Annotated in this window: 59 protein-coding genes, 1 tRNA gene and 1 pseudogene; 33 read left to right on the plus strand and 28 right to left on the minus strand. The window is 55.4% G+C overall.

Features of this window, described 5'->3' with window-relative positions:
- Positions 1-525, minus strand: a pseudogene (locus tag ACP5J3_RS00005) (hypothetical protein); the annotation flags it as partial.
- Positions 526-989: 464 nt separating this feature from the next.
- Between ACP5J3_RS00005 and ACP5J3_RS00010 the strand changes: the two are divergent.
- From ACP5J3_RS00010 to ACP5J3_RS00025, 4 genes are read left to right on the plus strand one after another with little or no spacing between them, the layout of a single operon-like run.
- The gene (locus ACP5J3_RS00010) at positions 990-1,208 is read left to right on the plus strand and encodes a hypothetical protein (protein ID WP_428493753.1); all 219 of its coding nucleotides are present in this window, start codon (positions 990-992) and stop codon (positions 1,206-1,208) included.
- Between the two features lie 21 nt (positions 1,209-1,229).
- A complete protein-coding gene (locus tag ACP5J3_RS00015; protein ID WP_014287718.1) occupies positions 1,230-1,610 on the plus strand; it encodes a prefoldin subunit beta in 381 nt (126 codons plus the stop codon).
- A gap of 5 nt (positions 1,611-1,615) precedes the next feature.
- Entirely contained in the window at positions 1,616-1,891 is a 276-nt protein-coding gene (locus ACP5J3_RS00020) for a hypothetical protein (protein WP_428493754.1), read from the plus strand.
- Positions 1,876-2,766, plus strand: a complete 891-nt coding sequence (locus ACP5J3_RS00025) for a DHH family phosphoesterase (RefSeq protein WP_014287716.1) — start codon at positions 1,876-1,878, stop codon at positions 2,764-2,766. Before ACP5J3_RS00020 ends, ACP5J3_RS00025 begins: the two co-directional genes overlap by 16 nt.
- On the opposite strand, the gene ACP5J3_RS00030 is transcribed toward ACP5J3_RS00025, so the two are convergent.
- Positions 2,758-3,300, minus strand: a complete 543-nt coding sequence (locus tag ACP5J3_RS00030) for a hypothetical protein (protein WP_428493755.1) — start codon at positions 3,298-3,300, stop codon at positions 2,758-2,760. The genes ACP5J3_RS00025 and ACP5J3_RS00030 overlap by 9 nt on opposite strands.
- Positions 3,301-3,348: 48 nt before the next feature.
- On the opposite strand from ACP5J3_RS00030, the gene ACP5J3_RS00035 reads away from it, so the two are divergent.
- Together ACP5J3_RS00035 and ACP5J3_RS00040 are read left to right on the plus strand one after the other, a co-directional pair.
- Positions 3,349-3,519: a metal-binding protein gene (locus ACP5J3_RS00035; protein WP_237179445.1), complete on the plus strand. Its 171-nt coding sequence runs from the start codon at positions 3,349-3,351 to the stop codon at positions 3,517-3,519.
- A gap of 20 nt (positions 3,520-3,539) precedes the next feature.
- Entirely contained in the window at positions 3,540-4,439 is a 900-nt protein-coding gene (locus ACP5J3_RS00040) for a hypothetical protein (protein WP_263242808.1), read from the plus strand.
- On the opposite strand, the gene ACP5J3_RS00045 is transcribed toward ACP5J3_RS00040, so the two are convergent.
- The gene (locus tag ACP5J3_RS00045; protein ID WP_428493756.1) at positions 4,432-5,553 is read right to left on the minus strand and encodes a radical SAM protein; all 1,122 of its coding nucleotides are present in this window, start codon (positions 5,551-5,553) and stop codon (positions 4,432-4,434) included. The two genes, ACP5J3_RS00040 and ACP5J3_RS00045, sit on opposite strands and share 8 nt — an antisense overlap.
- A gap of 44 nt (positions 5,554-5,597) precedes the next feature.
- Between ACP5J3_RS00045 and ACP5J3_RS00050 the strand changes: the two genes are divergently transcribed.
- On the plus strand, positions 5,598-6,227 hold the full coding sequence (locus ACP5J3_RS00050; RefSeq protein ID WP_428493757.1) for a KEOPS complex kinase/ATPase Bud32: 630 nt from the start codon (positions 5,598-5,600) through the stop codon (positions 6,225-6,227).
- 377 nt (positions 6,228-6,604) lie between these two features.
- Positions 6,605-7,888, plus strand: coding sequence for a hypothetical protein (locus ACP5J3_RS00055; RefSeq protein ID WP_428493758.1), 1,284 nt, complete (start codon positions 6,605-6,607; stop codon positions 7,886-7,888).
- 8 nt (positions 7,889-7,896) lie between these two features.
- Here ACP5J3_RS00055 and ACP5J3_RS00060 read toward each other — a convergent pair.
- Positions 7,897-8,027 (minus strand) — tRNA-Arg (locus ACP5J3_RS00060).
- Positions 8,028-8,136: 109 nt separating this feature from the next.
- Between ACP5J3_RS00060 and ACP5J3_RS00065 the strand changes: the two genes are divergently transcribed.
- Entirely contained in the window at positions 8,137-8,469 is a 333-nt protein-coding gene (locus tag ACP5J3_RS00065) for a 30S ribosomal protein S25e (protein WP_428493759.1), read from the plus strand.
- Here ACP5J3_RS00065 and ACP5J3_RS00070 read toward each other — a convergent pair.
- The 5 genes from ACP5J3_RS00070 to ACP5J3_RS00090 all read right to left on the minus strand — a co-directional run bounded on the left by ACP5J3_RS00070 (position 8,466) and on the right by ACP5J3_RS00090 (position 12,000).
- Positions 8,466-9,071, minus strand: a complete 606-nt coding sequence (locus tag ACP5J3_RS00070; protein WP_428493760.1) for a hypothetical protein — start codon at positions 9,069-9,071, stop codon at positions 8,466-8,468. The two genes, ACP5J3_RS00065 and ACP5J3_RS00070, sit on opposite strands and share 4 nt — an antisense overlap.
- A gap of 30 nt (positions 9,072-9,101) precedes the next feature.
- A complete protein-coding gene (locus ACP5J3_RS00075; protein WP_014287705.1) occupies positions 9,102-9,326 on the minus strand; it encodes a FaeA/PapI family transcriptional regulator in 225 nt (74 codons plus the stop codon).
- A gap of 82 nt (positions 9,327-9,408) precedes the next feature.
- On the minus strand, positions 9,409-10,461 hold the full coding sequence (locus tag ACP5J3_RS00080; protein ID WP_428493761.1) for a hydroxymethylglutaryl-CoA synthase: 1,053 nt from the start codon (positions 10,459-10,461) through the stop codon (positions 9,409-9,411).
- Entirely contained in the window at positions 10,458-10,859 is a 402-nt protein-coding gene (locus ACP5J3_RS00085; protein WP_428493762.1) for a Zn-ribbon domain-containing OB-fold protein, read from the minus strand. The genes ACP5J3_RS00080 and ACP5J3_RS00085 overlap by 4 nt, the downstream gene beginning before the upstream one ends.
- Positions 10,860-10,893: 34 nt before the next feature.
- Positions 10,894-12,000: a thiolase family protein gene (locus tag ACP5J3_RS00090; RefSeq protein ID WP_428493763.1), complete on the minus strand. Its 1,107-nt coding sequence runs from the start codon at positions 11,998-12,000 to the stop codon at positions 10,894-10,896.
- Positions 12,001-12,028: 28 nt separating this feature from the next.
- Between ACP5J3_RS00090 and hmgA the strand changes: the two genes are divergently transcribed.
- On the plus strand, positions 12,029-13,225 hold the full coding sequence (hmgA, locus tag ACP5J3_RS00095; protein WP_428493764.1) for a hydroxymethylglutaryl-CoA reductase (NADPH): 1,197 nt from the start codon (positions 12,029-12,031) through the stop codon (positions 13,223-13,225).
- Here hmgA and ACP5J3_RS00100 read toward each other — a convergent pair.
- Positions 13,218-13,628: a hypothetical protein gene (locus ACP5J3_RS00100; protein WP_428493765.1), complete on the minus strand. Its 411-nt coding sequence runs from the start codon at positions 13,626-13,628 to the stop codon at positions 13,218-13,220. The two genes, hmgA and ACP5J3_RS00100, sit on opposite strands and share 8 nt — an antisense overlap.
- A gap of 88 nt (positions 13,629-13,716) precedes the next feature.
- Between ACP5J3_RS00100 and ACP5J3_RS00105 the strand changes: the two genes are divergently transcribed.
- A complete protein-coding gene (locus ACP5J3_RS00105) occupies positions 13,717-16,284 on the plus strand; it encodes a DNA-directed DNA polymerase I (RefSeq protein ID WP_428493767.1) in 2,568 nt (855 codons plus the stop codon).
- On the opposite strand, the gene ACP5J3_RS00110 is transcribed toward ACP5J3_RS00105, so the two are convergent.
- The 7 genes from ACP5J3_RS00110 to ACP5J3_RS00140 form a co-directional block, all read right to left on the minus strand.
- Positions 16,276-16,689 carry a DUF2286 domain-containing protein gene (locus tag ACP5J3_RS00110; RefSeq protein WP_263242793.1) on the minus strand — a complete coding sequence of 138 codons (414 nt, stop codon included), beginning with the start codon at positions 16,687-16,689 and terminating at the stop codon, positions 16,276-16,278. The two genes, ACP5J3_RS00105 and ACP5J3_RS00110, sit on opposite strands and share 9 nt — an antisense overlap.
- 49 nt (positions 16,690-16,738) lie before the next feature.
- Positions 16,739-17,299: a CDP-alcohol phosphatidyltransferase family protein gene (locus ACP5J3_RS00115; RefSeq protein ID WP_428493768.1), complete on the minus strand. Its 561-nt coding sequence runs from the start codon at positions 17,297-17,299 to the stop codon at positions 16,739-16,741.
- Between the two features lie 17 nt (positions 17,300-17,316).
- Positions 17,317-17,799: a tRNA (pseudouridine-N1)-methyltransferase gene (locus ACP5J3_RS00120; RefSeq protein WP_428493769.1), complete on the minus strand. Its 483-nt coding sequence runs from the start codon at positions 17,797-17,799 to the stop codon at positions 17,317-17,319.
- The gene (locus ACP5J3_RS00125; RefSeq protein WP_014287695.1) at positions 17,796-18,092 is read right to left on the minus strand and encodes a 30S ribosomal protein S26e; all 297 of its coding nucleotides are present in this window, start codon (positions 18,090-18,092) and stop codon (positions 17,796-17,798) included. Before ACP5J3_RS00125 ends, ACP5J3_RS00120 begins: the two co-directional genes overlap by 4 nt.
- 167 nt (positions 18,093-18,259) lie before the next feature.
- Positions 18,260-19,726: a proline--tRNA ligase gene (gene proS / locus ACP5J3_RS00130; protein WP_428493771.1), complete on the minus strand. Its 1,467-nt coding sequence runs from the start codon at positions 19,724-19,726 to the stop codon at positions 18,260-18,262.
- A 187-nt stretch (positions 19,727-19,913) separates the two neighbouring features.
- The gene (locus ACP5J3_RS00135) at positions 19,914-20,678 is read right to left on the minus strand and encodes a tRNA (adenine-N1)-methyltransferase (RefSeq protein WP_263242787.1); all 765 of its coding nucleotides are present in this window, start codon (positions 20,676-20,678) and stop codon (positions 19,914-19,916) included.
- A 20-nt stretch (positions 20,679-20,698) separates the two neighbouring features.
- The gene (locus tag ACP5J3_RS00140; RefSeq protein WP_428493806.1) at positions 20,699-21,193 is read right to left on the minus strand and encodes a hypothetical protein; all 495 of its coding nucleotides are present in this window, start codon (positions 21,191-21,193) and stop codon (positions 20,699-20,701) included.
- Positions 21,194-21,389: 196 nt separating this feature from the next.
- Between ACP5J3_RS00140 and ACP5J3_RS00145 the strand changes: the two genes are divergently transcribed.
- The 13 genes from ACP5J3_RS00145 to ACP5J3_RS00205 all read left to right on the plus strand — a co-directional run bounded on the left by ACP5J3_RS00145 (position 21,390) and on the right by ACP5J3_RS00205 (position 33,238).
- Positions 21,390-21,998, plus strand: a complete 609-nt coding sequence (locus ACP5J3_RS00145) for a TATA-box-binding protein (RefSeq protein ID WP_148682618.1) — start codon at positions 21,390-21,392, stop codon at positions 21,996-21,998.
- Complete coding sequence (locus ACP5J3_RS00150; protein ID WP_428493772.1) at positions 21,995-22,483, plus strand: hypothetical protein; 489 nt, start codon at positions 21,995-21,997, stop codon at positions 22,481-22,483. The genes ACP5J3_RS00145 and ACP5J3_RS00150 overlap by 4 nt, the downstream gene beginning before the upstream one ends.
- Positions 22,480-22,881 (plus strand): Holliday junction resolvase Hjc, encoded by a 402-nt coding sequence (hjc, locus tag ACP5J3_RS00155; RefSeq protein ID WP_428493773.1) that lies wholly within the window; start codon positions 22,480-22,482, stop codon positions 22,879-22,881. The genes ACP5J3_RS00150 and hjc overlap by 4 nt, the downstream gene beginning before the upstream one ends.
- 21 nt (positions 22,882-22,902) lie before the next feature.
- Positions 22,903-23,142, plus strand: coding sequence for a hypothetical protein (locus tag ACP5J3_RS00160; RefSeq protein WP_428493775.1), 240 nt, complete (start codon positions 22,903-22,905; stop codon positions 23,140-23,142).
- 29 nt (positions 23,143-23,171) lie between these two features.
- Positions 23,172-23,849 carry a metal-dependent hydrolase gene (locus tag ACP5J3_RS00165; RefSeq protein WP_428493776.1) on the plus strand — a complete coding sequence of 226 codons (678 nt, stop codon included), beginning with the start codon at positions 23,172-23,174 and terminating at the stop codon, positions 23,847-23,849.
- A gap of 33 nt (positions 23,850-23,882) precedes the next feature.
- Positions 23,883-25,244 carry a digeranylgeranylglycerophospholipid reductase gene (locus ACP5J3_RS00170; protein WP_428493777.1) on the plus strand — a complete coding sequence of 454 codons (1,362 nt, stop codon included), beginning with the start codon at positions 23,883-23,885 and terminating at the stop codon, positions 25,242-25,244.
- Positions 25,245-26,085: 841 nt separating this feature from the next.
- The gene (locus tag ACP5J3_RS00175) at positions 26,086-26,325 is read left to right on the plus strand and encodes a hypothetical protein (protein WP_428493779.1); all 240 of its coding nucleotides are present in this window, start codon (positions 26,086-26,088) and stop codon (positions 26,323-26,325) included.
- 239 nt (positions 26,326-26,564) lie between these two features.
- Positions 26,565-28,835, plus strand: coding sequence for a hypothetical protein (locus tag ACP5J3_RS00180; protein ID WP_428493780.1), 2,271 nt, complete (start codon positions 26,565-26,567; stop codon positions 28,833-28,835).
- Positions 28,792-29,337, plus strand: coding sequence for a hypothetical protein (locus ACP5J3_RS00185; protein WP_428493781.1), 546 nt, complete (start codon positions 28,792-28,794; stop codon positions 29,335-29,337). The genes ACP5J3_RS00180 and ACP5J3_RS00185 overlap by 44 nt, the downstream gene beginning before the upstream one ends.
- A 168-nt stretch (positions 29,338-29,505) precedes the next feature.
- Positions 29,506-30,084, plus strand: coding sequence for a class II aldolase/adducin family protein (locus tag ACP5J3_RS00190; RefSeq protein ID WP_428493783.1), 579 nt, complete (start codon positions 29,506-29,508; stop codon positions 30,082-30,084).
- Positions 30,060-30,692: a DUF120 domain-containing protein gene (locus ACP5J3_RS00195; protein WP_428493784.1), complete on the plus strand. Its 633-nt coding sequence runs from the start codon at positions 30,060-30,062 to the stop codon at positions 30,690-30,692. Before ACP5J3_RS00190 ends, ACP5J3_RS00195 begins: the two co-directional genes overlap by 25 nt.
- Positions 30,693-30,712: 20 nt before the next feature.
- On the plus strand, positions 30,713-32,071 hold the full coding sequence (locus tag ACP5J3_RS00200; protein WP_428493785.1) for an ATP-binding protein: 1,359 nt from the start codon (positions 30,713-30,715) through the stop codon (positions 32,069-32,071).
- Entirely contained in the window at positions 32,072-33,238 is a 1,167-nt protein-coding gene (locus ACP5J3_RS00205) for a DNA double-strand break repair nuclease NurA (RefSeq protein WP_428493786.1), read from the plus strand. It abuts the gene before it with no gap.
- A gap of 11 nt (positions 33,239-33,249) precedes the next feature.
- Here the strand turns inward: ACP5J3_RS00205 and ACP5J3_RS00210 are convergent, their stop codons facing one another.
- The 4 genes from ACP5J3_RS00210 to ACP5J3_RS00225 are packed head-to-tail and all read right to left on the minus strand — an operon-like array spanning position 33,250 to position 36,792.
- Positions 33,250-34,323, minus strand: coding sequence for a radical SAM protein (locus tag ACP5J3_RS00210; RefSeq protein ID WP_428493787.1), 1,074 nt, complete (start codon positions 34,321-34,323; stop codon positions 33,250-33,252).
- Positions 34,289-34,852, minus strand: a complete 564-nt coding sequence (locus ACP5J3_RS00215) for an ASCH domain-containing protein (protein WP_428493788.1) — start codon at positions 34,850-34,852, stop codon at positions 34,289-34,291. The genes ACP5J3_RS00210 and ACP5J3_RS00215 overlap by 35 nt, the downstream gene beginning before the upstream one ends.
- Positions 34,853-34,879: 27 nt before the next feature.
- Positions 34,880-35,842, minus strand: coding sequence for a DUF711 family protein (locus ACP5J3_RS00220; protein WP_428493789.1), 963 nt, complete (start codon positions 35,840-35,842; stop codon positions 34,880-34,882).
- A gap of 56 nt (positions 35,843-35,898) precedes the next feature.
- Complete coding sequence (locus tag ACP5J3_RS00225; RefSeq protein ID WP_428493790.1) at positions 35,899-36,792, minus strand: iron-sulfur cluster loop; 894 nt, start codon at positions 36,790-36,792, stop codon at positions 35,899-35,901.
- Between the two features lie 40 nt (positions 36,793-36,832).
- Between ACP5J3_RS00225 and ACP5J3_RS00230 the strand changes: the two genes are divergently transcribed.
- A complete protein-coding gene (locus tag ACP5J3_RS00230; RefSeq protein ID WP_428493807.1) occupies positions 36,833-37,213 on the plus strand; it encodes a 6-pyruvoyl trahydropterin synthase family protein in 381 nt (126 codons plus the stop codon).
- 29 nt (positions 37,214-37,242) lie between these two features.
- Positions 37,243-37,566 carry a ubiquitin-like small modifier protein 1 gene (locus ACP5J3_RS00235; protein ID WP_428493791.1) on the plus strand — a complete coding sequence of 108 codons (324 nt, stop codon included), beginning with the start codon at positions 37,243-37,245 and terminating at the stop codon, positions 37,564-37,566.
- Here ACP5J3_RS00235 and ACP5J3_RS00240 read toward each other — a convergent pair.
- A complete protein-coding gene (locus ACP5J3_RS00240) occupies positions 37,521-37,943 on the minus strand; it encodes a flavin reductase (RefSeq protein ID WP_428493792.1) in 423 nt (140 codons plus the stop codon). The genes ACP5J3_RS00235 and ACP5J3_RS00240 overlap by 46 nt on opposite strands.
- 30 nt (positions 37,944-37,973) lie before the next feature.
- On the opposite strand from ACP5J3_RS00240, the gene ACP5J3_RS00245 reads away from it, so the two are divergent.
- Positions 37,974-38,135, plus strand: coding sequence for a ribbon-helix-helix domain-containing protein (locus ACP5J3_RS00245; protein ID WP_428493793.1), 162 nt, complete (start codon positions 37,974-37,976; stop codon positions 38,133-38,135).
- Here ACP5J3_RS00245 and ACP5J3_RS00250 read toward each other — a convergent pair.
- Entirely contained in the window at positions 38,127-38,993 is an 867-nt protein-coding gene (locus ACP5J3_RS00250) for a fumarate hydratase (protein WP_428493808.1), read from the minus strand. The two genes, ACP5J3_RS00245 and ACP5J3_RS00250, sit on opposite strands and share 9 nt — an antisense overlap.
- Positions 38,994-39,098: 105 nt before the next feature.
- On the opposite strand from ACP5J3_RS00250, the gene ACP5J3_RS00255 reads away from it, so the two are divergent.
- Together ACP5J3_RS00255 and ACP5J3_RS00260 are read left to right on the plus strand one after the other, a co-directional pair.
- Positions 39,099-39,704: a FumA C-terminus/TtdB family hydratase beta subunit gene (locus tag ACP5J3_RS00255; RefSeq protein WP_428493794.1), complete on the plus strand. Its 606-nt coding sequence runs from the start codon at positions 39,099-39,101 to the stop codon at positions 39,702-39,704.
- A gap of 28 nt (positions 39,705-39,732) precedes the next feature.
- Entirely contained in the window at positions 39,733-42,480 is a 2,748-nt protein-coding gene (locus tag ACP5J3_RS00260) for a DEAD/DEAH box helicase (protein ID WP_428493795.1), read from the plus strand.
- Here ACP5J3_RS00260 and ACP5J3_RS00265 read toward each other — a convergent pair.
- Positions 42,477-42,908 carry an Lsm family RNA-binding protein gene (locus ACP5J3_RS00265; protein ID WP_428493796.1) on the minus strand — a complete coding sequence of 144 codons (432 nt, stop codon included), beginning with the start codon at positions 42,906-42,908 and terminating at the stop codon, positions 42,477-42,479. The two genes, ACP5J3_RS00260 and ACP5J3_RS00265, sit on opposite strands and share 4 nt — an antisense overlap.
- A 61-nt stretch (positions 42,909-42,969) precedes the next feature.
- Positions 42,970-43,284 (minus strand): hypothetical protein, encoded by a 315-nt coding sequence (locus ACP5J3_RS00270; RefSeq protein ID WP_428493797.1) that lies wholly within the window; start codon positions 43,282-43,284, stop codon positions 42,970-42,972.
- A gap of 134 nt (positions 43,285-43,418) precedes the next feature.
- Between ACP5J3_RS00270 and ACP5J3_RS00275 the strand changes: the two genes are divergently transcribed.
- From ACP5J3_RS00275 to ACP5J3_RS00285, 3 genes are read left to right on the plus strand one after another with little or no spacing between them, the layout of a single operon-like run.
- Positions 43,419-43,898, plus strand: a complete 480-nt coding sequence (locus ACP5J3_RS00275; RefSeq protein ID WP_428493798.1) for a TFIIB-type zinc ribbon-containing protein — start codon at positions 43,419-43,421, stop codon at positions 43,896-43,898.
- On the plus strand, positions 43,870-44,901 hold the full coding sequence (locus ACP5J3_RS00280; protein ID WP_428493799.1) for an ATPase, T2SS/T4P/T4SS family: 1,032 nt from the start codon (positions 43,870-43,872) through the stop codon (positions 44,899-44,901). The genes ACP5J3_RS00275 and ACP5J3_RS00280 overlap by 29 nt, the downstream gene beginning before the upstream one ends.
- The gene (locus ACP5J3_RS00285) at positions 44,891-45,439 is read left to right on the plus strand and encodes a hypothetical protein (RefSeq protein WP_428493800.1); all 549 of its coding nucleotides are present in this window, start codon (positions 44,891-44,893) and stop codon (positions 45,437-45,439) included. The genes ACP5J3_RS00280 and ACP5J3_RS00285 overlap by 11 nt, the downstream gene beginning before the upstream one ends.
- On the opposite strand, the gene thsB is transcribed toward ACP5J3_RS00285, so the two are convergent.
- Together thsB and map are read right to left on the minus strand one after the other, a co-directional pair.
- Positions 45,436-47,091 carry a thermosome subunit beta gene (gene thsB, locus ACP5J3_RS00290; protein WP_428493801.1) on the minus strand — a complete coding sequence of 552 codons (1,656 nt, stop codon included), beginning with the start codon at positions 47,089-47,091 and terminating at the stop codon, positions 45,436-45,438. The two genes, ACP5J3_RS00285 and thsB, sit on opposite strands and share 4 nt — an antisense overlap.
- A 38-nt stretch (positions 47,092-47,129) precedes the next feature.
- Positions 47,130-48,005 carry a type II methionyl aminopeptidase gene (gene map, locus ACP5J3_RS00295; RefSeq protein ID WP_428493803.1) on the minus strand — a complete coding sequence of 292 codons (876 nt, stop codon included), beginning with the start codon at positions 48,003-48,005 and terminating at the stop codon, positions 47,130-47,132.
- An 81-nt stretch (positions 48,006-48,086) separates the two neighbouring features.
- Here map and dnaG point away from each other — a divergent pair, with 81 nt between their 5' ends.
- The gene (gene dnaG, locus ACP5J3_RS00300) at positions 48,087-49,310 is read left to right on the plus strand and encodes a DNA primase DnaG (protein WP_428493804.1); all 1,224 of its coding nucleotides are present in this window, start codon (positions 48,087-48,089) and stop codon (positions 49,308-49,310) included.
- Here the strand turns inward: dnaG and ACP5J3_RS00305 are convergent.
- A partial coding sequence (locus ACP5J3_RS00305) for a DNA polymerase domain-containing protein (protein ID WP_428493805.1) occupies positions 49,287-50,673 on the minus strand: 1,387 nt, incomplete at its 5' end. The genes dnaG and ACP5J3_RS00305 overlap by 24 nt on opposite strands.

Genomic DNA, 50,673 nt, shown 5'->3' on the forward strand with positions numbered 1-50,673 from the left:
GTTGAGGGAATTGTGATAAATATTCTTCACCTCAGCCCTCACTCCCACCGCCCTCAGCACAGCCACCCTACGCTCGGCCTCGGCGCGGTTGGTTGTGCCGAAGCGGAGCTCTATCATGTTGCCTTCATGCAGGCTTATTGAGAACTCCGCCGCTACGCCGTCCGCCTCGACAACCAGCCTAGCCCTAGGCCTCTTACCCTCTGTGGTGAAGCTCTCGATCCGCGCCCTTACTTTCTCCGCCCTTGCCATCTCGGTAAGCTTCGCCACCTTGGAATAAATCTGTTCGTCGCTCTTCACCACCTCAAGCACACGCTCAAGAGCCACTAGATACGGCAGAGCCTCCCTCGCAAACCGCCTAGCCTCCTCGCCGTACAGCCTGTGGACGGCGCTTCCAGCTTTGTACATCCTTAGCTCATACCCAATTCTCTTGAGTTTGTGCGTAGTAGGCGGCTTTTCTGTGAATTTAGACAACTGTGTAACACCAGCGCCTCCACAGACCCCGCCGAAACTACCCGAAACCCCCATGTATAAAGATATGTAGCGGCGTTTCGCGCCCCGGCTCTATCCCCGGTTAACACCACGGCGGCGGGCGCCGGGAGCTCCGCTGAATGTAAACGGAGCGGCACGTCCCCCTCCCCTTTACATCACCCAACCGCTCGCCGGGTCTTTTTTCGCCGGATGTAAACAGGACAGCCTCGGCAGGTGGTCTCACACGCCGGAGAGACGGCGATCGGCAGATGAAAACAAGGCGTCTGATCAGTCTCTTTCTCTTTCCAGTAGCGTCCCTGTAGGCGAGACGCGGCTAGAGGCACCCCGCTGAGAGATGTAGTGTCCGTAGTGGGCGGGCCGCGCATTACCTAGAAGCTCTCTACCAGCGGCGCTATACATATAAATACTTGTATTAGCTCTCTAATGAATATGACGGTATCTAGTAGAGTCGCTTGGTGGCGACATAGCCCCCCCTCGATAAAGAAAAGTGGCGTATAGACATGTATAGGCTAGTGATTAACGTAGGCAACGACGAGCTCGTGTTGCGCACATTTAAAATCCTGGAGGGCGAGGTGCGCTTTCCCCGAGGCCGCCTCTACGTAGAGGGGGGAAGCATAGTGGCGGAGGCGGCCGACGCGGCGAGCCTCAGGTCGCTCCTCCACACAGTAATGCGGGCGCTGTACGTAGTGGAGCACATTGGGGAGTGGAAATCTTTATAAAGCAGGGGGTGCGTGTTGCCGATGGCGCAGATACCACCATCTCTCCAAGACCTAATTAACAGATTTAACCAAGCACAGGCCCAGTTGCAAAGCGTCTTGTTGAGGAAGCAGCAGTACGAGGCGGAGCTGAGAGAGGTGGAGAAGGCCATTGCGGAAATCGAGCGTCTATCTCCAGACGCGAGGATCTTTAAAAACGTCGGCAACTTCCTCGTGCCGCAGAGCCGCGACGCGGCGTTGCAGGAGTTGAAAGACAGGAAAGAGCTACTTGAGCTACACGTGAAGACGCTTTCGAGGCAGGAGTCCATGCTGAGGGAGCAGATTGATAAGCTCCGCGACGAGATAAACAAAGAGCTGGCGAGGCTCAAGGGAGGCGCCGCCGAGGCCGCGAAGGGCGGGGGCTAACATAGATGGATGAGATCAATGAGTTTATTTCTTCCCAAGTCCTTAGATACATAGAGAAAAAGCTGGGGGACGCGGTCAAGCACATCACGGTATTTGTCTCTTACACTGGGGACGGCGTCGAGGTGGACGTGGACGTCGACGCAAGCGTGCTGGTGGACGACTCCTACCTGCAGAAAGTCGTCGAGGAGGCCGCCGAGCTGGGCGTGTGCATCGCAGATTTGGTAAAGGAGCGGGGGTGGCCCCTAGATCCAAGAGATGCCGAGAAATGCTGGAAAAGCTAAGGGATTTGTTGAGAGGCGCTGAGAGGGCCGCGGTAGTGACGCATAGGAGAGCTGACGCAGACGCCTTGGCATGTGCTGAGATAATGAAGCTGGTTTTGGAGAGGCTTGGCGTTGAGGTTGTCGCCGTCGTGTGTCCAGAGGGCTCCCCACTGGGGGGATGCGTAGAGGAGGTCCCCAGCGGCGTTGATTTATACGTGCTGGCCGACGTGGCGTCTCTCAGCCAAATTCCCCCTATATGTGGGAGATGTGTGAGAGTGGATCACCACTTGGTCGGGGATGAGATACCCGGCGTCGTGGCCAACAGGCCGAGCTGTACCGAGGTCGCTCTGACGCTGGCCGAGGAGGCCGGCGTCGATATTCCGCCGGAGGTGGCGAGGCTAGCCGTTTTAGGCATCTACACAGACACCGGCCGGTTGAGGAGAGCCGACGCTGAGACTCTGAGGTGGGTTGCCTACCTCATGGAGAAGGTCGGCGGGGTCCTGGGAGATTTGGTAGGCGCCGAGGAGGGCCAGAGAGGGGAGCACGTGGCAATTGCGCTGTTGAAGGGGATGCAGAGGCTGGAGATTTACGAATCTTCATTAGGTATAATCTGCACGTCGCACGTAGGCGCGCACGAGTCCGACTTGGCGGCGTTGCTCCTATCGGCTGGTTGCAAGGTGGCTGTTGTGGCCTCTTTGAAAAAAGACGGCGTGCACCTCGTCTTTAGATCGCGGGAGGTGAACGTAGCCGAGATGGCGAAGTCGCTGGGGGCAGGCGGGGGGCATAGAGAAGCCGCAGTCGCCGTGCTGGGCGAGAGGACAAGCAAGAGAGAGTTGCCAAGCCTTCTGAGAGCGGTGATAAAGAAGCTGTTTCCCGACGCCGTCCCCCTAGTCTAGGAGATCTACCCTCCTGGCTTTGAAACTACAGCTGGGACACCCATATATGCTCTGCACAACCCGCCCCCTGTACCTCCTGGAAAAGTACTTCTCCTGTCTATACAGGTGGAGGAAATCCCGCCCGCATTGAGGACACACGTACTCCGTCTTAACCCCCCTCCCGAGCTTCGAGGGCTTCTCCACCAAAGCCCTGCCCAGAGCCTCCTCCAGACCCGTCTCGATCTCCACGGAGCTCACCCCCAGTAGCTTCAGGTCAAACCGCATCCCATACCATCTATGAGCCCTCTCTAGCAAAGAGTTCAGGTAGTCAACCAACACGTAGGGCCTGTACGAAACCACCACCAACACGTCAAGCGAGTCGATGCCCAGAGCCTTTCTAACCTCGTCGATATCATCAAAACCCGGGAACTCGTCCCGGGGGCACCAGAACCCTATCCGCAGATCCCCCACCGAGGCGAGCACGAGCTCCGCCCTCTCCCTCTTCGCCCCTATCCCCCTCTCGCCTAGATACTCCACCACAACGTCGCACTCCACACCTCTGGGAAAGGCAAACATATAAAAACAATGTTAACAAGGCGGCCTGTGCGGTGCCCCATGTTGCGCCCCACGGCAGACGGCTTGAGGTGCGTACTGATGCCGCCAGAGGAGTGGCGGACCAGGAAGACGCAGCTAGAAAAGTACTGTAACAACGGAGGTAGCGGCTGCGCGGTCTACGCCCAGTACCTCGCCAAGAGAGGGGGCCCACATTTATAAATAGCCGCTTACAAGCGGCCATGTTCTGCGCCTCTCTCCAGGAGTGTATCGAGTATATAAAGCCGGCGCAGGTGCTAGCCGCGTCCACCCCCCTCGGGGGGCTGGGCGTGTTGGCCCTGGCGCAGGTCACCAAGCTGACCGTGGTGACGTCGGGCCCCATCTTTAACAAAATCGCCGTTCTAGAGGCCGTAGATAACTACGGCGCCGAGGTGAGGTACGCGCCGAGGCTACACACCTCCGTCTACAAGATGGTGGGCGAGAGGGAGTGCTGGGTCGCCGGGCCCCCCCTAGTGAAGTCCACGGTGGCGGGAAGCTCCACCTCCCTCTCCCTCTACACATGTACAAGGGTGGACGGGCTGGATAAACTCTTCACGGGGGGGAAGCCGGTGGAGTCGCTCAGCTCTAAGGTGGTGGGGGGAGGCAGAGACGGGCGCGACTTCGACATAGTGGTCAGACTGAGGGCGCTTCAAGTCAAGGGCGACGACGAGGAGGACGTGGCAGACAGGATAATAAGAAGCGGCGCCGTGGAGGCCGACGACCCCGACATAGTGTCGCAACTCCTGTGGCGCATCGCCTCTAGGTGGAGAAACAGATCGGCTATAATCTATAGAGACCCCTCCACGGGGCTGGGCATCACGATACCAATGCTCTACTACGCGGTGAAGGTGGTAGCCGCGGGCCGGGACTGCCCCAAGGGGCAGTGCGTCAAGACCACGACGAAGCTCCTAGAAAGAACCCTCAGACTCACGCCGCCGTCGAAAATACACGAGGCGTGGCAGGCGGCGTTGAAAGACCCGCAGACGCGGAGGCGGATAGAGGAGAGCCCCCACATCCCAGCCCTGTTGATACTCACGGGGAAAATAGACGTGGAGCGCGAGGGGGCGCCCCCCGCCAAGCTCTACGTGCTGAGAATCACCTAGTGACCTCCCGCCAGGCGAGGCCGAGGGCGTCTGCGTATCTATACGCCTCCTCCATCTCCTCCTCAGAGACCCTGCGCCTAAGCTCCCTGTAGCGGTTTAGCTTTACAACGAGGTACTCGGGCCTGTACTGATCCATGATGTTCACAAGAGCGTGTCTACAGTTCTCCGCAAGCCACCTCAACACCGGCTTGGTGCAACACTCCACGTGGCCCGGCAACACCAGATGCCGCACAATGATATCCTCCCGCCTCCTGCAGATCACCGAGAAATTCCGCGTGGTCACCTCCCAGTACCGCGGCGCAACGGAATACTTAAGGGCATGCGAGTCGTCGCCGTATTTAAAATCCGGTAGCCATATGTCTACGACGTGGAGAATGAGAGAGAGGCCCTGGGGCGTGAGGTACATGTTGGAATTCCAGAGCTGAGGCACGTTCACACCCCTCCCAGCCAGGATTCTCAATGACTCGAGTATGTGGGGGATGTTCGGCGTCGGCTCCCCCCCGACCCAGTTGATGTTGCGGGCACCCTCCTCCCTCAGCCTCACTTGAATAGCCGCCAGAGCCCCCGCAGAGGCCTCCACGCCCGAGTCTGGAAATTGGGAAATATCCCAGTTCTGGCAGTAAACACAGCGGAAGTTACACCCGGCGAAAAACACAGTCCCCGACGGCACCAGCGGCGCCTCCTCCCCCAGGTGGTGGAAGTAGCTAGCCACCCTGGCCCTAGCGTCTAGAAGACACGCCCCAGCCCTCGCAGTCCTATCCACCCCACAGCGCCTCTCGCAGAGCATACAACGCCTCAGTTGCCTCCTAGCAAGCTCGATCTTAACATCTAGAAACGAAGCCCCTGGGAGGCCCCTCTTCACCAGCGAAATATCCGGCCTCTCCCTCTGGCGGCTCCACTCCTCGTCAAAGACGCGGCCCAGCTCGTCGTGCACCTTCCACAGCTCGTCGTCGCCCATCGAGGAGTAGTCCGCCGGCGCCTCCACCCTGGCGGCGATGTGAAACTTAGCCGGCGCCTCGTCCCGCATCACCGAGTAGTACCACCTAAGCCTCTCCCGAACCACCGGCTCCCGCCACACAGCCACCGCGTCGGGCCGGTAAATAACCCACGACACGTATAAGAGGCGAATCAGTTTAAAATCTTTAACAAGGCGACGCCGTGCAACTCATAGCCAAAGGCGCCGAGGCCGAGATTTACCTGATGGAGTGGTTCGGGCTAAAGGCCGTCCTCAAGTGGCGCAAACCCAAAGCCTACAGAGACCCCGAGCTAGATCGCTACATAAGGCGGAGGCGCACCATAAACGAAGTCAGGAATATGTACACAGCGCACACCCTCGGCGTGAGGACCCCCGCCGTCTATTTCTTCGACCCGGAGAAGGCCCTCATAATTATGGAGTACATAGAGGGCAAAAACCTCCGAGACTTGATAGGCGAAGGCAGGTACAGCCACCTCCGCGACGTGGGCCGCCTCGTGGGGAGGATGCACAGCGCGGGCTTGATACACGGCGACCTCGCCCCCACAAACATAATCCTAACAAGGGGAGAGCTGTGCTTCATAGACTTCGGGCTAGGTGAACACAGGAAGGGCTGGACTAGGAGAACCGCGGTCCTACTCGCCCGAGACGTCAACGTGCTCCTACGGACACTCGATCTCTACGGCGAAAAAGCCGAGGAACTGAAGGCGCTGTTCTGGGAAGGCTACCGCCAAGAAATGCACGAAAAAGCCACAGCCGTGGAGAAGGAGGTCGCGCGGATAAGGGCCTCGGGACGCTACGCCGAGCGCAGTTGAGAAAAGTAGCGGGCCCGGTGGGATTCGAACCCACGACCTACGGTTCAAGCTATAGACCAGATTTATAATTGGCTCAAGCCAGTCTTCTGTTGTCCTTGTGTGTAGAGCTTGTAGCCTGCTCCGATAGAAATATCGCTGGCCGTTTTTGAACAGGACAAGGGAATAGTGGCGAGTAAGGCGAAGCATAGAGGGAGGGCAAGACGCCGTAGTTGACTTTAAATCTGAGTAAACATATGTGCCTACGTCTACCACATCTACACAGCACAACCTATCGGATAGGAGTTATATGGAAATGTAGATCCCCATACCCATGGGGACTCTGCTTAGCTGGCGTCTAGCGGAATTTTAATGTTGCAGGCGAAGATGTTACCAGGCTGGTGGAAAGGTTGAAAGAGAGGTGTAGGTTGGCGTTGAGCAGTGAGGCCGAGCCGACTTTTGAGTCCGTGTTGAAAGAGTCTAGAGAGCGCGGAGTGTTGCGCGGCGACGTCTATACGCTATTTAAAAAGTGGAGGCTGTATATGCAGTACGTAGCCGATGCAGTGCCTAGAGCCTTATCCTTGCCAGATGATGTTGCGGCGCAGTTTAGACAGTTCGTAGATAGCCTGTTTCCGTTGCTGGACAACGCCGAAAATCAATCTAGAGAAAAATTAGTAAAGATATGTAGAGCTGTAGAGGAAGGTAGTGTTAAAGTAGAGAAGGGGGACGGGGCTACTTTTTACGTTTGTTCTGGTGAAACATGTATCCACACGTATATGAGTAAGTCTGTAATATATACACTGCATCTACGTGGTGCATCGGGAGAGCTGTATTTTCCCAACATATTACAAGGAGAAGAGTTAGAGGCGTTGCAGATCGGGTGGCGGGCATCTGACGAAGGCGTATTGAATAGTAGACCCAGGTTAAACACGACACAGCCGTGGCAAATTCTAGCCTGGGCCGCCACGCGACCCGGTAGGTTGTGGGTGCGTATAGACTTCATCGCCCTCACGGCAAGGGGACTATCCACGGTCTTTCACTTAATCGCCAAGGACTGGGAAGAGAGGTGGACTAAGCAAGAGGCCCAGCGTCTCGCCTTAGCCATGGCGAAAAGGGGCGTATACAGACCTCTCCTCACCTGGTGGCTTGGAGACGGCGTAGTAGATCGCCGCAGATGTCTCCAAATATCAATAAAAGACGTGTCAGGGCTAGAATCTGAACTAGGAACATTTACAAGCGGCCGCATAATTATATGTGGAGCTGAGGCTAGGCGGATTGCAAGAGCCATGGCGGAGGCTGGGACCTACGCACCTCTTCTCGATGTGCTACACTCTCATAAATGGGCCTACTTAAAGTGGCTAACCTCCTCCTCTGTCAGACGCTTTAATCCAACTTACATATTAATAAGCGGAGTAAAGATGCGCCTCCACCTCGCCGCCAAGACGCTGTACGCAGAGACGCGGCTAGCCAGCGAGGAAGAGGCTAAGAAGACCGCGGAAAAGCTCGCGCCGTACGCTAAGATGTACAAAGACAGAAGTCGATATGTAGTATACATCCCAGGCGGGGCGCTAATCCAGATGGCGAGAGGCGATCCAGAACTAAAGAAGAGAATTGCAGAATATTTGAAGACGGCAGAAAAGCCAGTTGCGAAAAAGCTATTACTGAAACTGCTCCAACACTTATAAAATTCCTCTGGCGGGCCCGCCGGGATTCGAACCCTATCCCAAGCCCCCACGCGGGGGCTTGACGGGACCTACGGCTTAGGAGGCTCGGCGGACCTAGGCCGGGTCCACCGCCGCTCTATCCTGACTGAGCTACGGGCCCTTTACTAATATTGTGTATGTTTTTAAGTTTTCTGTGCTTAATAGCAAACGCCGGATTGTAGATCTGTGGTGGGGGTAAAGTTTTTAATACCACAGCGTCATTGTCCTGCATGGGTGGTAAGAAGAAGCCTACTTTGAGCCAGTTGGCTAAGAAGGCTGAGAAGGAGAAGGCGCAACAGGCGCAGAAGGGTAAGAAAGAAGTGAAGAAGGAGGAGGCTCCTGCTAAGAGGACTGTGCAAGCTCTTGATGAAAAGGTTTTTCAAGCTATTGCTAGGGAGGTTGTGGGTATGAGGGTTGTGACTCCCTACGAGGTGGCTACTAAATACGGTATCAAGATGTCGGTGGCGTTTAAAGTGTTGAGGAGTCTTCGTGAGAGGGGGGACCTAGTTCTGGTGGCTAAGGGTCACAGAACTGAGGTTTATATACCGGCGAGGGGTGGCTAGAGTGGTATCTCGCCTCTTTTTAGGGGTTTTTTGAGGTTTACGACGCCTTCCTCTTTTAGCTCAATTACGTCGGCTGATCTTAGGATTTCTATCGCGGCTCTCACCGCCCTCTGGTCGGCTTTGGCGATGCGGGTGACGTCTTCTATTAGCCTAATTACGCCTACGCTGGGGTAGACGGCTAGATAGTTCGCTACAACGTCTAGCACGGACTCCGCCTTTGACTTGTCTATCTTTGCCTCGTTGGCTAGTAGAGTTGCGAGGGTGTCCCAGCTGGTTGTCTCTCTTGGCGGCTCTTGGCTAGGGGGGATCTGTAGGGGCTTTTCTGCTGGCTGGCGGGGGGCCTCCTGCTTGGGGGCCTGCCTCGGCGCGGGTTGGGACTGTCTGCGTTGTGTGGTGGTTTGCTTGGCTTGTTTTGCCTCTTTCTGGGGCGGCCGGGTCTGGGGGGTGAGGGTTATCGTCTCGGCGAGCTGTATCGTGGAGCCGGCGAAGGTTACCTCGGGTCCTGAGGCGAGGCAACCAGTTTTTATACATATTATTGTTTTGGCGAGGACCCCCAACGCCTCTTGCCTCACCTTGCCTGTTTTGTACAGCTCCGAGAGCACTGTCTATACCGGGGCTTGGGGGTTAAAAAGCTACGCCTCCTTGGTCTCTACAAGCCTCCAGTAGGCTATTTTGCCTCTTTTGACCTCCTTGACTATGCTTTCTTTTTCTAGGAGTTTGAGTATGTAGAATATCTGGGAGTGGCTGAGGCCTGTGAGTTGTATTAGTCTGCTGGTTGTAAGCTCGCCGTAGGTCTTGAGGTATTCTATTACCTGCTCCTTTCTCTCGAAGACCTTGTCTGTCTGTCTTCTAGGCATGTATATCTCGGGACGTGTGCTTTTTTTGCCGTTGTTTAACCAAGATAATACCTGGGTAATGTTGGAGTTTTTCGTGTCTGGTTTAGTCGAATAGCTTTATCATTTTCCTCATTTTTAAGTACTGGGCGTAGTCTACGTATATCTTGTCGCGTAGCATCTCCTCGACCGTCGGCACGCCCGCTTTCTGCCTTTCTGTTATTAAGTCTGTGGTTGTGAATACGAAGGCGTTTGACCCGGCGCCGCTACCGAAGGGCACTAGTAGTATTTTGTCTCCCGGCTTTGCCGAGTCTAGCACCTTGGCGAAGCCCATCAGCGCCGAGGCGTTGTAGGTATTTCCGATGTCCGTCACGACGATGCCGGGCTTCACCTTATCCATTGGTATGTTCAGCATAGACGCGGCGCGGACTGGGAATCTGCCGTTTGGCTGGTGGAACACGACGTAGGTGAAGTCCGAGGGCTTGTAGCCGTGTCTCTCCATTAAGCCCTTGGCCGCGCCTATTATGTGTCTGAAGTAGGCGGGTTCCCCGGTGAAGCCTTCGCCGTGCATTGGGTAGGGGGAGCCCTCCCTCCTCCAGAAGTCTGGCGTGTCGGACACGTACGAGTACACGGCCTCCAGCTCGGCGACGACGCCGTCCCGACCGACTACTAGAGCCGCGCCGCCGCTACTCGCCGAGTACTCCAAGTGCTCCCCCGGCTCGCCTTGGGACGTGTCGGTGCCTACCGTCATGCCGTACTCCACGCGTCCCGACTCCACCAGCCCCATGGCGGCTACGAGCCCCTCGCTACCCGCCTTGCACGCAAACTCCATATCCACGGCGAAGACATTGTTGCTGAGGCCCAGGGCGTCTACTAGTATCGACGATATGGGCTTAACAGCATAGGGCTTGGACTCGGTGCCGGCGTACACAACGCCTATCCGCCTAGGATCTATCCCCGCCCTCTTTATGGCCCTCCTGGCCGCCTCGACGGCTATCGTCACGGCGTCTTCGTCAATTCCCTCTACGCTCTTCTCGTCGACTAGGTAGACGTCCACTATGCGGAGCGGGTCGTCGCCCCAGATCCTCGCCACCTCCTCGGTCCTAATCCGGTACTTTGGTATATAGGCGCCCCAGCTTACTATCCCCACCCTGCTCATACCCCCACGGGTCTGAATTTGTATCCGTACATCACGAGGCCGTGTTTGCCGTCGACGACAACTCTCCTAAACACAGCCTCTACCTTGACCCCCGGGGCTAGCTTCTCGGGTTGCGCGTCGACTATCTGGGCCGCTATCTTGACTCCGTTTGTCAGCTCCACTAGGCCCAATATCAGCGGCTTCTGTTTTAAGAAATCGGTCCCCACCTGGTGCAAGACGGTGAATTCTAGTAGCTTCCCCTCTCTGGGGAGCTCCACGTCTTCCAGATCTTTGGAGCCGCATCCGCACCTAGCCACCGGCGGGTAGTGTATAGAGCCGCATTTTCTACACCTCTTGGCCACCAGGCGGTAGTACTGCGGTATGTTTCTCCAATATATCGGCACAGATTCGTGTCTCATATCTCTGTTCTTTCGTTATCCTTTTTATGTATTGTCATGATTCTAATACAACAACTGTCGATATCTTATCTATGCCCCCCATGCTGTGGATCACTCCGTGGCTACCGTCGACGCGCTTGAACTCCTTCCCCATCAACTGCCAAGCCACCTCCACCAGCTGGTACACCCCCGTGGCGCCGAGGATGTTTCCCCTGGCTTTAAAGCCTCCGCTTAGGTTCACCGGCAGGTCGCCCTCTCTCAAAGCCGCCAGCGCGCCGCCTCTCTTCACGAGGCCGAGGCTCTCGACGGCCAGCACCCCTAGTATTGAAAAGGAGTCGTGCACCTCAGCCGCCGCCACGTCTCTTGGGGTGACGCCGGCCTTGTCTAAGGCGCGTCTTGAGGCCTCTTGGAGGCTGTACAAGACGTCGTATTCCTGCCTGGCGTTGAAGCTTCTTGTGTTGGTTGCGGTGGCTGCGGTCAATATCCTCGGCCCATCTTTCTTGTTTGCGCATAGCACGGCCGCGGCGGCTCCGTCTGCGAGGGGGCCCACGTCGTATAGGCGGAGGGGCTCGCTGACCACTTCGCTGTTCGTTGCGTCTTCCAGCTTTATTGGGCGTTTAAAGTAGGCATAGGGGTTGCCCGCGCCGTGCGCGTGCATGTAGACAGCCCACCTAGCTAGGTCTTCGTATTTGTATTCGTATTTCTTGAGGTACATCTTGGCCATTAACGCGGCGAGTGAGAGGGGCGTGAAGCCGAAGTATCTTTCGAAATACGTGTCGAGGGTTGTGGCGTAGATATCTTGTTGCTGGTTGCTGAGGACGTCGTTTGGCTTGTCGACGCCCACCACGGCGACGCAGTTGTACTCCTCAGACTTCAAGGCGTGGTATGCAAGAGCCACGGCGGCGCCGCCTGAGCCGTCTCCGTTTTCGATTCTGAAAACTGGTATTTTATCTATGCCAATGGACTCCAGTATGTAGGCCCCCAATATTTGTTGCCTGTTGGCGAGCTCGGTAGTGGACGAGGCCACGAAGAGGGCGTCTATATCCGCCTTGGCGTCGGCGATTGCCTTGTCGAGCACGGCGGCGGCGAGGTCGTCGTGGTTCTTGTCGTAGTGGCGCCCCGCCGGGTAGAGCGCCCCGCCTACAACGTATACGTCTCTCATCAAAGAGTTATAAAGACAACTTATTAAAATGTTTCTAATGGAAGTGAAACTACACGAGTTTGAAAAGGTTTACGGCGACGCAAACAAAGCCGCCGAGGCGAGGAGGCAGTATCTGGAGAAGGCCACTGGCGCTAGGCTGGAGAACATTGGCAAAACGGTGATAGATCTCAACACTGTGGTTGGGAGGAATATTGAAAATGTGATTGGCGCCGTGCAGATCCCCGTAGGCGTCGCCGGCCCCCTCCTCGTCAGGGGGGACTACGCAGATGGCTACTTCTACGTCCCCCTAGCCACCACCGAGGGGGCTCTCGTGGCCTCGGTCAACAGAGGCGCCAAGCTAGTGACCGAGTCGGGAGGCGCCAGGGTGAAGGTGTTGAGAGACGGCATGGCCAGGGCCCCCCTGTTTAGACTGCCTTCGCTAATCGACTCTGTCGAGTTCGTCGACTGGGTCACGCAACACTTTGAGGAGTTGAAGAAGGTGGCCGAGTCGACCACTAGGTTTGGCAAGTTGAGAGAGGTGCAGCCTTTCGTCGTGGGGAACTACGTGTGGCTTAGGCTGGTCTTCTCCACGGGGGACGCCATGGGGATGAACATGGTCACCATAGCTTCAGACGCCGTGGCTAGGTACATCCATGAGAACTTTCCGAAGGCTAGGCTGGTCGCGCTCAGCGGCAATATGTGTGTAGATAAGAAGGCTAACGCCGTCAACTTCATACTGGGGAGGGGGAAGACTGTGGTGGCCGAGGCGCTGGTCAAGAGGGAGTTGTTGGAGAAGATGGGGACCTCCCCCGAGGATGTTCACAACGTGAATGTTAGGAAGAATCTAGTAGGCTCAGCCCTGGCCCACTCCTATGGCTTTAATGCGCACTTCGCCAATATAGTGGCGGCGATTTTCATAGCGACGGGTCAAGACGCGGCGCAGGTTGTGGAGTCGAGTATGGGGATAACCTCCACGGAGGCTAGGGAGGAGGGGCTTTACATATCTGTATATCTGCCGAGCCTAGAGGTAGGCACTGTAGGCGGCGGGACTGGGTTGCCCACGCAGAGAGAGGCGCTGGAGCTCCTGGGCGTGGCGGGCCCCGGCGACCCGCCGGGGAGAAACGCGTTGAAATTCGCCGAGATCGTTGCGGCTACCGTGCTGGCGGGGGAGTTGAATTTGCTGGTGGCACTTGCCAGGAACGAGCTCGCGTCGGCGCACCAGAGGCTGGGCAGGGGGGCTAGGTGAGGCTCTGGGCCATTCTGTGGGCAAACTGCCGGATTTTTGGCAACAGGTTTTCAATATGCCAGAGGGGGTTGACGAAAACTATGAGCCAGCCTCTTTTGTTTGGTAGCTCGAAGATGCCGACCTTGTAGTTGGCGTACTTGACGGTGACGTAGTTAAACTCCCCGAGGCTCTCGTCTTGGTTCTGCCTGATTATGTTGATGATCTCTATGAGGTTTGAGACTTGGCGGAGGGTCTTAGCCGTTAGGGTGTTTGGCAGGTGGTGTATAATGGGCACCCCCCTCTCGTCGAGGATAGTTACGCCGTGGATCGCCTCGTTTATTATCTCAGTTACGATAATTCGCTTGAGATCTGTCGCCGCAGATGTCTTGTTGTCCTTCTTATGCGGCGAAACATAAATTACCACGAAACTCAATGATAGAGCTCTTTATAAGCTTTTATACTGGCGAGGTAATATGCAGTTTTAGTTTTTAACCACCTCGACTACTATATATGTGGCGGAGTTTGAGGAGGAGTTTGAAGAGTTTGAACAAGAAGAGGTCAGAGAATACGAGGGCGAAGCCATAGAGGAGGGGAAAATAAAGGGCATCGTCTCTGCCACGGCGCCGCCCTCGATCGTGCTGTCGGTTGTGTACGACGGAGCGGAGGGCAAGGCCTTGGTAAAGCTCTACGACCCCGCGACGGACAACGTGTACTACTGGTACGACAACACCGGCCACAAGCCGTATCTCATAACGACAAAGACGCCCGAGGAGATAATGGAGAAGTTCCCCAGCGCCCTGCGCCACCAGGGGTTCAGCCACTTCGGCGTAGAGGAGAAATACGACGCGCTAAACGACCGGAGGATTCTCGTGACTAAGGTATATGCAAAAGACCCTCTGTCGGTGGGCGGCGGCAGAAACTCGCTGAGGGACATCCTCAAGGAGACTTGGGAGTCGCGGATAAAGTACCACCACAGCTACCTCTTCGACAGAAACGTGATTCCGGGCATGTGGTATAGATCCAACGGGGGCGGCCTCACGCCCGTAGAGATTTCAATACCCCCAGAGGTCAAGTCCTCCCTCGCCAACATCTTTAAACAAGAACACAGCAAGGTGGCAGAGGAGTGGATACCTCTATTCCAGGCGCCCATCCCCCACATCAGGAGGGTCGCCATAGACGTGGAGGTCTACACCCCGCAGGAAAACAAAATCCCAGACCCGAAGAGCGCCGAGTATGAAATAATCTCGGTGGCTCTGGTGGGAAGCGACGGGCTGAGGCGGGTGTTGATGCTTAGACGCCCTGGCAGGGAGGCCGAGCTGAGGTACAGGCCGGACTACGAGATTTTGTTTTTCGACAGCGAATACGACCTCTTAATGGAGGTATTCAAAACCATAGTCCAGTACCCAATAGTCATCACCTTCAACGGCGACAACTTCGACCTCCCCTACCTCTACAACAGAGCCATTGCCCTCGGCATACCCAAGGAGGACTTGCCAATAGCCGCCAAGCGGGACTACGTCAGTGTAGCCCCCGGCGTCCACATAGACATGTTCAAGTTCTTTGCCATAAAGGCAATCGAGGCCTACGCCTTCGGCGGCGTGTACAGGGGGGAGAGGGGACTAGACGGGATAGCATACGCAATTCTAGGCGTCGGGAAGGTGGAGAGGCAGAAAAACGTCTCTAGAATGGGCTACTGGGAACTCGCCGAGTACAACTACAGAGACGCCCTCATCACCCTCTACTTCACGCTGTACAACAACGAAATGGTGATGAAGCTAATAATCCTCCTGTCTAGGATAGCTAAAATGCCCATAGAGGACATCACCAGGTCCCAGGTCTCGGCGTGGATCCGCAACATGCTGTACTACGAACACCGCAGGAGGGGGTGGCTTATACCAAACAAGGAGGATATTCTAAACGTAAAGGGGCAGACCCACACAAAAGCCATAATCAAGGGGAAGAAGTACGCGGGGGCCGTGGTGCTGGACCCCCCGCTTGGCATCTTCTTCGACGTGTACGTCCTCGACTTCGCCTCTCTGTACCCCTCGATAATCAGCAAGTGGAACCTCTCGTACGAGACCGTTAACTGTAGACAGGACGCGGAGAGGCCGATACCGGAGCTACCCCACACAGTCTGCCGCGACAAGCCCGGCCTCACGAGCACCCTGGTGGGCATCTTGAGGGACTTAAGGGTGCACGTCTATAAGAAACTGGCTAAGAAGGCGCCGACGCCGGCCGAGAGGCAGCTATACGACGTAGTCCAGAGCGCCATGAAGGTTTTCATAAACGCCTCCTATGGCGTTTTCGGCGCAGAGACGTTTCCCCTCTACTGCCCGCCGGTCGCCGAGCTCACAACAGCCCTGGCTAGGTACATAATGACCAGCACAGTGCTCAAGGCGACGGAGCTGGGCCTTATACCGGTGTACGGAGATACGGACTCTCTCTTTCTCTGGAATGTCTCCGAGGAGAAGTTAAAGAAGCTCGTGGCCTACACAGAGGAGCTGGGGATAGATATAGAGCTTGACAAGGTGTATAAATTCGTCATGTTTAGCGGCCGTAAGAAGAACTACCTAGGCGTGACTAGCGATGGGAGCGTCATAGTCAAGGGTATTGTGGCGAAGAAACGCAACGCGCCGCCGCTTGTGAAGGAGCTGGTGGAGGAAATTATAGAAAGTCTAAAGAATATAAACACGGTGGAAGACATCACTAAGGTCCGCGACGCCGTTGTAGCTATGGTTAAAGATACAGAGGCCAAGATTAGGGAGAAGAAAATCACTCTGGATAAGCTTGGGATAAAAATCGTTCTGAACAAGAACTTGAATGAATACACGAAGAACAAGCCGCAACACGTCAAGGCGGCTGAGCAGCTGTTGAAATACGGAATTAACGTGGGGCGGGGAGACGCCATAGTCCTAATCAAGACGAAAGACGCAATTGGGGTAAAGCCCATACAATTGGCGAGAATAGACGAGATAGACGAGAAGAAGTACCTGGAGTACATAAACACGTCGCTAGAACAGATACTGGAGGCTATGGGCGTCTCTATCGAGGAGTTGCGCGGGGCTACTAGGCTACTCTAAATCCTCCCCCTCCTCCTGCCCCGCGAGGTTTTGCACTACCCCCCTCAGCACCTCCTCAGTCGTGGCGTCGTCGATAAAGGGGAATACAACAACAGCGTCTCCGACGCTTAAGCTGTCCCCAGCCCACTGGGCCCCGTGGACAATTTCAAAAACCGGCAGGGTTACCTCCACTCTATTCTCTATTCTCTTTGGCGAGTACTTCCGAACTTTTTCGAGGAGTTCCCTAGAGAGGGGCGCTGGGTATGAGACTGAGTAGAAATCTCGTAGTATTATGAAGTCGGAGGCCGCGGGGTTCCACGCCTTTAGGAGTTCTATCGCGACGTCCTTAACAGCCTCCATGACATCTTTATTAATGACATCGCGCTTGGCCACTGTGTTTTTTGTGATATGCGCAACGACGCTCATTGATCCACGTCTAGGTGTGCTATATTAATATTTCTCCATGGGCGCCGGTTTAGGAGACCTTCAGTTTTTTAAAAACGGCGTAGCCTCTATACGCCGCCGCGGAGTTGACCAGAAGCGTGTATAGGTACATCAACGGGTTGACGAGCTGTGGGGAGATCTCCAGCACCAGCGAGACTGCTAGTAGATAGAGAACTCTCTCTCCCCGCTCCATGAAGCCGACCCCCCTGACCTCTACCCCCAGAGACTCTCCCCTGCACCGCGCGTAGCTTATCGCGAAGGTTCCCAAGAGGGCTAAAAACGCGGCGAGATGATCTACGTAGTTCCAGAAGTAGAGTATGTAGGCGGCGTCTGTATATCTATCTAGGTATGAATCTATGAAGGCGCCCCTTCTAGATGCCCTGCCGCTACTACGGGCAACTGCGCCGTCTAGCACATCCAAGACGCCGGAGGCCGCTATGAAGAGCCAAGGCGGCGCAGCGGATAGCCACACCGGCAAGACCCCACCCCACGCCACGAGTACAGACAGGAGAGTTAAGACGTTTGGGTTTACTGGGATGTACCTACCCACGGCGTCTAGGTTAACTCTCTTCCTCAACCGCTCCAACACCACGGCGCTGGGGGGTTGCCCTATATTAAACTTAATCGTCTCAATAAATATGCCAAGTACGCCGCGGCTTGCCAAGACATGTAGGGCGTCGCGCCCAGCGAGACCCAGGTGGCGTGTTTTTCCAAAAACTCCTCATCTTCGCGGCTCAGCCCGTCGTGGTCGCCGAATACATACAGCCCCTCACCGTCCAGCCTCACCTCCGAGACGTCTCTGCCACGTTCATGGAGGTAGTACACGTTTCTATACCTCCCCACGATGGCCTTTAGGTTGGTTTTAAAGTGCGGATTCGAGAGCAACCACCTAGCCGCCTCGCGGGCCCTAAGGAGAGGCGCCGCCGACACCCGGTAAGTTGTGCCGTCGCACAACATAACGTATACCTCGCGGGCCCCCCCTCGGAGGGACTCAACAACGAAGTCAACTAACACGTCGAACCGGTTTTTCACAAGTTGCTCCGGGCTTATCGACCAGGGGCAGGCTACGTCGCTTTTTATTAAAAAGCTCAAACGACTTGCTGAAGCGGTATCTTCTTCTTCCTCTCCTCTCTAGACCTTACCTTTATTATGCCGAAGAAGACGGCGCAGTTTATACAGTAGGTCTTGGTCACCAAATACCGGGAGATTATGGCGCCCTGCTTCTCCAGCTCTCTCGCCAAATCTGGAGGCACAGGGGAATGCGGAACTGTTACCCTCACAGACTTCGACCTAGGCATAACCTTGCCGCAGTTATCGCAGTGGACATAGGGCTCCCGACCCTTGTCGCCTTTTTTCCTACCTCGATTCTTCCTCTTTTTAGGCATAGCGGGTCCAAAATTACGAGCTATTTAAAAAATTTTGCAAAAGAGGCGCCGCAAGTTGATAAACCGGGGCTCGCCCATACTACAGACCGCGCGTAGCTAAGGACACAACCTCACAGCGCCGCCGTCTGTGATGCGTTGCGAGCGGCTGAGGCCTCTACACGGCGTGGTTAGTACCTTTCGGAAAGCCTCAGCCACACCTCGGCCCGCCTGTCTCTACACACGAGGTCGCGTAGATCGTAGCCGCCCACTGATGCGTCTGCGTCCATCGCCACCCCCAACGCGTCTGCGCCTACGAGCTCCTGTATCTTCATCCCACATTCATTATCGCCGCTCCAAGGCACCTCCACCACCTTGCCCTCTCTTACCGCCGCCTTAGCCGCCTCCACCCCCTCTGCCTTCACCACACGTCTCCTCAGCTCCTCCCAAGCGTTCTTGCGCAGGTTTTCCTCAACGGCCCTCATCAACTCCCTAACGGCGTCTACCAAATTACCTAGGCCGACTGCGTATTTCTCTAGAGTATCTCTCCTAGTGACCACAGCCTGCCTCTTTTCCACATCTCTCCTGCCGACTTCTACACGGAGGGGCACGCCCTTGAGCTCCCAGTAGTAGAACTTCCAGCCCGGCGTCTTGTCGGCTCTATCGTCGAGGTAGACGCGCACGCCGCCGCTTGCTAAGGAGTTAACCACCTCTCTCACGAATGGCATCACTACAGAGAGCTCCTCCTCTCCGTAGTAGATAGGAACCACGACTGCTTGTATAGGCGCCAGTTTTGGAGGTATCGTGACGCCGCCGTCGTCGCCGTGGGTGATAAGCATCGCGGCTATGCTTCTCTCGGAAATCCCGTAGGAGGTTGTGTGAGCCAGCTTCCTCGACCCGTCGGCGTCGAGGTACGTCACCTCGAACACCTCGGTAAAGTTCGTGCCGAGGTAGTGGACAGTCCCGATCTGGAGCGTCCTGCCGTCGGGCAGTACAGTGTCAAACGCAATTGTGTACTCGGCGCCGGCGAACTTGTCCCAGTCAGGCCTCTTATTCACCATATAGGCCAGACACATCTCGTCGAAAATCTTCTTGTAAATCTCCACAGCCTCCCTCACCTGCCTCTCGGCGTCCTCCCTATTTACGTGGACTGTATGAGCCTCCTTAAACATGCTGATCTCCCTCAGCCTAATCATTGGATGCGTCATCTTGGTCTCGGCTCTAAACACGCTGACAATCTGGTAAAGCTTGAGGGGCAGATCCTTGTAGTCCTGCACCCATAGCTTCACCATCGGCATTATGGCGGTCTCTGAAGTGGGGCGCAGGACAAGCCTCTCGCCGGCCTCGCCGCCTTTAGAAACCCAAAACACCTCCCTCTCGAAGCCTCTGATGTGCTGGGACTCCTTGCCGAAGTACTCATAGGGGATAAAAACGGGAAATAAAACCTCCTGGTGGCCCGCCTCGTCATGTAGCCGCCGTATTAAGTTCTCGACGTTCCGCCTCAGCTTCATGCCATATGGACGCCAGACGTATGCCCCCTTCACGGGGTACCTCACGTCGTACATCTCCGCCTCTCTCAAGAGCCAGTGAAACCACTCAATCAAGTTGCTCCTCAGCTTATCACGGCCATGAGGCCTCGCGCCTCTGACAAGCTCCATAGCGGCCTCTAACAACAGCAATAAAAAGTTTCACCTTAGACACGATACTAATCACAGATCCGGGAGGGCGGGCGCCGCCCTAATCACCCGCCACGAGATGCCGAAAATGCCGAAGTAGCTCAACAGAGCCTAGATAGGTTGGAGAATAATGCCGCCAAGGTTCTGCGTCGACGTCCTACTTCACAACTTAAACCAACCTCGCAGATATGATCCAGCCGGTGTGCGTGACATCGAAGGTTTCTGGCCTCAGCTCGCCAGGTACGCTCTTCCAGCGCCTGACCAGCACCTCCTCTATAGATATATTGACATAGTTCCTCTTTCTTAAGGCCTCGACGCTCTTAGCCATGTGCTCCACAGTCGTGGCGAAGATCACGACAACCCCGCCGGGTTTTAGAGCTTCTGAGACGCGGTCCAGCGCGTTCCACGGATCTCCCATGTCGAGTACAACGGCGTCTACCCGTATAGAGCCGAAGCCAGTCCTTACCACGTCCCTCACCTGTAAATCGACGTAGTTCAGTAGGTCGATCCTTCCGAGATTGCGCACAGCGACTTTCATATGCTCTATTCTGTTGTCGAAACTGTACACAACCCCCCAAGGCCTTACGTACCAAGCCAGCACGGCAGTCAGGAAGCCCGAGCCGGTGCCGGCCTCAGCCACTCTAAAACCCGGACCTAGGCCTATTGCCTTTATGATGTAAACAGCGTCTTTGGGGTATATGGCTTGGGCTCTCAGCTCGAACTTATTCTCAATTACGTCGAAAATAGTAGCCGAAAGGGCTCTAAACTTGACGCCCAGCGAGGTTGTGATTTCGGAGCCGTGGGGCGCTCCTACGAGCTTATCGGTGTCTATAAAGCCTCTGATAGTCTGGATCCTCCCGCCGCCCACTCTAGCCACAGTTTTGTAGCCCCCCCGCTCCTCTAACAACAGTGCCCAGTCGCCCCTCTTAAACACGTGCGGCCCCACTCCAATATTTAAAACCTAGCCACCATAGGCCACCTGTCAAAATACCTCATCACGGCGGCGAGGTCTCTCTCTCCTCTGTATGCCGCCGCTCGGTAGCTCGCCAGGAGGACATCCCCCTCCTCGTACCCCGCCGCCGAGGCGGACACAGCCAGCGGCACAACCACCTCAGACACCACCTTGTACATAGGCTCGCGGCCTCTAAGCCGCAGGGCGACGCAGAGCTGGTACAGCTCTGGCAGAGCCTCGTACATAAGCTCGCACTTAGGGATGCCTCCCAGCCTCATCCCAAGCGCCGAGTTCAACAAGACGTCTGGAACGTCGCCCCCAACCTTTGTCGCGAGGAGAGACAACAGCTCCGGCCGTACCACCCTCTCCAGCCGCCGCCTCAATAAGCTACAGGGCGGAATCACCGAGGTACCCACCACAGCCAGATACGCAAACTCCGACGCCAGCCCCCACAAAACTTTTCTTAACTCGCTGTCTAAAACCGAGAGCACGTCCATCGAGAACCACGTCAAATATAAAGCCCGTGTGTAATCCCCGCGGGTGTAGACGCCGCAAGGCGCGTGGCGGCTCCAGCCCGTCTAGCGCGGGCCGTATACTGCCGGTGCGGGGGTGGGCGGCCACTAGCCTGCGTGTGTGCCGTATTAGTGATATTTCCACTCAGGCATATTTAAATATGGGTTTATAAACTCTCATATGTCTCACTCAGGGCCGTCTTACCGTATTGAGAATATCGTCGCAACTGTGAACCTAGGCGTCGAGCTTGACCTTGAGCAGCTGGCAGAGAGGTTGACAATGGCCGAGTACAACCCGGACCAGTTCCCAGGCCTCATCCTACGCCTCACCAAGCCCAGGATCTCCGCCCTCATTTTCAGAACAGGTAAAATGGTCTGCACGGGGGCTAAAAACGAAGAGGATTTGAAAAACGCGGTGAGGGCTCTTGTAAAACTGCTTAAAGATCACGGGGCCGATGTGCCCTTCGACCCGGAGGTGCAGATCCAAAACATCGTTGCCAGCGGAAATCTCCACGCCGAGGTTGATCTCGAGCAGGCGGTGTTGATGCTGGAAAACGCCATGTATGAGCCGGAGCAGTTCCCAGGCCTCATATACAGGATGTCGTCCCCCAGGGTGGTGATCCTCATATTCGGCTCGGGGAAGATTGTGTGCACCGGGGCCAAGTCGGAAAAGGATGTGGCCACGGCGGTGCAGAAGCTCTACGCCCAGTTGAAAGACTTAGGAGTCTTGTACGTCGAGGAGGGCGGAGAGGAGCTGGTGGAAGAGGAGGAGTTTGAAGAAGAGTTGTGATTCTGCTATACAGCGAAAAGTTTCTAGACGTTGATCTTCCCCAAGTGGTGCCTATCTGCGACGTCCACGACCCCAAGCTAATCCCGTTGGTAGGCGAAGATCTGCACTGCCTCCACAACGCTCTTAAAAAAGCAACCCGTGGAGTTGTTTTAAAGACTGCCAAGAGGCTGTGGGTAGGCCTCGCCCGGGAGTTGCGTCCAGACCTCACAATATACGTCTGGGGAGCCGCCGTGAGGGGCAGAAACACAGTCCTCATACGTGGGGCCGAGGAATACAGAGGCTACGGGGTGTACTACATTAAGAGTAGGGAGGAGCTTAGGTTGCTGGTGGGGAAGCCCGTGGCCGGCTTGTTGCTAGACGCGAGGCACTTCGACCCCCACCTAACCGAGCTCGTTGTGAAGGGCAGGGTTTCGTGCGGCTGTGAGAGGTGCGGCCTCGTCGAGAGGTTGTTGTGCAACCCGTATAGAGAGGTGGAGGTGCTATGAGCGTCAAGAGGAAGGGCTCCGCCAAGGAGAGGGAGCTGGCCAACTACTTTTGGGAGCGTGGGTGTGCGGTTTTGAGGGGGTGTTCGTCGGGGGGTGGTGTGAGGAAAAGATACGTGCCCGATATAGTGGCGGTGTGCAGAGGGAGGGTCCTCGTGTTTGAGGTTAAGTACAGGGCTAAGTACGCCCCCGTCAAGATAGAGGCTGAGAAGGTGGAGAAGCTTCTAGTGTTTGCCAAGAGGGCTGGCGGCGAGGCGTATCTACTCGTCAAGTTCGGCAGGGGCCCGTGGAAGGTGCTGGGCGTCTCGGAGAGGGTGGGCAGAGAGGAGTATGAAAGGGGGATTGAGCTGAGGGCCTTCGTCGAGGCGTTGTTCTCTGAGAAAATAAATCAGTATTTTTAAACTGGTGACATGACACACGGCGTGAGGGATATTGAAAGGGTGGTTGAGCTTGTGAAGAAGCTGGGCGCCGGCTCTGTGAAGTATGTGAAATACAGCTACTCCCCAGCCACCGACACCCACCACGTCAAGATAGTCTTGTTGCGTCCCGTGGAGTGGCGCCTCTTTAGCGAAGTGGTAAAGGAGCTGGAGAGGAGCTACGCGGTGAGGGTATACGCGCCCCATGCAAACGCTATAAGACTTGACTTGAAGAAAAGGAGCTAAAGTTAAATACCAGACACAAGTCTCGCTATATGCAGATCAAGTGGTTTGGACACGCCGCGTTTCTAATAGAGACCGGCGGGCTCAGGATGTTGATAGATCCTTGGATCACCAACCCGCTGTCCCCCACCTCCCCCCAGGAGGTCATAAACACAAAGCCTACCCACATCTTGATAACACACGACCATTTTGACCACCTGGGCGAATCCGTTGACATCGCCAAGGCGACGAAGGCGCCTATAGTTGGGACGTTCGAGCTTACGCTCGAGGTGGCCGAGAAGGGCATACCGGAGGCGCAGACGATGCCGATGAACATAGGCGGGACTATTAAGCTGGGGGACGGGGTGGAGGTCTACATGACGCCCGCCTTCCACACGGCGAATAGAGGCGCCCCCTCCGGCTTCGTAATAGCCACGCCTGAGGGTACGGTGTACCACGCCGGGGACACCGCGCTGTTTAGAGACATGGAGCTGATAGGAGAGCTGTACGACATAGACGTGGCCCTGTTGCCGATTGGTAGCGTCTTCACCATGGGACCCCGGGAGGCTGCGATAGCTACGCAACTACTGAGGCCTAGGAGGGTTGTGCCGATGCACTACAACACCTTCCCGCTGATTAAACAAGACCCCGAGGACTTCAAGACGCGTGTGGAGGCTGTGTCTAGGGCGAAGGTTTTCGTAATGAAGCCAGGCGACGTTTTGAAAATATAATTTTTTTTAATATCACAAATCGCTGTGGTTTCCATGTCTGAGAGATTTGACGTCGTCGTGGCCGGCGGCGGCACGGCCGGGGCGTACGCCTCATATCTTCTCGCCAAGGCTGGGTTCAAGGTGGCTCTTCTGGAGTCTAAAAGCGGCGATCAGATAGGCGTAAAGACCTGCGGCGACGGTCTTGGCCTTCACCACGTGGAGAGGATGGCAAAGTATCTAACGCCCAACCCCAGGGTGTTCCAGAACAAGATAGAGGGGGTGGAGCTGATAAGTCCAGATGAAAAGACGAGGTTGATAATCAAAGGCGAGGGCTATGTGCTGGATCGATTTGCGTGGGGTAAGTGGCTAGTCGAGGAGGCGGTGAGGGCGGGTGCTACGTTGTTTGAGGGGCACACGGCTACGGAGCCTATTGTAGAAAACGGCGCGGTTGTCGGCGTGAAGGCTGTGGAGAGGAGAAGCGGCGTGGCTAAGGAGTTTAGGTCGAGAATTGTGGTGGACGCCACGGGCTCAGCCGCGGTCCTCCGTAGCAAGTTGGCGGGCTGGCTCATATCCGAGCCGCTACACCCCGAGGACGTGTCCTATGCATACAGGGAGATTGTGTACGTAGACGAGGCCCTTGAGAGTCCCCAGTACATCAAGATTTATCTCAACATGACGGTGGCGCCGGGCGGCTATTGGTGGATATTTCCGCGTAGCGCCACTATGCTCAACGTAGGCCTCGGCATATGGGGCATTTTGAAGCAGAACCCCAGGAACTACTACGAGAAGTACATACTCCCACGCTTCAGAGTCAGCAAGAAGTACCACATAGGAGGGGGCTTTATACCCACTAGGAGGCCGTTGAAGTCGCTAGTGGGCAACGGCATAGTGGCCCTTGGCGACGCCGCGGTTGCCGTAAACCCCATCCACGGCGGCGGCATCGGGCAGGCGTTGCTAACCGCCGAGCTGTCCTCCAGAGTTATAGCAAAGGCCTTTGAAAAGGGCGACTTCTCCGAGAAGACGCTGTGGGAGTACAACGTGCTTTACATGAGGGAGTGGGGCTACAGACAGGCTCAGCTCGACGTGCTTAGGCTTATGCTACAAACCCTCGACAACGACGACCTCAATTTCGGCCTCTCCCGCAAGATTCTAAACGAAGACGAGATATACCACCTAGCGGCCAAGGGCACTAATCTATCCCTCCTCGACAAGTTTAGAGTAATGATGCAGTTCTTAGGAAGACCCAACCTGCTGAGGAAGCTCAGCACATCGATACAATACGCCAAGGAAATCGGCGACCTCTACCTGGCATATCCGGAGAGCCAATCCAGCCTCGACAAGTGGTACGCCGAGGTAGTCAAGAAGTATGACGAATTCCGCGAAAAAATAGGCCTCGGCCCGTTGCCACTAGCGTAATTAATCAATTGATATTAGCTAGCTATCAAACGAATTAGTTTTAGAGATACTATGCGGGAGGCGTGGCTGGCAACGACCATACTGGCGCTGTCCGCTCTGGCGCTGGGAGTCTCGCTAGACGATATCCTGCTCGTAGCTGTTGACAAAATTCCAGACCATGTCTACGTCATCTTGAATAACACGCCTACGCCGCTTCCAAAAGTCTATATCCTCGAGATGAAAGACGCCATCTGGGCCGAGGGCACCTACAACCCTAAGAAGCCAATCAATTTAACTATACCCATATTCTCTGGGTTTGACAGGTATATAATCAAGGTACATTCGCCCCCCGTACCCACAAGGGGGAGCTTCTCCGTGAGGTTTACATATGCGTCTGATTCCACACAGGAACAAAGATCTACAGCTACACCACACACATACGCATACATTGGCCGAGGGATCGCTACGGTTAACGTGGCAATCTGCGGCGCGCCCGTCAGCTCTGTTCGTCTGAACATTTACTATAGCGACACCCCGACGGCACAGCTACCGGCGTACACACAATCGCTTACAGCAAACGCCATTGTGAGCACAAACTATGTGTACATCTATTCTTTCCAAATACCCTCAAGTTTACGCTCAAAATACTTATGGATATCTGTAGACATCTCTACAGGCCCGTGGGATTTACTCGTGACATTTGAGCTTACAGTAACAGTGGAGTACGAGAGGCCTAGTCCCTCAGATCCCACATGGAGCCGCATGGTTTATAGCTTTATAAGCGCCCTAGTCGAAGACAACTTCTACTCAAAGTACCAATACAATCTTTCTTCTGCCGCTATTTGTAATCAAGCCAGCCAGGGTGTTTTACAAGCCTTTCCTAACTGCTCTAATTCTCGTAACGCCATTGGCGGCGTTTCCATACACAGCGGGGTTGTTAGTGCCGCCGTCCTTCCTCTGGCATATAGGTGTGCCGCCGGAGTACGCCCGGCTGAGTTATGTACGCTACATTCACGACGTAGCTCTGCTCAGGGCTGTGTACTACTACGTGGGACGTTACGTGAGAAATCACGGTGCCGAAGAGCAAGGCATAAATGTGTAAAATTAAGTCTCTGCGTCTTAAAGATGTTCTTTTATGCATATAGAGAAATTAATCTCTCGTATATCCCCAAGAGGGGTCTGATTCGGAGAGGTGGCACGCCGAGGTGGTCAAGCGCTACGACGAGTATAGAGAGAAGATAGGGCTAGGGCCTCAACCAACTATATAGTTTTCATGATTTGACAAATAAACTTATCGGTTATTGTCCAGCGATATATATATACAAATTCGCCTGGCATGGTATGAGGTGGGCAGAAGTGACGACGATAGTTGTGTTGGCGGTGTCCGCCATGGCCATGGCGCTATCAAATTCGTTTGATGACGTAGTTCTCGTTGCTGTGGATAGAATACCGGAACATATATATGTTGTAATAAACGGCACGCCGGTTCCCCTCATCAAGGTGCATATACTTGAGTTTAAAGACGCCGTATGGGCTGAGGGTAGTTTTGATCCACGGAGGCCCGTGAATCTCACCGTGCCCGTGTTCTCAGGCCCTTTCCTGGCAATTCCTAAAAAGGCAGAAAGAGTACACATAAACAAGGGCAAAAAGGCAGTGTTAGTGGTGGGTGATAGAAAGATTGAGATTTTGTACAGCGATAATCCCGAGAAAGACGGCTTACCATCTGCATCAGCTACAATTATTCTGAGTGGCCGCGAAATTTCTCCTGACGTCTATGAGGTTAACAAGACCGTCATTAGGGTTTTAAGGGGGAGGTGGCAGTCCCCTCCCGAAGTCTCGGTAGCCGCTACGGCGTCTTCGTATTCAAGATATATATTCAGAATTCATTCACCGCCAGTATCCACTAGGGGCAGTTTCTCGGTGAGATTCACATACGCCACGGATTTCAACACGGCCGCAAAAACATACAGCTACACCACACAGACATACGCTTATATCGGCCGTGGCGTTACTGCCATTAACGTGGCCGTACGCGGCGCGCCCGCCTCCTCAGTGCGTCTAACGTTGTACTACAGCGACTTTCCCACCCAGACACTCCCCAGCCAGACATACGTCATGACGGCGACGTCCTACGCCACCACGAACTTTGGCTACATCTACACATTCCAGATACCTGCACAGTTGCGTTCTAAATATCTATTCATCAGTGTAGATGTGTTCACAGGTCCATGGGATGTGACGATACTCTTTGAGCCTACAGTAACTGTGGAGTACGAACGCCCCAGCCCCTTTGACCCCACGTGGGGCAATACGGTGTTTGACTACGTCAGCGCTTTAGTGGAGGATAACTTCTACTCAACATATCTCTACCAGACAAGGCGTATTCTCTTCATCGGAAAAATTCCTCAAGGAGCTTCAGTAGATTTTATATCATTATACATTGGAGATTTGGAATTATATAACTGTGCGGGAAGGACGAGTCAAACGGTAAGGATATATATTGGTGGGTATCTTGCTGGAGCACTATACATGACTCTGACGAGCAACTCCGGTCTTTGTCAGACATTTAAATCTTCGGCTACCACTTTCTCAGCGCAAGGTGGATTTGCGCTGTTTAAGTTTAACTCGAGTTTGGTCCCCATAGTGCTGGAATTCGATCCGCCGTTGACACCCCTCAGCGGGAGCTCCTATTACCCCTACGTTAAGATGGGCACCTTGAAGCTAAGTGGCTATAAATGGGCCGAGATATGGCTACACAACTCATCCACGTGGGTATACGGCAAATACATGTTTAGACGCGGCTTCCTTCTGTTTAACATCACGGGAGACGAGAGACTCGTAAATATCTGGAGAAACAGCGCCTTCACATCTATCACCAATCCCACGCAAAACCGCAATGAAACAAATCCGCACATAATGGCGAAAGCCGAGCTAGCTTCGCAAATTCTTCATGGTATACCAATTTCATCTGTAGAATGGATATTCAGGGTGTCGTATACCCACGCGACTTACGACCTGCCAGGCAAGACCTATCTAATGAGTGTGTGTTGGTCATCGCCGTCAAATGCTCCTAAGCAACTATATGTAAATACTGCCGGCGCTACGGATTATTGGACGCCTGTAAACTTCTTAATTTCTGTAACCCAACTATTTATCACAGGTATACAAGCGTATAACGAGCTAGCCGCATTGTTAGGGTGGACTACACTTTACACAAACCCGCTGGTGGGACTAGGCTTAACTGCACTCTCCATAATACTTTCCGGCGTGCAAGGGCCGGCTTACAGCAGTTGCTCCGTGACGGTAAACGGAGTCGCATACAGCGGGCCGGGATATTCGGCCGGAGTCGATACAAATGGAGCTGTGAGAAGCATGTTCTTGGCACAGTCTGTGCCTGGCTCGTTAGGTGGCATCAGATCCACTACGGTTACGTACTACATAAGGGTTTACTACTACCGCAACAATAACGACGATTCAAATTATGTAATAGGCACAACCTTCAAGGCGCCTGTGGCCTCGCCTTACGACTACCAGAACTTATTTAACGAGGCCCGCGAGTTTTACGCATATGGCTCCACAGGCGGCGTCATTATCCCGCTGGCTTATAACTGAACTCACGCCATTTTTTGGGACCTTCTCCCTCTTCTCAGCTAGGTTCTTCCCATACGCACCGACTCTCCTTGCGGCGGCGCCCCTCTCCGCATACGGCTTTGCAGTTGCCTTGATCGCCAGCCCGATTATTGGATCTCCACGCTGGCTTTCTCTAGTCCATCTGCTCGTGCCTTACCTATCTATATTCATCGGAATTGGGGGTTGGTACTTCTTACTATTCTGGCTGATCTATCTCGTCGCTTACCTGCTTATACTACCCGCCTTCAGAATAAGACCCCGGCGGCTCTTCTACAAGCCTTTCTTCATTTCAATGATATTGATTACGCCTCTCTCCGCAATTCCCTACACCGCCGGCCTCGTAGTGTCGCCTAATTTTCTGGCTCATCTAGGAATTCCGCCTGAATACGCTAGGCTGAGCTGGATTCGCTATATCCACGACGTCATTCTACTTAGATTTGCGTTCTACTACATAGAACGGTATATGAAGAGGCATGGAAAATAAGTCAACAGCTAAAGCCGCGGTTCATAGAAGCCGAGGGCTTCCCTCGACATGGGCAACTTAAAGGTTAGAATTGTTGTTCCGCGTCGAATCCGCCTCCATCGAGAGTTCGGCGTCGCCGGCTAGTGTAAGAGGACATAAAGCACAAATATGTCTATACCTCTTCTGCGTGTGTCTGTGGTAGATGAGTTGGTTAGATACACTCGTCTGCTTTATGAGAGGGGGCATTTGACTCTGCTCTCTGGTAATGTTTCTGTGTCTGTGGACGGGCTGTTTGTCGTCACGCCGACCTCCTACCCGAAGCCGTTTCTCGAGGCGGGGGACCTGGTGTGGATCAACGGCGAGGGGGAGGTGATCAGGGGGAGGCTCAGGCCCACAAGCGAGTGGCGTATGCACGTCGCAATATATAGAAGGAGGAGGGATGTCGGCGCCGTCGTCCATACCCATGACGTATTGCCTACGCTACTCGCCGAGAGGATAGAGGCGGATCTCCTCTCCGAGGCCGAGGCCTACCTGGGGTCGGGGATAGCCGTGGTGCCCTACATCCAGCCGGGGACTGCCGAGCTCGCCGAGGCCGTCGCCGCGGCGCTTGAGAAGAGCAACGTGGCTATCTTGAAGCGACACGGCGTGGTGGCCGTGGGCAGAGACCTAGCCGAGGCTGTGAACAGGATAGAGGTCGTGGCTGATCTGGCGAGGGCCACGTTCTACAAGTGGGTGTTGGAGTTATGGAGTGCCAAGAGAGGCGACTAGTGGGGGATCTAATAGCGCTCGCCTCGGTGGAGGGGTTGCCCGTAGCCGAGGCGGCTAGGAGGCTCTGCGTCACACGCCAGGGTTTATACAAGTTGCTAAAACAGCTGAGGGAAGAGGGCTACGTGGCAGAGGGTCCGGTGGTCAAGCTTTCCCCAAAAGGGAGGGACCTCTTGAGTTCTGTCCTTAGAGATCTCCTACGCTATTTCAACATAGCCTCTATTAGGCTGGTGGGGCGCGTCGTAAGCGGCCTCGGCGAGGGCGCCTTCTACATATCGCTAGACGGCTACAAAAAGGCTATAGAGGACAAGCTTGGCTTTGCGCCATACCCGGGTACGCTTAACGTAAAGCTGGACCCCCAGTACCTCCCACACCGGAGGTATCTAGACGGGTTGCCTGGCGTCGTAATACCTGGGTTCTCAAACGGTCTGCGGACTTATGGAAGCGTCAAGGCGTTTAGAGCGAGAATCAACGGCGTCGAGGGCGCAGTCGTTATGCCGGAGCGGACCCACCACTCAACAGACGTCATCGAAGTCATCGCCCCCGTGAGGCTCCGCGACGTGCTGAATATCAAAGACGGCGATATTGTGGAAGTGGAGGTTCTTTTATAAACGGTGGCCGTGTACCTACTGTGAAGGAGTTGGGGATAGTGGTGAGCGGCGCCACTATAGGCTCCATACCCGTCCAGATTTACCGCTCTGCCGAGCGCTACGCCGTCGAGGAGCAGCTAGTCGGCGTTGTGGATCGGGAGAACCCGGGCGAGGTTATCGTAGGCTTTCTGCGGCGCGTGACGAAGCTGGAGCCTGTGATACGCGACAGGGTGAGGACTCCGTATGTGGATCGGCCTGAGATGGTGGACTACGGCATACTCCTCCCCTACACCTCTGCGGTTGTTAAGCCCTACGTGGCGATTAGAGACGGCAAGCTGACTGAGGTGACGAACGTCGTGACGCCGGGCTCAAAGGTGTACCTCCTAGACGCCTCGGCGCTGGAGGGCGTCTTCAAGGGGGACTACATCTACGTGGGGGCGCATAAGTACTCAGGTTGGGCCCTTCCGCTTGACGTCCGCTACGTGACGCACCACGTGGGGGTCTTCGGGGCCACGGGCGTGGGCAAGTCAAGGCTGGTGAGGGCGTTGATAAACGAGCTCTCGGCGAGGGGCTACAAGGTGGTTGTTTTCGACCACACCGGCGTGGACTACGCCCCCTACTACGGCGCGGTTATAAAGTCCACCGAGGTTAAGATACCGCCGAACATCCTCGCCTCTGTGATAGCTAGGGTGGCTCAGCTTCAGTGGCAGACGCACGGGGAGTATCTCGAAATAGCCACCATGACGTATGAAGGGAGGTGGTCTAAAGACGCTTTTGTCGCACATCTGCGGAGAGTTATGAAGAGGCTGAACGCGCGGGACTCCACTATAGAGAAGGTGGAGCTGTACTTGAAGCAACTTGTTGACAGCGTCTTTTTTGAAGAGCTGAACAGCAGAGTTAAAACTCCCGGGGACATCCTCTCTCTCGACGCCTCTCCCCTAGTTGTGGATCTAAGCTACGACACAGACCTCTCGGTGAAGCAAGCCATAATTGCCACAGTCATCGAGGCGGCGTGGGCGGGTGTGAAGAGCGGAAAGGCCCCGGCCCGCCTAGTGTTTGTGGTTGACGAGGCGCAGAACTACGCGCCTCAGACCTGGACAATTTCAAAAGACGCCATAGAGACCACCGTCAGGGAGGGCCGTAAGTGGGGCCTCTCCATAATTCTGGCGAGCCAGAGAATAGTGGGCGACATCGACCCGTCGATAAGGGCAAATCTAGGCACCGTATTTTTCTCCCGCCTCACGGCCCCCACCGACGTGAGGGAAATATCCACATACCTAGACCTCGCCGACATAAACGAAGGCGTGTTAGCCCAGCTACAGCCCAGGGAGTTTTTCGTCGCCGGGCTTATGAACCCGCTGAGGAGGCCCATTTTGATAAAAACAAAGGAGGTGGTGTAGATGGAGACCCTCGACTACTGGCTAGAGCCTGATCTAGTAATCGCCTTAAGACACGACGTCGAGAGGCACGCTGAGAAAATCCTGCGGCTACGCAAAACGCTGGAAGAACTCGCCTCTTTGAGAAACGCAGTTGAGGTGAGGCAGATCGGCCCCCCGCGGAGCTTCGACGTATACGCCGTGGACTCCTCCTACGGCTCGCCCCCCCTGGAGCTGGTCGGCGGCGTCTTCACCGTCGTCGCCTACGGCTACGTAGGCGTCTCCGGCGGGGTGCAGGACAGGTTTCTAACGGGGGCGCTCTACTTCGCCGATAGCAGAGAGGGCGATGTTTCGAGGTACGCTGCGTTGCTGGAGAAGCGCCTCGCGGCGAGGCTCCTAGCGGGCAAGCTGAGGGGGGAGAAGAGGTTTGACCTCCTGGTGCTGGACGGCGAAGTAGCCATCCACCCACTCCCCTTCAACCTCGCCGTGAGGGGAGGGCGCCTCGAGGAGGTCAACAAGGCGGTAGACAGACTCCTCAGCTACGCCGCGAGGAGCGGCGCCAGCATCGTCGCTGTGGCAAAGAGGGTTAGGTCGAGGTATCTATCCCTACTAGCGGGGAGGTGCCTACCTGTAAACGACAAGGTCGCCGCCTCGGCGATGCTGAGACCCGGCGAGTACTTCAGCCTAGGCAAGTTGCGAGATCTCCTGCCTAGGTGGGTTTTTATACACTATGCAGACTGCGAGGGAGGCCCTGAGAGGGAGGCAATCCTGAAGTGCCACAAGGGGGAGCGGGTGAGCCTAAGCCCCAGGGGGGAGAGGCTTTGTAGAAGGCTGGTGGAGTTCGGCCAGAACTTTAACGCGGTGCTCACCACCTCGACGTATCCCCACTTGCGTCTGCTTGGCGACGTGGAGGTCGTGTACTACATGCCGCCGGGTCACAGAACGGCAGTGCGAGTAGAGGTCTTAGACATGGGGGGCCTGGGCGTGGGGGAGATAGTGTCTTACCTGGCGTCTACCACCTCGACGGTGACCGGATACCCCCAGATCCTCGACGCAGTGGATCAATACGTGAGGGTGAGCCCCGACCTTGTCGAGGCTGTGCTGACGGCTCTGCTGTCGAAAACGCCGGAGTCGCTTACGCACCTCATGTGGCCTACGAATATGCAGAAGAGGCTAGCCAGCCGCTACTGACGGCAGGCGCCTCAGCCGCGTCCAGTCCCCTCCTCCACCGGTAGCCTCGTTGCCTGCTCTAGAAATACCATGTCGACGCGTGATATCTTTACATTGAGGCGGATGCGCAACCCCTCCACAGCCACCCCCGCGCCTCTGTAACCCCGCGCCTCTAGATACTCCCTAATGTCCTCGGGGTCGGCCCTCAGCTTCTTTAAGTCGCCGCACGGCCCCCAGCGGCACAGGGCGCACGCCTGTCCATGGGCAACTACGTTGGAGGCGCAGGAGGCTGGCAAGACCTCAAATCCCAGCTCCTTCGCCGTAGCCACGACCCGGCTCTTGGGGTAGTTAATCGCCGTCTGCCGCCTCGGATGCAGCTCCTTGACATACGGCCTAACGTCGACCCCGAAAGCTTTGAGCCTGGCGGCTATTCCCGTCGTCACGCGGAGGGTGCCGAAAACAACCCTGCGGAAGCCCAGCTCACGTGCATAGGCTAGGAGCCGCGTCAGCTCCCTATCCGTGACGCCTGGCACCACCGGCCGGACAAAAAGCGTGACGTTAACGCCCCGCCTCAGCAACTCCGCGCCTGCTCTGAGCCTATCCGCCGGGCTGGGCGCCTTCGGCTCCAGTCTACCGCTCAAGTCGGTGACGCTTATCAAGACGTCGAGTCCCTTCTGAACCTCGGCGAGCTCGGCGGGAGGCGGCATCTTCGTCGAAACTTGGATCGGGTTGCCTAGGTAGGCGGCCACCGCCTTCATGTAGCCCACCGCCAGTTCTCTCGTCTCTGGGAGAAAGGGCTCTGTAACCGACCCCACAGCGACCAAGGTGCCCCACTCCCCCACCGCCACGTGGGGGTTCGCCGCAATGGCGTATGCCATTTGTAGAGGCGTTAGTCTGTAGGGCGACGCGGCGCCGGGGAACCCCATGTCGTATATGTAGCAGTACGCACACGCCAGAGGGCAACCGACACCTGTGTGTATAGTTATGCCACAGGGCCTGGGCGGCCTCTTTGCGTGGTGATCTCTCCTAGCCTCTAGAATCTCCTCTCTGGCCAGCCTCTCCTCCAATGTCTTAATAGTCTTTAATTTCGCGGTCCAGGCCTCCATTCATGAGTAGCGACGCGGCTTTTCTTAAAATCTTCCTAATCACCCCCCTCTTATCCACTGTTCCGTAGAGCTTAATAGCAGCCTTTCTGAGGCTCCCGGTCTCCACCACGGCTTTCAGCACCTTCTGCTCGCGTGGGCTTAGCTTAAGCTTGTTCAACGCCAGCGTTGCTATCTCCACCGGCGTCAGCCCTCCGTAGTGGGCGTCCTCTGGCATCTCCAACTTGCTTACCTTGCCGAATTTTACAACTGTGACCACCGCGTCGTCCCGCAGGCCGGGGTACCTCTTTTTTAGGTAAGCCACCAGCTCCTCCCGGGAGTTGAAGCCGTCTAGCAGGGCGTCTCTCTCGGTTAGCTCGGAGACTCGCTTGTACACCACCTCAGCCACCTCAGCCACGGCGACGATTTTCCCTCCGCTGTGTATGTAGACTCTGTCGGCTACCCTCAAGACCCCCGGCCTAATCGTGGACTTCTTGCCCCCCTCTAGCAAAGCCTTGAGATGCCTCTGCGACAGCATGAGGTGGCGAATCACGACCCCTCCCACTCTGCAATTTAAATCTTAGAGGCGGAGCGACGGAGTGGCGCCAAAGCCCTCGACGTCGTACTCCTCCAAGTCGACGGGGAATATCCGCACGCCTACCGGCCTCCCCTTGGCCTCGGCAATTGCGGCCAAGTCGTACAACACCTTCTTCAGCGCCCCCCAGTCTCTCACCCTTATCGGGGCCATGTCGAGGCCAGGTATGCACACAGATGTGTAGCTCACGAATTTGTCCAGCCCCAGCGCGCCTGCCCTAACCAGCCGCTTCAGCTCCTCGTCCTCGGCCAGGGGTAGCATCACCTCGTTAAACCCCACCTTCCTAACCCGGGCAGATTCAATAGCTTTGTTTAGCCGACGTATTGCATGGTGGGAGCCGGGCTCCCCCAGCCTTGTCTGAAACAGCCGCTCCACCGCCTTGGCCACGCTCTCCTCGCCCCACGGAGATAGAGAACCGTCGACGCCGAGAAACTCGACGCCGAGCGAAGAGGCGATCTGCCTCCCGATCTCTTCCCCCCTCTTTAAGACTCTATCCACGTCGTCTATGCCCTCTAGGTCGTTTGGATACAACAGCGATATCGAGACTCCCCTCTGCGTGGTGATGGATGCGGGGAAGTAGGGCGAGTTGAAGACAGCTCCCCCAAGCACTAGGGAGACGTAGCGGGAGAGGTGCACCTCGCCCTTGGCGTATATCTTCTGCAAGAATTTTATGTATTCACCAACGTCACTCAGGGAGGCGAATACATTGTATTGCGATACGTAGCGGTAGACCTCATCAGCGTCGTAGTAGAGGTGAATCGCTGATATGTACCTAACGCCGCGCTCCTTCAGACTAGTTATCACCCTCTCCGCCTCGCGTGCAGGTGGCGGCGACACCGAGACGCGTATAGTCAGAGGCGACGCCGCCTCGGCCCTCTGCAGAAACTGATCAACTAGGGAAAAGTCGTCGTTCCACATCAGGTGCAAAGTCACAGACCTAACCCTCATAGCAACCCCAGAGGCTCAGGTATATATCCATCTCTCCCCGCGCCGCCCTTAAACGGCTAGTAGTACCACGTCAATAGGTGGAGGTGTTCAGGTGGGTATCTGCCCAGTTTACGAGCCCTGCAGACCTCTCTAAAGGGGCAGACCCCGCACTGCGGCCCCTCTCTTCTGCAGATTTTCCTGCCGAAGCCCCAGAGGAAGTCGTCAAGGGCGAAGGGGTGTAGCTCGGCGAACTTCGCCACGATCCTCCACGCGGTTTTCACCAGCTCCCTCAGCCTTATGTCCTCCTCCCGCGTCACCTCCACGCCGCTTTCCAGAAAGCTGAAGTCTATCTCCACAATTCCTAGCCTATACGCCACTCTACTTAGGTGGTTGTCGACCGGTACGTCGGCCTCCGCCGAGTCTTTGAAGCTCGCCAGGCCCCTACCCTCGAGAAATTTTGCGAGGAGCATGACCTTCTTACCCACCGGGTCTTCGTAAGCTCTGAAGCTGGAGAGGGCATCTCGGAGCTTCTTTACACTGTCTACAGAGATGAGGGCCTCGAACCCGCCTCTCGCCGCCGCCTTCTTTCCGACGTCTCTCAGAAGGAGGATCCGGGTGTGGAAATCCCACAGCCTCCTCCCGCCCAGGGTGAAGAGGGGCTCCGCCTCCTCCGGCGTCAGCTCGGCTAGTTTCCTCGCCTTGAAAAACCCTTTGTCGTATGCAAGCCTGCCTAGGCGGTATAGGGCGTCGGCGCCGTGGAAAAACTCGCCCTCTATCACTCCCTCGAAGGGTTCCCATAGACTTGTGCGGTGGTCTACAGCCACCATGGAGACGAAGTAGGCGGCCTGGTCCTCGACGGCGTCGCTGGGAGGGGGGTAGAACCTCTGGTCCGTGTAGCTATCTCGCTTTACCTCTAGGCTCCTGAGGATGTTGGCTACGGCCTCGGCCGTGTCGACATCTATCGCCGCCACGGGTATGCGTATAAAAAGGGATTAAAGTAATGTGTCCACGATGCGTACATGTGTCGAGGTGAGGGGAAGCATCTCCGTGGCCCATAGGCCTGCTTTCTCGCCGGCTTGGGGGCGTGTTCACGGCCACGACTACCACATCACTGCTGGCTTCTGTAGAGACGGCTACCACGAACTGGTGGCAGACGCCGCCGAGATCGGGGAGAAGTTTAGAGAAGTTCTAGCCAGGTTGGACGGCAGGTACTTAGCATCTAGCTCCGAGTCCACGCCGTTCGGCGGGGACGAGGTATACGTAGTGCCCTGCGGCCTGGCGGGGGTCAGCGGGGAGTGTCTGGCGAGGCACATAGCCGAGTTGATCGGGGCTACGTGGGTTAGGGTGTGCGAATCCGGCTTGGGGTCGCCTTGCTTCTATTTCGAGAGATAAGCCTTATAAAGCAGACACGCGGTGTAGACGTGAAAATCCGGGTTAGGTTCCTCGCCACGCTCTTCGACTTGACGGGGGTGTTGAAGACTGAGGTGGAGGTCCCCGACGGCGTCACGGTTAGGAGGCTCATCGATATGTTAAATGAGAGGTTCCCCAAACTTAAGTCCGAGTTGTTGCAGAACGGCGACCAGCTGAGGCCTATGTACAACGTCTTGGTTAATGGCAGGTCTGTGGAGTGGCTCAAGGGCCTTGACACGGAGCTTAAAGACGGCGACGAGGTGGTGTTTATACCCCCCGCCGCGGGGGGCTATTTTGAACAGGGGTCCCACACGGCGTATTCACCGCAGCCGTAGCTGGCGACTGCTCTACAGAAAACCACTACGTGGTCGCCTACCTCAACCTCGTGGCTGTATACACACTCCACAACTCTCGAGGCGTCGCCCAGCCTCTGACAGGGCACGACTTTACACTCGGCCACGTTGCCCCACCTCTCCAGCTTCTTCTCCCCCGGCTTACCGAATATCTCGTAGGCCTTCTCGGCGTCTTGAACCAGGTTGATAGAGAAGACGCGCGCCTCTCTAACCACCTGGAGCGTCTTCCTAGCCTTATGCAGAGGAAACCCCACGAGAGGCTGTTCGCCGGGTATTACCAGAGGCCACCCCACCACTGCCCCGTGGCCAGAGGCCACAATCACCAAGACGGGGGTGGGGAGGGGGGAGCGCTCGCACACTCTTTAAAAAGAGGACTCTAGTTAATATACATGGAGGTCGAGAGGGCGGTCTTGACCACTGTCACACTTCCCGTGTCTCTTGTAAAAAAAGTTGATAAGCTTGTCTCTAGGGGGCTTTTTCCAAATAGGTGTGAGGCTGTACGGTATGCTGTAGAGAAGTTGTTGGAAAAGTACGAGGGATCTCTAGATTAGCTCGTAGCGGCCGTCTGGGTACACCCTGGCCCCGGCCCGTCTCGTGGCCCAGCAGGAGAACACGATGCCGATGGAGAACGTGGCTGGGTGGCGGTATGCGTATTCAATATGTACGTCGAGAGCTGTGACCCTCCCGCCCACGCCGTGTACCCCCATCCCGAGCTTGTTTATTGCCCTCAGAAGCTCCTCTTCCATCTTTGCAATTTCCGGCTCTGGGTGCCTCGAGCCGACGGGCCTAATAGTTGCGGCTTTTTTAGCCAGCTTAGCCGCTATGTCGACGGAGGGCCCTATGCCGACGCCCATTATCACTGGGGGACACGGCATGGGTCCCGCGTCTACGACAGCCTCCAGCACTAGGCGCGGTAGCTCCTTCATGGCGACGCCGGGGGGTAGCGTAAAGGCTTTACTCGGTAGCTCCGTGCCGCCTCCCTTCGGCACGTAGTAGAACTCTATGTAGTCGCCGTCGAAGAGCTCCACGTCGAACCAAGGCGCGCCGATTCCCGTGTTGTCTCCTGGATTCCTCTCGCTGAAGGGGTGCACCGTGTTAGGCCTCAGGGGGAGCTCTTTGGTGACTTCTCGCACCGCCTGGGTTAGTACGTCGTATATCCTGCTTCTGAGGGGGAAGCCATCGCCGAGCTTTACGTAGAAATTTGGGAAACCCGTGTCTTGACAGACCGCAATTTTCTCCGAGGTGGATAGCTCTATGTTTTTTAATATGGCGCTTAGCTGTATCCGGGCGGCCTCGCCCTCCTCCGCCTCGTAGGCCTTCTTAAGCGCGTTGTTTACATCAAAGGCGGGGCCGATGCTAGCGCGTATAATTGCCTCTTTAGCAACTTTGAGGAGGATTTGCTCAAGCATGGCGATTTCCCTATTCATGTTAAAAATATTTTCCTGGGCCCTCTAACTAGTCTATTTACGTGGATTGTCGTTACTCATTTTTTAATATGCCAGACACTTAGAGACATGCCTACGTACTACCTAAAGACGCCTCTCACGGCTGAGGAGGTTTCTAAGCTACGGGTGGGAGATACGGTGTACGTCACAGGGTTGGTGATAAGCGCAAGAGACTCGGCGCATAAGCGGATGCTGGAGTACGTGGAGAGAGGCGACAGACTCCCGGTGGATCTGCGGGGTGGGGTTATCTACCACGCGGGGCCCGTGGCTAGGAAGAGAGACGGCACGTGGGAAATCTTGAGCATGGGGCCAACCACCTCTGCACGTATGGAGGCGTTCGAGGCCGACGTGATAGAGAAGCTCGGCGTCAAGCTCGTAGTGGGTAAAGGCGGCATGGGGAAGAAAACGGCGGAGGCCATGAGGAGGCACGTGGCGGCCTACGCCATATTCACGGGCGGCGCCGGGGTCCTCGCAGCCAAGGCGATTAAGAGAGTTGTGGACGTCCACTGGCTTGACTTAGGCATCGCGGAGGCCATGTGGGTGCTGGAGGTGGAGAACTTCGGCCCCCTCACAGTGATGATAGACCCGACGGGTCGAAACTACTACGACGAGTTGAGAGAGGCGGCGAGGGCAAAGATACCAGAAATCCTCTCTGCAATTGAGTGGCCTCATTAGGGCTTTATATCCAGGTTTTTTTCGCTCCGTGGTTTTCCACCTCCTACATCCAGAGCTACGAGAGGCGATAAGGGAGCTGGGCTATACAGAGCCTACGCCGGCGCAGGCGGCTGGCATCCCCAGAATTTTGAGTGGGGCGCATGTCCTCCTCATCGCGCCGACGGGGTTCGGCAAGACCGAGGCGGCGCTGTTCCCAATTTTTTCTAGGCTTCTTGAGGCGGGGCCTGGGCCCGGGGTTAGGTGTCTATACATCACGCCGCTGAGGTCGCTGAACCGCGACCTGCTTCGCCGCCTTGTCGCCCTCTCCGAGAGGGTGGGGCTGTCCATAGGCGTGAGGCATGGGGACACGCCTGAGGGCGAGAGGAGGCTGTTGGCGTCGAGGCCGCCTGACGTCCTCATCACGACGCCGGAGACGTTGCAGATTCTGCTTCTGCATAGTCGGTTTAGGCAGAGTTTGAGAAATGTGAGGTTTGTCGTAGTTGACGAGGTCCACGAGCTTGTGAATAGTAAGAGGGGGGTCCAGCTGGCGGTTGGGCTGGAGCGGCTGGTGGAGCTCGCGGGGGAGTTTCAGCGGGTTGGCCTCTCGGCGACTGTGGGCTCGCCGGGGCTGGTGGCGGCCTTCCTGGGTGGGTACAGGAAGGTGGAGGTTGTCGACGTTTCGGGGGAGAAGAGGTTTGAGATTGAGGTGGTTCTGCCGACGCCTGTCGACGAGGATTATATAGAGGCTGAGAAGTTTGACGCGACGCCTGAGGCGGTGGCGCGTGTTAAGAAGGTGGCTGAGTACGTCAAATCCGCGAGGGGCCCCGTCTTGGTTTTTACTAATACTAGGGATGGGGCTGAGTTTCTCGCTTCCCGTCTTAAGTTTCTCATGGGCGACGTGGTGGATGTGCACCACTCGTCGCTTTCCAGAGAGCATAGGGTAGCTGTGGAGGAGAGGTTGAAGAGGGGTGAGCTGAAGGCTGTGGTGGCCACCTCCAGCCTAGAGCTGGGTATCGACGTGGGGGAGGTGGATTTGGTGGTGCAGTACGGCTCGCCGAGGCAGATGTCTAAGCTTGTACAGAGGGTGGGCCGTAGCGGCCATAGGCTGGGGCTGGTGTCAAGAGGCGTCGTCGTGGCGTCAGATGTGGAGGACTACCTCGAGTCTAAGGTGATTACAGAGTGGGCGTCGGGTGGAGTTCTTGAGAGAGATGTGGAGTATCATGAAAATGCGCTCGACGTCTTGTTGCATCAAGTTGTGGGTATTGTGCTGGAGGCGAGGCTGGAGGGGAGGGAGGTGGACGTTGGCTACGTGGCGCGGGTGGTGAAGAGGGCGCATCCCTACAGGAACTTAACCGAGGAGGATATCCGAATGGTGCTGGACTTCGCCGAGAGGCACGGCTTGCTGAGGGGGATGCGGCCGAGGAGGGGTAGTATCCGCTACTATTTTGAAAATGTCTCGACTATTCCAGACGAGAAGAGCTACGGAGCTGTGGATGACACCACTGGGAGGGTAGTTGGGGAGTTGGATAGAGAGTTTGTATACTCCATAGAGCCGGGAACGAAGATTGTCTTGTCCGGCCGCGTGTGGACGTTCGCCAGGCGCGAGGGCGACGTGGTGTACCTATACCCCGACCACAACGTCACCGGGGCCCTCCCGGCGTGGCTCGGCGAGCAGATCCCAGTGCCTTACGAGGTGGCTCAGGAGGTCTGCAGGCGGCGTGCCGAAGTTCTCCGCAGATCGCTCGGGGGCGAGGAGGAGCTTCCAGTGGACACAGAGGGGCTTACCCCAGATCTTATTCCAGAGCCGGGGAGGTTGCACATCCACGTAATTGAGAATAGATATGTGGTTGTCCACAGCTGTCTTGGGCATAAGGGCAACGAAGCGCTTGGGGCGTATCTCTCGCATGCGCTTTCCGGCTACGTGGGGCCTGTGGGGTATAGATCCGATGCGTATAGAGTCCTCCTAATCTTCAGGGAGTTCGTACCGGTGCAGGCTTTGGAGGAGGTGTTTAAAAAACCGCACTCTTTTGTATACACCACAATTAGAAACGCGGTGAGGAGTTCGAAGATGTTTAGATACAGATTTCTACAGGTGGCTAGGCGGGTTGGCCTAGTGGCGAAAGACGCCGAGGACGTGCCGGCTAAGCTTCCAGAGGTGTACGCCGACGATCTCCCGGGGGTGGAGGCTCTAAACGAGTTGTTCGTAGAGAGGCTGGATGTCAAGGCGCTTACGGAACTGCTTAGGAGGGTGTCCAGTGGGGAGGTGCTCCTAGTGGTGAAGAGGCTGGCGAGGCCTACGGCGTTGGAGAAGCCCATCTTGGAGGAGGCGTTGCGCCTCGACTTCTCCTTTAGGGGCCTGTCCAGGGAGTCCCTGGCCGACTTGGCGAGGAGGAGGATTTTGAATAAAAACGTCACGTTGCTGTGTCTAAACTGCGGCTGGGTCTACGCCTCTAGGGCGTCTATGCTTCCGGAGGATGTACAGTGCCAGCGCTGTGGCGTGAGGGCACTGGCGGTTGTGAAAAACGTAGACTTAGAAAAGGCGAGGCTTGTGGTTAACAAGTTTAAAATTAGACAGAGGCTGAGCTCCGACGAGAGGAAGATTCTGGAGAACCTGCAACTAAGCGCCTCCCTCGTCTTGGAACACGGCAAGCTGGGCGTGTTGGTCCAGCTAGCCCACGGGGTTGGGCCTAAAACCGCGGTGAAGATATTAAACAAGTTTCTCGAAGGGGCCGATCTCTGGGCGGCTATAATAGACGCGGAAAAACAGTTCGCGGCAACTAGGGCTTTCTGGGACTAGGTAATTCCCTGGGATTTTAGAAACTCTTCGAAGAGCCTCCTTGCCCGCTCCGCCACCGGCCCCACGCCCTCTACGCCGATTTCGCTAACCCGAACCTTGTCGCCTATCAAGACTGTGTTGGTCTCCTCTACGTACTTCACCATGCCTGGGAATATCTTCTCCGCCTGTCTGGCGAATTCTCTCATGTCTATGCGCCTCTCCATGCTGTCTATGTGGACGATGTATCTATACATTATGAAGACCCTTGCGAACTTCTCGCCTGATTTATTCATGGCGTTTGCGAGGACGATGTTTAGCTGGTTGTCCACGGCGTGTAGTACGCCTCTGTACACCTCGCCATTTGAAAGCACTACCTGCACCTCTCTGCCTAATACGTTATTGAGCTCCGCGACGAATCGCTTGCTGGCCTCCGCCAGTGTGCTCGCCATATGGGGGACAGTGCCCAGATTTTAAAATTTACAAGGCGGGGGCGTTGACGGACTCCGCAGGCTATTTTATACCTATGTACACCTTTTCCCCTACCTTCAGCGGTAATTCTGTCAGTATGTCAAGCTGTAGCCCGCCGATTGATATACGCGTCACCCCGCCCCCGACGTGGTATACAAGGCCCCACATGTAGATCTTGTACTGGCTTAGATCCCCGTCTCTCTCCTTCTGGATTACTAACTTCAGCTGGTCACCCGCCGCTAGTCTGACGCCGATTCTATCTAGAGGTAGCTCCAGCGTGGCTTCCACATCACCCTTTAGTTTTATTGTATTTGGAAAATTGTCATCAACCTCGACGACGCGAAGCGAGAACTCCATGAGGTTTGGCCTATGGTGACTTTATAAAAGTTTTAAGCCTGGCTCTGGGTCTACTGGTTCAAAACTTTTGACGAACTCTCTCTATAGAAAAAAATATAAGCAGTTGTTTTAATAAATATAGGTTTCTCCCTTACGTGAACTGTCCATACTGCAAGTCGGAAAATATAGTATTAGTAGATGGCGAGTATGTTTGTAAAGACTGTGGAAGCGTCATAGGGCCTGAGGTGGTGCCGCCTCGCGTTAAACAGATAAGCGTTGCAACTCTAAAACGCCGCGTCGTGCTTATTCTACTAGAGAAAGAGACTAAAGAAGATGTGAAGAAGCGCTACGGCGAGGTGGTGGAGTTCTACATTACTAAAATTGCAAGTGAGCTGGGTAGGGAAGACGTAGGTAAGGTAGCCATGGAGATGTTTAGAAAACTAGACAAGAGGATCTACCAGGGGAAGTCTCCCAGAGTGATAGCGGCGGCTCTATCCTACCTAGCGGCTGAGCAGATAGGCTTCTACGTACATAAGCAAGTTATTGCCAAAATTTTGGGGGTTAGTAAGTTCAGTATAAGAGACACCGCGTCGCGTCTCCGTAGATATGTACCACGTATTATTGAAAATTCTTGACTGCGCGGAGTGTCGCTCGTCGTGCGTCGAGAAGGGATTCTGCGACTTCTCGAGCGGCGAATTGCCCGCTGTGCTGAAGATACTCTCACGTATATACAAAAAGACAATAGACGACACTCTCGATTTTAGATACGGAGTGTTGAAGAAGATAAATAAAGAACTGGCACTGAGATGGACGCTGGCCACGGTCGGGCTTGCGGGGATCGCCGAGTTTCTAGAGGACGAGGATGTCGAGGACGTGGCGCTGATCCCCGGCAGGCCGATATACGTAACCCGCAAGAGGGGGAAGGAGAACAGCGGCAAGATATGTGAAGGAAAGGCGATAAGGGCTATACTCAAAATTGCCCACCTCAAATCTGTTGAGCTATCCACCTCCACACCGTCGCTGAGATACGGCCTTAGGATTGGTCCCCTTAGGCTGAGAATTTCGCTAGACCTCCCGCCGATAGTGCCGCTACCCCAAGCCTACTTGAGGATACACAGGGGGAAAATCACCATAGCCCAGTTACTGAGATCCGGCTTCCTCACCGAGGATCAGCTCAGGGAGATATATAGATGGGTTAGAGAGGGCAGACACATAGTAGTCACAGGGCCGCCCGGCTCGGGCAAGACCACGCTACTGTCTGCGCTCGACGACCTAATCCCGGGTGAGTGGCAGAGGGTCTACATAGACGAGGCGGACGAGTTCGAGGACGACCCTCAGAAGAACCAGATAAAGATTAGAAATGTCAACAAGGTGAAGGAGATCTACGCATCCCTCAATCGCAATATAGACGTAATCTTCATCGGCGAGCTCCAATACGAGGAACACTTCGCCGCGTTTAAAACCGCGGTGGAGATAGGGTTGCAGACCCTCGCGACGATGCACTCGGTAAACGTAGACGACGCAGTTACGCGGCTGAGGAGGAGGGAGATAGAGGTCAAAAACATCGGCATCGTCCAGCTAGGCAAGAAATACGCCGGCACAATAGAGAGGAGGGTAGTAGAGCTGTATGCTGAGTGAGTACATAGCGCGGAGAGTAGCCGAGATACATGAAAAAACCTACCACAGGCTAGTGGTTGCGCTGGCTGTGACCTCGATGACAAGCGTAATGTTCAGCGGCATCGCACTGTTCTTCAACCCCGTTTACAAATACATGGCACTCGCCGTGCTGGCCCTGGGAATAATGTTCTCTAAACGCATCCTCAGAGCCGGGGAGAGAAAGATAATAAAAATACTGACACACTTTGATAGAGAGCTACTAGCCCAGAGGTACACCGCCGTGCTCAAAGACCGGTACGATCCCAGAGACTACGTAGCTAGAATATTTTCTGAGCCGCATATCGAAGACCCGGTAATTACCGGCGAGAGAAAGCGGCTAAGAGCAGCGCAACCATTCTTTCAACAAGGCTACGCATTATTAAGGACAAGGAATAGGCTGGTTGTTTTAGTCACCGCGTCGTCAATAGTACTCCCGCATATATTAATAAGCCAAGATATAGAAATTATGGTGATTACCTTAGTAATAGTTATATTATCGCTTGAAAAAAGACTTATTTAGTCAAACTCCTCCTTCTTCTCTTCTTTCTTCTCCTCCTTCTCCTTTTCCTTCTCCAGCTTGCTAGCCGCTATAATCTCGTCAATTCTGAGAATCATTGAGGCGGCCTCAACCGCCACCTTCAATGCGTTTAGCTTAACTGTGAGAGGCTCTATCAAGCCCAGGGATATCATATCCACGACCTTGCCCTGGTACACATCTAGGCCGTACTTCCAGCCATCGCCCTGCTCATGTTTGTGAGTCAGCTCAGTCAATATGTCAATTGGGTCAAGACCCGCGTTCTCGGCGAGGGCCTTTGGAATAGCCTCCAGAGCTCTTGCAAAGGCCTCCACTGCGTACTGCTCCCTCCCGCCGACCTTGGTGGCGAAGGCCCTCACGGCCTTAGCCACCTCTATCTCCGCAGCGCCGCCCGCGGGCAGTATATACGGATCCTCAACAACGTCAGCCACCACGGAAAGCGCGTCGTCAAGATTCCTCTCAGCCTCGTCAACAAGCCTCTCGAAGCCGCCCCTCACTAGGATGGACACAGCCCTCGGGTTCTTACACTGCTCCACAAACACCATCTTCTCATCCCCGACACGCCTCTCCTCTACCAGGCCGGCGAAGCCGAGGTCCGCCTCGGTTAAGTCCTCGATGCTTGTGACAAGCCTGGCGCCGGTGGCCCTTACCAATTTCTCAATGTCACTACGCTTCACCCTCCTCACGGCGAGGATACCCGCCTTGGCTAGGTAGTACTGTGCAATATCGTCAATACCCTTAGTGGTGAACAGCGCCGTGACGCCGAGGGACCTCAGCTTATCAACATAGCCTCTGAGTATCTTCTCCTCCTCCTCTAGAAACGCCCTCATCTGAGTCGGGTCGTTTATCCTAATCTCCGCATCTATCTCAGGCTTTTCCACCTCTAGAGGCGCGTCCAGCAACGCAATCTTGGCATTTACAACACGCTTAGGCATAGCGGCATGCACAACCTCCTTATCGACAACAATCCCGTAGACCAACTGCGTATCTAGCAGAGAGCCGCCGTGCTTCTTCACAATCTGGATATTGTCAAGATCTACATACCACTTACCATTTCTCTCCTCGGCGACCTGCAACACCGCCTTCACAGCCAAGTCGGCGAAGTACTCCTTCACGGTCTCCGAGATCTTCCCGCCCATCGACGTCATTGCAATCTTCTTCAAGGTGTCGACATCGCTACGGTTAACAGGAACCGCCGTCTTGCGGAGATGCTCAGCGGCGACGTCGAGAGCCTTCTTGTAGCCGCTCACAATTACCGTCGGGTGGATATTCTTCTCAAGCAACTTCTCAGCCTCCTCTAGCAACGCGCCGGCGAGGACAACAGCTGTGGTAGTGCCGTCGCCAGCCTCCTCCTCCTGAGACTTAGCAATCTCAACCAGTAGCTTAGCAATGGGGTGTTGCACGTCCATCTCGTCGAGGATTGTGGCGCCGTCGTTAGTTATCGTGATGTCGCCGAGCGAGTCGATGAGCATTTTATCCATACCCTTGGGGCCTAGAGTGGTTCTCATAACCTCGGCAATAGCCCTCGCGATCATAATATTCAGCCTAACAGCCTCCTTTCCAAACGCCCTCTGGGTACCCTCCTTCAGTACTAATACCGGAACGCCGCCAATTTGGGTTAACACTGCCTGGCTCATGGCTTTGACAAAAATTGTGTATATAAAAACTTTTCCGCCTAGAGCAACTCCAGAGTACGCGCCAGCGGCACAACCTCGCCCTCGCCCACATAAACCGTGTCCTCAAACTGAGCCACAAAACCCCTGGACCTCTCCACCAAGACCTCGTAGCCGTGCAACACGCCGGCCTTCAGAGCCGTAGCTATGGTGGAGTCGTCCAGCTGGGGAAACCACCTGGGAGTAAAGGGCAGAGGCCCCACCTCGGCACTCACTAAGTCAATAACATGTTGCAGATTCTTATGCCGCATCCTCAACAACCGGTATATAGTCACCTCCCGGCCGTCGGCGACGTAGCCCTCCCCATTAGTGACAAACGGCTCAATGGCGTACACATCCCCCGGCGCCAGCGCCTGCGAAGCCGACTTATCTGGATAATTAGGAATAACATAGCCGGCGTGGAGAATGAAGCGCTCAATCTTATGCCCGGTGAGGTTGTACACCGGGTTAAAACCAAAATTCTTAATAACCTTCTCAACAGAGTCGCCGATCTGCCACGCCTTGACCCCAGGCCTCGCCGTGTTTAAAGCAGCCTCCAGCGCGGCCCTCGCCGCCTTCTGCAAATTTACAAACACCGATCCCAGCGCCACGGTGACAGCGGCGTCGACAATATAGCCATCACGCTGAGCCCCCACGTCTATCTTAACAAGACCCGACTTCGGAATCCTGAGCTGATCCCCCCTCTTCGCCGTGTAGTGGGCCGCAACCTCGTTGATACTTACATTCACGGGAAAGGCAGGCTTGGCGTCGCTAGACCTAATAAAAGCCTCCACCTTCTCGCAGAGCTCAAGCACAGGCATGTCCGGCTGCGCCAAGTCCATAGCGTACTTCAGCGACTTATGAACAACGTCGCCAACCTGTCTCAACGTCCTCAACATCGCCAACCCCAAGGGCAACGTGTTTAAATCTTTAAAATGCCTAGAGGAGAGAGTTTATAAAGGTAATAGTAGACCCCATCCATGGGCGCCCTAACAATAGTAGCCAAGTACATGATAGTCGCACAGATAGAGGTAAACGGCGGCGTAGATAAATCAGATATAATAGGAGCCCTTTTCTCACAGACAGAGGGGCTACTCGGAAAAGATATGGACCTCAGAGAGCTACAGATGATGGGCAGAATAGGGAGAATCGAGGTAGATATATTCGAAAAAAACGGAAAAACAAAGGCAAAGATACACATACCAAGCAACCTCGATAGATACGAAACGGCGCTCGTCGCCGCGTTGATAGAAAGCATCGAGAGAGTAGGGCCCTACCCCGCCACCGTCAAGGTAATAGAGATAAAAGATCTCAGAGAGGAGAAGAGGAAGAAAATTATTGAAAAAGCAAAAGAGTTGGTAAAACTAATAGAAGAGGAGATACTACCCGACACCAAGGAAATCATCGAAAAGCTGAAAGAAGACGTGGCAAAAGCCGAGATAATCGAATACGGCCCCGAGCGCCTGCCCGCCGGCCCCGACGTAGAAAAATCAGACTCCATAATAATAGTTGAGGGCAGAGCCGACGTCGTCAACCTAGTAAAACACGGCTATAGAAACGTCATAGCCCTCGAAGGCATCAGCAGAGGCGTGCCCCAGACTATAATAGAGCTCAGCAAGAAGAAAAACGTCACGGTATTCATCGACGGAGACAAAGGCGGAGAGCTAGTCCTCAAAGAGCTACTCAAAGTCGCCCATGTGGACTACATAGCCAGGGCGCCGCCAGGAAAAGAAGTAGAGCAACTCACGGCGAAGGAGATAGCGAAGGCCCTTAGAAATAAGGTGACGTTGGAGGAGTGGCTGGCCCAGCAGAAAGCCGCCGGCGAGAAAGCCGAGGCGCCGACTCCGCAACCACCCCCCACGCAGGCGGCGAAGGAGGAGGCGCCGGCTCCGCAGTTCCCCTTCGACGTAAATAAAAAAATTGAAGAGATGCTGGGGACGCTCGAGGCCGAGCTATACGACGCCAGCTGGACCCCCATAAAACGGCTCCCAGTTAGGGAGCTCCCCGACTACCTCGCGACGTCGGCAGACTCCATACACGCCATAATACTCGACGGCATAACAACGCAACGTATCGTCGACCTAGCCGCGAAAAAGGGAGTGAAGCTGATAGTCACAGCTCGCACAGGTCCGCTGACCAAGGTGCCCGAGGAGATGAAAATCGTCACATTCGACCAGCTTCTACCCAAGAAAGTCGAGCAGTGATTTTTCAACTCTACCGCTTTTCAAATCTGCCTCCTTGACGCCGATTACCTCGGCTATCCTAAGCGCCGCGGGTATGACCTGCCTCTCGATGTAGTAATCTACGTCGATTTTCTTCACATCGTCGACGAGGATGTACGGCACAGCCCTCTCCGAGATCTTCTCTCCGCCTCTCACAACGACGTAGCCCACAGCCGTGCCCTTTCCAACCTTGTAGCCGCTTTTCCTTAAGAGCAACGCCGCGTGGAGATGCGGGGTGTAAGCCTTGTACTCATCAAGCTCCTTATCCAGCGTCTTCCATATAATTAAGTCGTCTAGGTTGAATCTGTAGTTCTTCAACGCATCGACCACCTCCCTGACGTATTGAGTCACCCTACGCCTGGCCTCAGCCGCGTCCCGGGACCTGAGTATCAGCTCGATAACCCTGAGCTGGACGTCCTTGGCCAGCTCGCTCCAGTCGCCCCTGACAACCTCGAAGCCGACTATGTCGATTCTCCCATCTCTCAACAGTCCTGCATATCTCTTCTTGGCCTCTGTGAAGAGGACGGTGGAGTAGTCTTTATCCACCTTGATGTCGATGCCGTACTTCTCTTCTACGTACTTGGCGAGTTTCTCGACGTCGCCGCCCTTCTTGACGAATAGGCTGTCTGTGTCGCCGTACAGCACCACGATCCCCAGCTTCTTCGCGTAGTCGATCACGTCCCTTAGGATAGACCTAGCGAAGGCTGTGACGGACTCCGCCACCTCCCTCTTGTACCACCTGGCGCCCACCCAGCCCATGTATCCATACATGGCGTTTGCCATGACCTTCAGCGCCTTCTGCCTCTCGTCCAGGACTCTGTACTCCGGAGAGTCTGGGCTATACCTCTTCATCTCCTCCCTGGCCAGCCTCCTAAGCTCCACCAACTGCCTCAGCACCTGCGGCACGAAGCCGGGGGGCTCCCTCCTAAATCTGTGGCCCACCTCCGGCGCCGTGTAGACGCCGCCTGGCGGCTCCGGCTCCCCCGGCACTAGATAGGTGTCGGGGGAGAGGTTGTACCTCATCATCACGTTGGGGTACATGGAGGAGAAGTCGAGCACCAGCACGTCGTTGTAGAGGCCGGGCCTCGGCTCCAGCACTATAGCCCCCTTATACGGCTCGTACTCCCTCTCCTCTCTATTCGGCGCCACCTCGCCCATCTTATACGCGTAGCGGAGGAGCATCCACTCCACCCGGTTCCCGACGCTCGCCGCCGCCACCTGGTCTAGAGGCAGGCCCGACACGGAGGAGAGCTGAATCAAGAACGGGAGCAACCTCTCCGCCAAGCCGTAGGTAGACTTGACGTCGTCTATAACATATTGGCGCAGTAGGGGCCTCTTGGCTTCA

Origin of the sequence: Pyrobaculum sp. (assembly GCF_049971835.1) — an archaeon.
Classification (GTDB): Archaea; Thermoproteota; Thermoprotei; order Thermoproteales; family Thermoproteaceae; genus Pyrobaculum.

Coding starts and splice junctions, on each gene's coding strand:
- hmgA (WP_428493764.1), top strand. CDS start 12,029: ATGTTTCTAATGGAAGTGAAACTACACGAGTTTGAAAAGGTTTACGGC.
- ACP5J3_RS00185 (WP_428493781.1), top strand. CDS start 28,792: ATGGCTCCACAGGCGGCGTCATTATCCCGCTGGCTTATAACTGAACTC.
- dnaG (WP_428493804.1), top strand. CDS start 48,087: ATGGGCGCCCTAACAATAGTAGCCAAGTACATGATAGTCGCACAGATA.
- ACP5J3_RS00285 (WP_428493800.1), top strand. CDS start 44,891: ATGCTGAGTGAGTACATAGCGCGGAGAGTAGCCGAGATACATGAAAAA.
- ACP5J3_RS00125 (WP_014287695.1), bottom strand. CDS start 18,092: ATGCCTAAAAAGAGGAAGAATCGAGGTAGGAAAAAAGGCGACAAGGGT.
- ACP5J3_RS00090 (WP_428493763.1), bottom strand. CDS start 12,000: ATGAGAGACGTATACGTTGTAGGCGGGGCGCTCTACCCGGCGGGGCGC.
- ACP5J3_RS00265 (WP_428493796.1), bottom strand. CDS start 42,908: ATGGCGAGCACACTGGCGGAGGCCAGCAAGCGATTCGTCGCGGAGCTC.
- ACP5J3_RS00085 (WP_428493762.1), bottom strand. CDS start 10,859: ATGAGACACGAATCTGTGCCGATATATTGGAGAAACATACCGCAGTAC.
- ACP5J3_RS00280 (WP_428493799.1), top strand. CDS start 43,870: ATGTACCACGTATTATTGAAAATTCTTGACTGCGCGGAGTGTCGCTCG.
- ACP5J3_RS00170 (WP_428493777.1), top strand. CDS start 23,883: ATGTCTGAGAGATTTGACGTCGTCGTGGCCGGCGGCGGCACGGCCGGG.
- proS (WP_428493771.1), bottom strand. CDS start 19,726: ATGGAGCTTGTCAGAGGCGCGAGGCCTCATGGCCGTGATAAGCTGAGG.
- ACP5J3_RS00010 (WP_428493753.1), top strand. CDS start 990: ATGTATAGGCTAGTGATTAACGTAGGCAACGACGAGCTCGTGTTGCGC.
- ACP5J3_RS00245 (WP_428493793.1), top strand. CDS start 37,974: ATGGAGGTCGAGAGGGCGGTCTTGACCACTGTCACACTTCCCGTGTCT.
- ACP5J3_RS00065 (WP_428493759.1), top strand. CDS start 8,137: ATGGGTGGTAAGAAGAAGCCTACTTTGAGCCAGTTGGCTAAGAAGGCT.
- ACP5J3_RS00205 (WP_428493786.1), top strand. CDS start 32,072: ATGGAGACCCTCGACTACTGGCTAGAGCCTGATCTAGTAATCGCCTTA.
- ACP5J3_RS00080 (WP_428493761.1), bottom strand. CDS start 10,461: ATGAGCAGGGTGGGGATAGTAAGCTGGGGCGCCTATATACCAAAGTAC.
- ACP5J3_RS00255 (WP_428493794.1), top strand. CDS start 39,099: ATGCCTACGTACTACCTAAAGACGCCTCTCACGGCTGAGGAGGTTTCT.
- thsB (WP_428493801.1), bottom strand. CDS start 47,091: ATGAGCCAGGCAGTGTTAACCCAAATTGGCGGCGTTCCGGTATTAGTA.
- ACP5J3_RS00040 (WP_263242808.1), top strand. CDS start 3,540: ATGTTCTGCGCCTCTCTCCAGGAGTGTATCGAGTATATAAAGCCGGCG.
- ACP5J3_RS00165 (WP_428493776.1), top strand. CDS start 23,172: ATGCAGATCAAGTGGTTTGGACACGCCGCGTTTCTAATAGAGACCGGC.
- ACP5J3_RS00075 (WP_014287705.1), bottom strand. CDS start 9,326: ATGCCTAGAAGACAGACAGACAAGGTCTTCGAGAGAAAGGAGCAGGTA.
- ACP5J3_RS00180 (WP_428493780.1), top strand. CDS start 26,565: ATGAGGTGGGCAGAAGTGACGACGATAGTTGTGTTGGCGGTGTCCGCC.
- ACP5J3_RS00250 (WP_428493808.1), bottom strand. CDS start 38,993: ATGCTTGAGCAAATCCTCCTCAAAGTTGCTAAAGAGGCAATTATACGC.
- map (WP_428493803.1), bottom strand. CDS start 48,005: ATGTTGAGGACGTTGAGACAGGTTGGCGACGTTGTTCATAAGTCGCTG.
- ACP5J3_RS00220 (WP_428493789.1), bottom strand. CDS start 35,842: ATGAGGGTTAGGTCTGTGACTTTGCACCTGATGTGGAACGACGACTTT.
- hjc (WP_428493773.1), top strand. CDS start 22,480: ATGAGCGTCAAGAGGAAGGGCTCCGCCAAGGAGAGGGAGCTGGCCAAC.
- ACP5J3_RS00270 (WP_428493797.1), bottom strand. CDS start 43,284: ATGGAGTTCTCGCTTCGCGTCGTCGAGGTTGATGACAATTTTCCAAAT.
- ACP5J3_RS00195 (WP_428493784.1), top strand. CDS start 30,060: ATGGAGTGCCAAGAGAGGCGACTAGTGGGGGATCTAATAGCGCTCGCC.
- ACP5J3_RS00110 (WP_263242793.1), bottom strand. CDS start 16,689: ATGAGCGTCGTTGCGCATATCACAAAAAACACAGTGGCCAAGCGCGAT.
- ACP5J3_RS00140 (WP_428493806.1), bottom strand. CDS start 21,193: ATGGACGTGCTCTCGGTTTTAGACAGCGAGTTAAGAAAAGTTTTGTGG.
- ACP5J3_RS00210 (WP_428493787.1), bottom strand. CDS start 34,323: ATGGAGGCCTGGACCGCGAAATTAAAGACTATTAAGACATTGGAGGAG.
- ACP5J3_RS00145 (WP_148682618.1), top strand. CDS start 21,390: ATGTCTCACTCAGGGCCGTCTTACCGTATTGAGAATATCGTCGCAACT.
- ACP5J3_RS00020 (WP_428493754.1), top strand. CDS start 1,616: ATGGATGAGATCAATGAGTTTATTTCTTCCCAAGTCCTTAGATACATA.
- ACP5J3_RS00015 (WP_014287718.1), top strand. CDS start 1,230: ATGGCGCAGATACCACCATCTCTCCAAGACCTAATTAACAGATTTAAC.
- ACP5J3_RS00230 (WP_428493807.1), top strand. CDS start 36,833: ATGCGTACATGTGTCGAGGTGAGGGGAAGCATCTCCGTGGCCCATAGG.
- ACP5J3_RS00025 (WP_014287716.1), top strand. CDS start 1,876: ATGCTGGAAAAGCTAAGGGATTTGTTGAGAGGCGCTGAGAGGGCCGCG.